The organism is Corynebacterium sp. NML180780, from assembly GCF_007786415.1.
Taxonomy (GTDB): Bacteria; Actinomycetota; Actinomycetes; order Mycobacteriales; family Mycobacteriaceae; genus Corynebacterium; species Corynebacterium gottingense.
In genome coordinates this window covers 1-57671 of sequence record NZ_VNKN01000003.1, presented here as the reverse complement: position 1 = coordinate 57671, position 57671 = coordinate 1, and the positions used below count along the sequence as shown (strand labels likewise).

Genomic DNA, 57671 nt, shown 5'->3' with positions numbered 1-57671 from the left:
AGGCGATCCCGAGGAAACCGCCCACCACCCCCAAGGTGAGCACGCCAATCTGGGAATCCGTCACGGCGGCGAGGACGAGCATGATGCACGTGATGGCAAGGCTGGTCACCACCGCCGCGGCGCCGTATGCCACCCAGGCGGTTGCGACCGAGCCCGCGGGGAGCGGTGCTCCCATGGCAGCGGGCAAGGCGACACTTGCGCCGATTTCTATAAGCTTCAGCGCGACAACCAGCGGTGCGACAACGCGAAGCTTGCGGCGCAAGAGCGTGCCCTGCCGAATGCCGGCCACGGCGTTGAGCAGCCACCCGCCGTTGGCGTGCTCGTTGTCCACGGTGCGGCTGGCAATGATCGCGGCCTGCAAGGGCGTGAGGAATGCGAGCGCGATCGCGACGCCGATGAGGTGGCCGGCCCAGGAGTCGTGCGGGTCGGAGGTGAATTGCTCGATCTGATCGCCGGCAAAGACGTTCATGTTTGCTATCAAAACGATGCCGAGCGAGAGCGCCCCGCCCAGCAGAAGGACATGTGTGCGGCGCAGTTTTAACAATTCGATGCTCATGCGCTGAGCCCCTCTCGCCCCGTCATACCAATGAAGATCTCTTCGAGGCTGCGGCGCTTGCGCACCACCTGGTGGATCGGCACGCCGTGGCTGACAAGCTGCGCGCACGCGGCGGCGACGTCGTCGTCGGCAAGCCCGGTCAGCTCCACTCCGCCGGGCACGGTGCGGGGGCGCGATGCCCGCAGGACCTCCGCGGCCGCGTCGGCTGCTGGGGTTTGGATGAAGAGGTCGGGGAGGTGTGCGTCGAAAAGCTGCTGCTGCGAGCCCTGAAAGACGAGCTTGCCCTGGTTGATGATGCTTAGGCTGGTGGACATCTTCTCAATCTCGGAGAGGAGGTGGCTTGAGACGAGGACGGTGCGGCCCTCGTCGCGTGCGAGGCTGATGATGAGCTCGCGGATCTCCTCGATGCCGGCTGGGTCAAGGCCGTTGGTGGGCTCGTCCAGAATGAGCAGCTGCGGGTCGCGCACAAGCGCGATGGCGATCCCGAGGCGCTGCTTCATCCCGAGCGAATAGTGCTTGACCTGCTTGTCCATGTGCTGTTCAAGGCGCACGAGTCGCACCGCGCGCTGCGCGTTGGCCGGATCGGCCTTAAACAGGCGGGTGACAATACGCATGTTCTCGGCGCCGGTGAGGTGAGGGTACGCGGCGGGCGACTCGATGAGCGAACCAATACCGGTGAGTACCTCGCCGCGGGTCGCGCGCGTCATCGGACGGCCCAGTACGGTGATCTCGCCAGAGGTCGGGGTGGTCAGTCCGAGCAGCATCTTCATCGTGGTCGACTTGCCCGAGCCGTTCGGCCCCAGCAGGCCATGTACCGCGCCCTTGGGCACTTCGAGATCAAGCTTGTCGACGACTGCGTGTTTCCCGTAGGTCTTAGTCAGACCCTTCGTTGAAATGATTGGTGTGTCCATGGCTTCCACTCTTGCCGCGCGGAGCTGCGAAAACATCGGAGCGGGGTACCATCTTTCGCATCATACCCGGGGATGAGCGCACCTTAGGGAGCGAGCAGATCGGCGCGACTGACCAGGCCGGTGCGGTAGGCAAACAGCGCCGCGTGCACGCGGTCGCGCGACTGCGTCTTGGACAGGATCCGGCCGACGTGGGTCTTCACCGTCGGCATGGAAATGAACATGCGCTCGGCGATCTCCGCATTCGACCAGCCGCGGCCGATCGCGACGAGGACCTCGCGCTCGCGGGCAGTGAGCTCCTCGAGCGCCACGCGATCCCCGTCCGATAGCGGTGGGGTGTCGTGGTGCTCGGCAGGAGATGGGCGCTGGGAGAATCGCGCGAGGATGCGTTTGGTGGCTCGCGGAGAAATGACGGCGTCGCCGGCGGCCACGGTGCGGATGGCGTCAAGGAGCACCTCGGGCTGTGCGTCCTTGAGCAGGAAGCCGCTCGCGCCGGCGGAAAGCGCGTTGACCACGTAGTCTTCGTCGTCGAACGTGGTCAAGATGACCACCTTCGTCGCCGGGAACCGGCGGGCGACCTCAGCGGTGGCGGCGATGCCGTCGAGGACCGGCATCTGCACGTCCATAAGTATCAGGTCGACCGGGCGCGCCTCGCGCTGCTCGAGGGCCTCGGCGCCGTTGGCGGCAAGCCACTGCACCGACATGTCCGGTTGGGAATCGATAACGCGGCGAATTCCGTGGAGGAAGAGCGCCTGGTCGTCGACGATGCCGACGTGAATTGTGCTCATGCCTGTTCCTTCGGGTGAGGGGCAGTGTAGGGTACGCGCAGCTCAGTCACCCACTGCTGCGCTCCGGTGTTGGAGTGCGCGGGGCCGGTGTGCACGGTGGCGTCGATAAGCGAAGCTCGCTCGCGCATCCCCCGCAAACCGTGACCGTCCGAGGGGCCGGACGGCGGGGCTGCGATGGTGTTGACCACCTCGATCACCACCAGCTCGTCCTGCCACGTCACGTCGAGCGATGCCCGGCCGTCGCCGTGCTTGAGCGCATTCGTAAGCGCCTCCTGGACCATGCGCCGGGTCGCGATCGCCGTGGCCAGCGGCAGTTGCTCAGGCGGGGTGCCCGCCTCCGTGTAGTCCACGTCCAGGCCGCCGAGTCGGCTCGTGCGCACCAACTCGTCCAGGTCAAGCGAGTGGGGTGACGGCGCGACCGGCCGCGTTTCTGGCGCGCGGAGTAGCTTGACCACTTCGCGCATCTGGGTGAGCGACTCCCGGCCGACCTCGCCGATCGTGCGTAGCGCCTCGTCCTTGGCCGCGAGCGCGGAATCGCCGTCCCCGCAATAGCGGCCGCCGTCGGCCTGCGCGACCATCACGGCCAGCGAGTGGGTGACCACGTCGTGGATCTCGCGAGCGAGGAAGGCGCGCTCCTCCGACATGGCGTGCTCGAGTGCTATCCGTTGCTGCTGCAGCGCCTGCTCCAGTTCGCGGGCCGCGGTCTCCTCCGCGCGTCTGCGGAGCTCGCCGAAAAGCCCAGCTGCGACGAGGAGCGTGGCGCTCCACGCCAGGTAGGGGAGGCGCTCGTCGAGAGGCATGCTCCGCAGCACGGGCGAGACCAGGGAGTGCGCGAGGAGATCGCCCACGACCAGCGCTGTGGCGGCGACGTCGCGAAGCACGGGGCGCAGGTTGCGACGAGAAATATACGCGGTGAAGACCGCCACGACGATCTCGGCGATGGTGAGCTCCGTGCCGCAGGCGCGGATACCCAACAGTACAAACGCGGTGAGCGCCGTCGCGGCCGGCCACCGCCACCGCGTGAATGGCGCAGCGACCGTCCACACGACGAGTATGGCGGTTGCCCAGACGGGTTGCGAGGCACTGAAGGCACCGAGCGCAGCACACGCAGCTAGCGCTACGGCAATGACAACGTCTCGCACACGAACCGGCGACGGGGGAGTTGTGCGTGGCATACCCTCAACCTAGCCAACGCGCGCAGCTGAATCGTCATGCCACGGTATGACCCTCCGGCCCGTTGAGGGCCCAGCGCCGACGGGTTTTCCCCTGCTCCTGTTGACGGGTACACTTCCGCCACATGCGAGTATTAGCAGCGATGAGCGGGGGCGTGGACAGCTCGGTGGCGGCTGCGCGCCTGGTTGAACAGGGCCACGACGTCATCGGCGTCCACCTCGCGCTGTCCAAGGACGCGCAGCAGACCCGCGAGTCGGCCCGCGGCTGTTGTTCGTTGGAGGATTCCGCGGATGCGCGCCGCGTGTGCGACAAACTGGGCATCCCGTTTTACGTGTGGGACTTCTCGGACCGCTTCAAAGAGGACGTGATTGACAACTTCGTCTGGTCCTACGAGCACGGCGAGACCCCGAACCCTTGCCTGCGCTGCAACGAGAAGATCAAGTTCGCGGCGCTGCTCGAGCGCGCGGTCACCCTCGGCTTCGATGCGGTGGCTACCGGCCACTACGCAATTATCGACGACGACGGCAACCTCCGCCGCTCCACCGACCCCAACAAGGACCAGTCCTACGTCCTCGGTGTGCTCACCCGCGATGAGCTCAACCGCTGTCTCTTCCCGGTCGGCGATACGGAGAAGCCACAGATTCGCGAGGAGGCCGCAATGCACGGCTTTTCGACGGCCACGAAACCGGATTCCTACGACATCTGCTTCATCCCGGACGGCAATACGCAGGCCTTCCTCGGCCGCTCCATCGGCATGCGCCCAGGGCTGATCAAGGATCAGAACGGCACTGAGCTCAAGGAACACGATGGTGCCTTCCAGTACACGATTGGGCAGCGCCGCGGACTGGACCTGCGAGTGCCGGCTGCCGACGGCAAACCGCGCTACGTCACCGACGTCGACACCGCAACCGGCACCGTGACCGTGGGCCCCCGCGAGGCGCTCAAGGTGCACCAGATCACCGCGGATCGGCTCAAGGTGCTTCACCCGGCCATGGAGGGCGAGTTTGAGGCGAATGTGCAGATTCGGGCGCACGGTGGCGTCGTCAAGTGCACCGCTCGCATCGGTGAGGACTCAATGACCCTTGACCTGCACACCCCGCTCGAGGGCGTGGCGCGCGGCCAGGCAGCGGTGCTTTACCTGCCGGACCCTGACGGGCTGGGCGATGTGGTGCTCGGCTCGGGCACGATCTGCGCGACGGCGTAGGGGAGCTGCGATGACCGCCTTTGGACTCGGGCCGATGCCCGGCACGGACTTGGCGCAGGCCGCCGACGTGGTGCTTTCGGAAACGGTCCTGCCGCACATCCCGCAGCTGCCGGAGCGCGGCGTGGGTGCGGACGCGATCGGGCGCACGGCCGCGCTGCTGGGGATCCCGATTGGTCGCGGTCCGCGCGGTTGGCGCGTCGCCGCCCGCAAGCGCGGTGACGCCGACCGCATGGCCCGCGACCTCGACGGGCTCGAGGAGGCCTGGCACGGCAAGGTTGACACCGTCAAGGCGCAGCTGGTCGGGCCGTTTACGCTTGCCGCCGAGGTCGAGATGCCCAACGGACATCGCATGATCTCGGACCCCGGGGCGCTGCGCGACCTCACGGATGCGCTGATTGAAGCGTGCGGCGAGCACCGCCGCGATGTCGCAGCCCGCTTCGGCGACGTCGTACTACAGCTCGACGAGCCACTCCTGCCCGAGGTCACCGCCGGTACGCTTCGCGGCACCACGGACTACGAGATGATCCGGGCCGTCCCTGAGCCGCAGGAAACCTTGCAGCGTTTCGGGGAGCACCTACTGCACACACCAAAGCTTGTCGACGCCACCCCGTGGATCACCGTCGACCCGCGCACCTGTGACAAGGACGCGCTGGCCAAGCTGCTGGACCAGGGGACTCGCATCGCGATTCCGACCATGGCACCGCGCGAGCTCTACCGTGTCTTCGATGAACTGCAGATCGACCCGGCGCAGACCCGCCTTGACGTCTACGCCGAGCCCACAGCGACGTTGGTGGGCACCGGCGCGAACTATCGCGCGGCCCGCGAGATGGCCGAAGAGCTGAGTATGGAGGTATGAGCGAGACGCTGCACTGGAGCAAGAAAAGCCACGACTACGCGACCGGCGTCACCTTTGGCGCGATGTTCTTTGTCGTCTTCGGTCTGGTGTTGGACGACCTTATTTTGGGTACCGCCCTCGGTGTGCTGTGGTTCGTTGCGTTTTCGGGATTCACGGAAAAACGCGAAGCTCACTTCGATGGGGAAACGCTTCGACTGGTAGAAGACGGTGTAACCACAGAGGTGCCGGCAGAAGGTATCAAGTCTGTGGACCTAGCCGACGGTGATTTTGTGGTACAGACGAAGGCCGGGGAGACACGCGTCTTGGAGTCTGATGACGATGGGCTACGTGAGTTCGTCGACAAGCTGCGCGCGGAGCTTTAGCCCACCATCGGCCAACCCATGCTCACGTTGGACGCGTCGCGCCCGCGTGATTCCAGCCACTTCTTCAGGTCGGTCTGGATGCGGTAGTTCTCCACCGCCTGGTACTCCATGAGGTCATCGGTGTCCATCTCTGCGAGTTCCGGCCAGACCTTGCGCACCTGCTTCCAAGCGATACGCGCCGCCGCCATCGCGTCCGAGGTCGCTTCGTGCGCGTTGTCCAGGCGCACCCCGTAGTGCTCGCACAGCGCGCCGAGGTTGCGCTTGCCCTTGCGATAGCGGTCACGTGCCCTGTCGATGAGCAGCGGGTCAAACACAGGGCCGGTCACGGTGAAGTCGCCGGTGAGCGCGCGCAGCACACTCAAGTCGTACGGTGCGTTGAACACGATGAGCGTGAGTCCGTCGTCCCAGGCCTGCTTGATAGCGTCGACGGTCTCGCGCAGGACTTCGTCGTGGGGGCGGCCCTCGGCGCGCGCCTTTTCCGTGCTGATCCCGTGGACTGCGGCAGCAGCCTCGGGGATTTCCACGCCAGGATCTGCCAGGGTCTCGTTGGCGGTGACCTCGCGGCCGTCGATACGCACGAGGGCTGAGGTGACAATGCGAGCCTCGAGCGGGTTTACGGAGGTGGTTTCGAGGTCGAAGGAGAGCATGCGGGACGCGTCAAAAGCGGCGGGTGCGGAAGCCATGCCCGTCATTGTATCCGCGCCCCCAACACAGGATGGGTTTCCGTTCGAACGCGCGGGAGTCGTTGCGGTGAATGGAAGTATTGAACCGAGCTGTCTAGTAGCGAATAGTTGACTCACATCACCCCGATCCATCCCGACGAAAGGTGGCCCACCGTGGCACGACTCACCGACTGGCAGCAGCAGATCCTCGGCGCGAAGCGCGTCGACCTCACCCACGAGGTTCACTCCGGCATCCCGCGCTTCGCAGCATTCGAGCCGATGCAGGAGCGCGACGTCCGCACCATCGAAAAGGACCGCTTCTGGGCCAAGGAGTACACCTTCGCCACACCCTACGGCACCCACGTCGACGCGCCCGGCCACTTCGCAGCGGGCAAGCGGCTCATCTCCGGCATCGGCGTCGATGAGCTGATTCTGCCGCTCAACGTGCTGCACCTGGAGGACAAGGTAGCGGCTGACCCGGACTACGCCGTGACCGCCGACGACATCGCCGCATTCGAGGCCGAGCACGGCACGATCGAGCCCGGCAGCTTCGTCGCCTTCTCCAGCGGCTGGTCCACGCGCTGGGAGGACCCCGACGCGTTTGTGAACCTGGACGAAGACGGGGTGCAGCACACCCCCGGCTGGTCGCTCGAGGCGCTGCATGTGCTTATTGACGATCGCCGAGTTGCAGCCATCGGCCACGAAACCCTGGACACCGACCCCGGCGTCGCGGTGGCGGAAAGCGGCTTCCTCTACGGCGAGCTGTACGTGCTGGAGCAGGACATCTACCAGATCGAGGTGCTGAACAACCTCGCGCAGGTGCCCGCCACCGGTGCCGTGATCGTGGTCGGCCCGGCGAACATCAAGGGCGCCCCAAGCATTACCTCGCGCGTGTATGCGCTCTTCCAGGAGTAGCCAGCACGCCACAGAGTCGGCGCACCCCGGTCGGCGCCGCGGGCAACTAGAATCCAACGGCATGACTACACCTGAGCCAGACGTACCGTCGCCCGAGCGCCTCGAGGACCTGCAGCGTACGTGGAGCGAGATGGCGGACGAGGTCCGTCACCACCGTGACCTGTACTACAACGGGCAGCCCGTCATCTCCGATGCGGAGTTCGACGCCCTGTTCCGCAGGCTGCAGGAGCTCGAGGAGGAGCACCCCGAGCTTGCCGTGCCGGACTCGCCGACCAAGGAAGTCGGCGCGCCCACGGCCGCGTCCTCCGCGTTCGCGGACGTGACGCACCTGGAGCGCATGTACAGCCTGGACAACGTGTTCTCGGCAGAAGAGCTCGCTGAGTGGCTGCGCAAGACCCCCGGCCCGTACCTCACCGAGCTGAAGATCGATGGGCTGTCCATCGACCTGGTCTACCGCGACGGCGTCCTCGAGCGTGCCGCCACCCGCGGCGACGGCACCACGGGTGAGGACATCACTGCCAACGCCCGCGTCATCGAAGACATCCCGCACGAGCTTGCCGGCGACGCCCCCGCGCTGCTGGAGGTCCGCGGCGAGGTGTTCATCCGCCCCGAGGACTTCCCAGAGCTCAACGAGCAGCGCATCAAGGAGGGCGGCAAGCCCTTTGCCAACCCGCGCAACACCGCGGCCGGCGGCCTGCGCCAGAAACACCCGGACGATGTGAAGAAGCGCAAGCTGCACATGATCTGCCACGGCATCGGCGCCCGCGACGGCTTCGCACCGGAGACGCAGCACGATGCCTACCTCAAGCTCGCGGAGTGGGGCCTGCCGGTTTCCGAGTACACCAAGCGGGCCGAGACGGCCAAGGACGTCCAGGACGCGGTCAAGTACTGGGCGGACCACCGCCACGACGCCATCCACGAGATGGACGGTCTGGTGATCAAGGTCGATAGCGTCGCTCAGCAGCGCCAGCTCGGCTCCACCTCCCGCGCGCCGCGCTGGGCCATCGCGTACAAGTACCCGCCCGAAGAAGTCACCACCACGCTCAAGGACATCCAGGTCTCGGTCGGCCGTACCGGGCGCGCGACCCCGTACGCGGTCCTCGAGCCGGTCTTCGTCTCCGGGTCCACGGTGTCTATGGCCACCCTGCACAACCAGCACGAGGTCAAGCGCAAGGGAGTGCTCATCGGCGACACGGTCGTAGTGCGTAAGGCCGGCGAGATCATCCCCGAGGTGCTCGGGCCGGTCGCGGATCTTCGCGACGGCTCAGAGCGCGAGTTTGTCTACCCCCAGGACTGCCCGGTATGCGGCACGAAACTCGCCCCGGCGAAGGAGGGCGACGCGGATTGGCGCTGCCCGAATACCCGCTCGTGCCCGGCGCAGCTGTCGGCACGCCTGGAGTACCTCGCCTCGCGCGGCGCATTCGACATCGAGGCGCTCGGCGAGAAGGGCGCCCAGGACCTCATCGCCTCGGGCGTGCTCATCGACGAAGCCGCGCTCTTCGACCTCACCGAAGAAGACCTGAAGAAGTCCAACGCCTACACGCGCAAGGACGGCCAGGTCAACGCCGCCGGCAAGAAACTGCTGGCCAACCTCGAAACCGCCAAGCAGGTCGACTTCTGGCGCGTGCTCGTCGCCCTGTCCATCCGCCACGTCGGCCCCACCGCCGCCCGCGCGCTCGCCGCCCGCTACAAGAGCATGCAAGCGCTTCTCGACGCCCCTTTGTCCGACCTTGCCGAAACCGATGGCGTCGGGCAGATCATCGCCGAATCCTTCAAGGACTGGTTCACCGTGGACTGGCACCAGGCCATCGTGGACTCCTGGACGAAAGCCGGGGTACGCATGGAAGACGACCACGACGCCGACGCCACCCCGCACACCCTCGAGGGCCTCACCGTCGTCGTCACCGGCACCCTCGAAGGCTTTAGCCGAGACTCCGCCAAGGAAGCGATCCTCACCCGTGGCGGCAAGGCGTCGGGCTCGGTGTCCAAGAAGACCGACTTTGTCGTAGTCGGGGAGAACGCCGGGTCCAAGGAACAAAAAGCCCGCGACCTGGGCCGCCCGATCCTCAACGAGGAGCAGTTCGTCACCCTGCTGGAGGAAGGGCCGGACGCCCTGTCACGCTAGTGTGCCTCCGCGGCAATGATGATTGCCATCAGCGGCACGACGCGCGCCGGGCGAATGGCAAACGCGCCGGCCTCCTTGGCAACCCACCCCGCGGACTGCAGTGCGTTGAGGTGGTGGTAGGCCGTCCCTGTTGAGGTGACCACCTCGGCGGCGACCAGGTCGGCCGGGGTCGCGGGGCCGGAAAGCAGGTGCCGCAGAATCTCGGCGCGCACGGGGTGGGCGAGCGCGGCCAGGCGCTCGATCTGTTCCTGCCAGGCGTGCTCGGTCACCGCCTCCGTCGGCCGGGTCCACTGGTAGTCGTAGGTGCCGCTGCGGGTGGTGACCGAGCCGCCGAACGCGACCGCGCCGTCGTCGCAGCCTTCCAATGCGCGCAACGCGGCGGGGAGGTCGGGAAGGTCGGTGCCGTGCGGGACCGCGGTGGGCGCTGCCGACGCACCGGAGCGCGCGGCTTCGAGCGCCGCGACGCGCGCCTCGAGGGCGTCCAGGCGCGCGTCGGTGGAGAAATCAGCAGATGTCATGCGTTCTAGCGTTCCAAAACCGTGGAACGCTGTAAAGCGAGTCGCGCGGCGCTCAAGCCGACGAGCACCGCCGCCCACACCGCGAGGGCCCACCACAGCCAGATGGGGAGCGTAGCGTTCCAATCAAGTGGGGTGGCGATCCACCACACTACGAGGGCGGTGAGGGCGGCGTTGACAAGCGCGAAGCCCCTACGCTGCGGGCGACGTATGGCGCGGAACGTCTCCCACGCCAGGAGGGCGATAACGAATGCGATGAGCAGGATCATGCGAGCTCCTTGGTGGTGTCGAGGAGGTTGATGCCTAGGTCGTCGACCCAGGCTTCGGTGTCGCCGGCCACGAACACGGCGCGGTGCGGGTTTTCCGGGTCCCACACGAGCATCGTGCGAAACCCACCGGTCCCACCGTTGTGGAAGGTGTATGCATCGGCGGTGGCCCAGCCGTAGTCGGGCCGGCCGTGCTCGTCGACCCACTCGATGAACCGCGCCATGTCGGACGCGGTCGAGCGGATCGCGCCCGCCGGCGCCCAGCCGTCCATGTCCCAGGGCTCCGCCTCGCGCCCGTTACTGCGCAGGCCGCGCCCGAGCAGGTGCGTATCCACCCCGCCGGGGCCCGCCACGAACGATTCGTCCATGCCCGCAGGCAAGAAGATCCGCGTTCGCACAAGTTCTTCGTACGGCGTGCCAGTTTTCACCGCGAGCAGTTGCCCGAGCAGCGCGTGCCCGTAGTTGGAGTATGCGTATTCGCCGCGGCCGTGGAGCTCCATGGTCCGGGCGGCGGCAAGGATGTCGTCGGGGGAGTCGGTGCGGTACGCGTTGCCGCCCTGGGTGACGTTGGCTTTCAGGATGTCCGGCAGCCCGAGGCGGCCCATTGGCGGGAGCCCAGCGGTGTGGTTGAGCAGCTCTTCCACGGTGACTGAATCGATCGGTGCGCCGGTGGGGCCGAGGATGTCGCCGACGGTGGTGTGAAGGGTGAGCTCGTTGGCGTGGATCAGCTGTCGCACCAGCTCCGCGTTGAACGTTTTGGTCACCGAGCCGATCTCAAACTCGGTGTGCTCGTCGGCGCCGAGGCCGCCGAACGTGACTCGACCCTGGTCGTACACCAGCGCCGAGAGCGCGCGGTGCCCCGGCTCGGCGGCGGCGCTGCGCTCGAGCGCGGACGCGAGCTGCGCGTCGCCGGTGTGCGTGGTAGCCAGGCTGATGCGCTGTGGGCCGAAGGTGAGCAGGAGGGCAGCCGTCGCGGCGGCGGTGACGGCGCCAATGGCACCGGCAATAGGTCGGGAGCATGCGTGTTTCATACTTTCTAGAATTCCAAAAATCTAGAAAGTTGTAAAGGGGGCGCGGTGGCGTCGATAAGCGAACTAGCTCAGGATCGCCCCGATGATGCTGCCTAGGTCGCCGATTTGCGAGACCTCGGAGGCCAAGAAGTCCGGCCCGCCGACGCGGCCGACCACCAGGACCAACTCGGTGCCGGGCAGGCGGGTGATGGACAGGGCGGTGTCGAGCAGCCACCATGACTCGGGGACCCAGGTGTCCGCGTCGGGCAGGAGGATGCGCGCGGCGTCCACGTCCTGCATTGTGGGGTGAGAGCCGTCGTCCTCCGGCGCCGCCTGCGACGCGGCGACGCGGTCCAGTCCGTGGTCGGTCGCTCGCAGCACCACCGCCCAGGACGAGGTCATCGACCGCGGAATCGCGCCCACCAGTTCCTCCATCGCGCGCTGCTCGTCGCCGGACGCCGCGACGATGCGCTGCAGCATCTGGATCTGGCCGCGGCGATCCACGCGCCCCGTGAACGGGCGGATCGAATCCACCTCCGCGCCCTCCACCGAGGCCGCGGCAGTAATCAGCGTGTCCACCATCGTGCCGGTGGGGAGCTCGACGACAATGTCGTCGGTCACGTGGCCGCTCGCCGAATCCCCCGTTTTGCCTGCGGCAACGCTGTCCACGATGTCCACGGATTGGATATTTGCGTCGACCATGCCGAACGCCGCGGCCAGCTCGCCAAGGCTGCCCGGGACATCAGGGAGAGAGACGCGAATAAGGTAAGACATGCACCTAGTTATATCAGTCAGCCCGTACAACTGACCGTGAAAACGGTGATAGGCTGGTGAATCTTTACGCAGAAAGGACCATGCACCGTGCACGCACGCGAGCTTCCAGACGCCCCCACCGCCAACACCGAACCACGCTCGTACGGCGACGCGCACCTCAGCCGCGGGGAGCGCATCGTGCGCAGCGGTAACGAGGTCGTCGTGCTCGGCAACACCCAGGCCCGCGCCGTGGCGGAGGACCCCGCCCGCTTCTCGTCCGCGGTCTCGCGCTTCATGCAGCTGCCCAACGGCCTCGATGGGGAGGAGCACGAGCGCTTCCGAGCGCTTATCGACGCCTACCTCACCCCCGACGCACTCACCCCCTACGCCCCGGCGTTTCGGGAGGCCGCGCGCAGCGTCGTCGCCGACGTGCAGGGGGCGCAGTTGGACGCTGACGGGGGAGAGGTGGACGCGGTGGCCACGATCGGCGCTCGCTACGCCGTGCGCGCTATGCTCGCGTGGCTGGGCTGGCCCGCAGACATGGAGGACCGCCTGGTCGACTGGGTCGCGGAGAACAACGCCGCCACCCGCTCGGGCCAGCTCGAGCGCACCGCCGCGGTGGCGGAGGCGTTCGACGCCATGATCCACGAGGCCGTCGACGCCGCGAAGGAGTCGCAGACTGCGAAGGCTGCAGACGCCGCCGGCCAGCCGAGCGTGACCCTGCAGCTGCTCAACGACACGAGCATCGGCCGCCACTTCGAATTCGACGAGCTGGTCTCCGTCCTGCGCAACTGGACCGCGGGCGACCTGAGCTCGATGGCCTACTGCGTCGGCGTCCTGCTCTACGCGCTGGGCAACGACGCGGCGCTGCAGGACCGCCTGCGCAGCGGAGTGTCCGAGCGCGAGTTCACCGCGATCGCCGACGAGGTCCTGCGCCAGGACTCGCCCTTTGTGAGCAACCGGCGCGTGACCACCTGCCCTGTGGACCTCGACGGCGTCGAGCTCGACGAGGGGCAGCGCGTGCGGATCCACTGGACCGCCGCGAACCGGGACCCGGAACACCCGAGCAACCTGGTGTGGGGAGCCGGCCCCCACGCCTGCCCGGGCAAGTACCTGTCCATGCTAGAGCTGCGGTGCCTCACCGAGGAGTTGCTGCGGGCATTTAGCGTGGGCGAGGTCGCCGCGGACGCGGGACGCCGCGAGCAGTTCCCGGTCGGCGGGTGGGCGAGCCTGCCCGTCACGCTGAACCCGCGGCGCTAGCGTGGCGCGGGCGGTGCTCGTTAGCAAGCGAGGGCCGTGACGTAAGATGAGGGTCGGTTTACTGACCTTGTTGGATAACGTTAGATAACTCAAGCACGAAAAGATTGGAACCGTTTTGGCTGAGATTTCACGCGAGGAGGTCGCCCGCATCGCCCGGCTCGCCCGCGTTGCGCTGCAGGACGACGAGCTCGATCAGATTTCGCAACAGCTCGACCAGATCGTTGACGCTGTCTCGAAGGTGCAGAGCGTGGACACCGAGGGCGTTGAGCCGATGAGTCACCCGCACTCCATCGAGGCAGGCATGCGACCGGACGTTGAGAAGAAGACACTGACGCAGGCGCAGGCGCTGGACCAGGCGCCGGAGGTGGAAGACGACCGCTTCGTCGTGCCGCAGATCCTCGGGGAGGGAGACGAGTAAATGAGCGAGAACACCAGCTTCACCATGCCCAGCGACGGCCTCATCGCCACGCCCGCCCACGAGCTGGCGCGCATGATCCAGGCCGGCGAGGTCACCTCCCGCGAGGTCACCCAGGCGTTTTTGGACCGGATCGCCGAAACCGACGAGACCCTCGGCGCGTTCCTGCACGTGGGCGCGGACGAGGCGCTCACCGCGGCAGACGCCGTGGACGCGCAGGTCAAGGCGGGGGAGGAGCCCGCGTCTCCGCTCGCCGGCGTGCCGCTGGCGCTGAAGGACCTGCTCGTGACCACCGACGCGCCGACGACCGCCGCGTCGAAGATGCTTGAGGGCTACATGAGCCCGTATGACGCGACCGTCGTGAAGCACTTGCGCGAGGCCGGCATCCCGATCCTGGGCAAGACGAACCTGGACGAGTTCGCCATGGGCTCCTCGACCGAGAACTCCGCCTACAAGGTCACCCGCAACCCGCACGACACCGAGCGCGTGCCGGGCGGCTCCGGCGGCGGCACCGCGGCGGCGCTCGCGGCGGGCCAGGCGCCGCTGGGTATCGGCACGGACACGGGCGGCTCGATCCGCCAGCCGGCGTCGCTGACCGGCACCGTCGGCGTGAAGCCGACCTACGGCGGCGTCTCCCGCTACGGCGTCGTAGCCTGCGCGTCCTCGCTAGACCAGGTCGGCCCCTGTGCCAACAACGTGCTGGACACCGCGCTGCTGCACGAGATCATCGGCGGCCACGACGAGTTCGACGCGACCAGCGTGGACCGCCCGGTGGCACCGCTTGCGGACGCCGCACGCGAAGGCGCCAGCGGCGACCTCACCGGGGTCAAGGTGGGCAAGGTCAAGCAGTTCCAGCGCCCCGGCACCCAGGACGGGGTCAACGCGCGCATCGACGCCGCCTTTGCCCAGCTCGAGGCCCAGGGCGCGGAGATCGTGGAGGTGGACTGCCCGCACTTCGACGACGTGATGGGCGCCTATTACATCATCCAGATGTCCGAAATGTCCTCCAACCTCGCGCGCTTCGACGGCATGCGCTACGGCCTGCGCGAGGGCGACGACGGCGAGCACTCCGCCGAGCAGGTCATGGCCGCCTCCCGCGGCGCCGGCTTCGGCTCCGAGGTCAAGCGCCGCATCATCCTCGGCACCTACGCCCTGTCGGTGGGCTACTACGACGCCTACTACCTGCAGGCGCAGCGCGTGCGCACCCTGATTGCGCAGGACTTCGCCCGAGCATTCGAGCTTTGCGACGTCATCGCGGCCCCCGCCGTGCCGTCCACCGCCTTCAAGCTCGGCGAAAAGGTCGACGACCCGCTGGCCATGTACAACTTCGACCTGTTCACCCTGCCGCTGAACCTCGCCGGCCTGCCGGGCATGTCCGTGCCCGCCGGCAAGGCGGACGACACGGGTCTGCCGGTCGGCCTGCAGCTCATCGCCCCGGCGTTCGAGGACGCGCGCCTCTACCGCGTCGGCGCCGCCTACGAGACCGGCCGCGACGGCCGCGACGCAGACAAGTAGCGCGTCGCCCATCCCAACCCCCGAGACCCTGAGAGGACCCCTTTCGTGACAACTTCTGTGACGTCGGCGGGGCGCTCGGTGGCACCCCACTCTGGCCCCAACCCCTGGGTGACGCTCGCGGCGCTCGCCGCGGGCTACTTCCTCATCCTTGTGGACCAAGGCCTTATGCCGGTGATCACCCCGCGGCTGCCCTACGAGGTCGGCGACGCGGTCTGGCTCACCAGCGTTTACCTGCTGTGCACCGTCGTGCCCATGCCGGTGACCGGGCGGCTTGGTGACAAGTACGGGCAACGCCCCGTCTTCCTTACCGGCCTGAGCATCTACGTCGCGGCGCTCGCGATCGCCGCGGGCTCCTCGCACCTGTGGGGGCTCGTCCTCGCGCGCGCCATCCAGGGTGTCGGCTCCGCGATTTTCCTCCCGCAGGCTTTCGGGATGATCAACCGCGTCTTCCCGCAGCACAAGCGCGGCCGCGCGTTCGCCGCGTGGGGCGTCATCGGTTCCATCGCCTCGCTCACCGGCCCGGTGGTCGGTGGCGCGATCATCGACGCCGGCGGGTGGCGCGCCGGATTCATCGCCCAAGCTGTCCTGGGCGTCGTCGCGCTGTGCGCGGCGTTCGCGTGGGTGCCGCGGCTGCCGTCGTCGCCCGCGCAGATAGACCTGGCGTCGGTCGCGCTCTCCTTCGCCGGCCTGGGTTTGCTCATCTACGGCATTCAGTACGGCAACGTGGTCGCCATCGTGCTCGGCCTGTGCGGCGTCGCGCTCATCATCTGGCGCGGCGTGAGCGGGCGCGACCACGGGTTCCTGCCCGTCGGGCTGTTCCGCGACAGCAGCTTCGCCCTGGGCACCCTCGGGGTCGCCGCCCTGGGCTTCACGGCAGCGTCGATGTTCATCCCGATGATGTACTGGCTGCAAACCGTCATGGAGGTGTCGTCGGCACGCGCGGGCCTGCTCACCGCCCCGATGTCTATCGTCGCGCTCGTGCTCACGCCGGTGGCCGGCGTGCTGTCGGACAAGATGCGCCCCAAGGTGCTGTGCGTGTTCGGCTTCGGCACGATGAGCATCGCTCTGCTCGCCACGTACGCCGTCGTGCGCACCGGTGCGAACCCGCTCTGGGTCGCGCTGCTCGCCGCGGTCTTCGGCGTGGGCAGCGCGTTCACGTGGGCGCCGAATGCCACGACCACGATGCGCTCGGTGCCCGAGGAGGACTCGGGCGCGGCCTCCGGGCTGTACAACACGTTGCGCCAGGTGGGCAGCGTGCTCGGCGTAGCGCTCGTCGGCGCCGTGCTCGTCTCCGGCGACATCGCAGTGTCGGTGCGCTGGGCTGTGCTCATCCCGCTCGCGGCGATGCTCATCGGTGCGGTCAGCTCGTTTTTCCTCAAGAGCGACCGCTAATTCGCTTTTCGACGCCCACGCCACCAGCTCGGTCGGCCAGCTTCCTGGCAAACGCGCTAAGGTGGCAGTTATGCGACTTGCGACACTAACTTCCGGCGGCGACTGCCCAGGGCTCAACGCCGTCATCCGTGGAATTGTCCGCACTGCCAGCGCCGAGTACGGCTCGACCGTCGTCGGCTACCAGGACGGTTGGGTCGGCCTCATGGAGGATCGCCGCGTCGACCTGTACGACGACGCGTTCATCGACTCGATCCTGCTGCGCGGCGGCACGATCCTGGGCACCGGCCGCCTGCACCCGGACAAGTTCAAAGCCGGGATTGACACCATCAAGGAAAACCTGGCCGACGCGGAGATCGACGCGCTGATTGCCATCGGCGGCGAGGGCACCCTGAAGGGCGCGAAGTGGCTGGCGGACAACGGCATCCCCGTTGTGGGCGTGCCGAAGACCATTGATAACGACGTCGCGGCAACCGACTACACCTTCGGCTTCGACACCGCCGTCTCCGTCGCCACCGACGCGATCGACCGCCTGCACACCACCGCAGAATCGCACAACCGCATCCTTATCGTCGAGGTGATGGGCCGCCACGTCGGCTGGATCGCGCTGCACGCCGGCATGGCCGGCGGCGCGCACTACACTGTGATCCCCGAGGAGCCGTTTGACATCGCCGAGATCTGCAAGGCGATGGAGCGCCGCTTCCAGATGGGCGAGAAGTACGGCATTGTCGTCGTCGCAGAGGGCGCCACCCCGAAGGAAGGCACCATGGACGGCAGCCTGGGCGAGGAGGACGAGTTCGGCCACGTCACGTTCAACGGCATGGGCCAGATCGTCGCTGACGAGATCAAGAAGCGCCTGGGCTACGACGTGCGCACCACGGTGCTGGGCCACATCCAGCGCGGCGGTACGCCCACCGCGTACGACCGCGTCCTGGCTACCCGCTACGGCGTCCACGCGGCGCGCGCGGCGCACGAGGGCAACTTTGACACCTGCGTGGCGCTGCACGGCGAGGACATCGACCTCGTCCCGCTGGAGAACGCGGTTGCGCACCTGAAGAGCGTGCCGGAGCACCGCTACACTACGGCGAAGGCGATGTTTGGCTAGATGCGGGATCGGATCCCGGACCCCTGCCGCCTGCTGGTGGTGGGGATTAACCCCGGTCGGCTGACGGAAGAGGTCGACGCCCCGTTCGCCCACCCCGGAAACCGGTTCTGGCCCGCGCTCGAGCGCGCCGGCATCACGCCGTACCGGGTGCACGCCGAGCGAGGGCTCGCAGATGAAGACGCCGCCATGCTCGCCGGAATGGGCATCGGTTTTACCAACTTTGTTGACCGCATGACGCCGCGAGCCTCAGCACTGACGCGCGAGGAGCTCGTTGCGGGTGGCGACAAAGTACGCGCGTGCGTCGCGCGGCATCGGCCTGACGTGGTCATGGTCGTGGGCATCGGGACTTTTCGCGACGCCTACCGTGCTCCGAAAGCCAAGCGCGGACTGCAGCCCGAACGCCTTGCCGGGGTGCCCGTCTGGGTGGTGGGCAACCCGAGCGGGCTCAACGCCCACGAAACAGTGGACAGTCTGGCCGAGAGCTACCGCGAAGTGTGGGACTCAGTCGCCGCGTCGGCGCCGACTGCCCGTGAGCGTCGGTAGCACCAAACCAGCAAGCACCAGCTGGCCGCAACGGTGACCAGCATCGCGATGAGTCCCGCGGCCCCGGGGAGCTCTGACGACGCGTTGAATGCGCCGTGGACGCACACCGCGAGGAGGAACCAGCCAGCGACGCGCTGCAGCCTCCACGACAGCGAGCGGTCGGTCCGGCACAGCAACGCGCCAAGGCCCCACGCGGCGAGCCCCGTGTACAGTGCGTGGGCGAACGGCGACATGATGAGCCGTACCGCATAGGTCAACGTGCCGTCGGCGAAATCAGACTCCAGGTCGGTCGCGGCGGCGATTGCGGCAAACGACATGGTTTCTGCGATAAAGAAGCCGGCTCCGACGGCCATGCCGACGACCGCCACCTCGATCCGGCGGGACACCGGCGCGAACGCAGACACGGCGGCAAGCACCAGCAGCAGCTTCGCCGTTTCTTCCGGGAACGGCGAAATGGCGTAGAAGACCACGCTCGGCAGGCTCGCCGCAGCCTCCTGGAATGCGGAGTTGACCGGGCCCATGGGGCCGGTGAGCGCCATGCCCGCGACTACGGCTGCGGGGAGGCACCAGCGCGAATCCGGGCGGCCGGGGTGGCGGCGCAGCAACACCCATGCGATGAGCAGCAGCGCGAGGACAATTGCCACCGAAATCCCGGCGAACACGGGGCGCCACGGGATCTGCGCGTAGCTGTAGCCGGCGTAGGCCAGCAGGGTGGTAAAGATCAGTCCGACGAGTACCTGGGGGAGGCGGAAGCCACTCACTGGCGCATCGCCTCCTCCGCGGCGAGCCGGGAAATGAGGTCGACGCCATCGCCACCGCTCGCGCTGAAGTAGGTGGTGGTGTCGCCGCGTTGGACGGAAGCGGCAGCGATGTCACCGCGCTGGCCCACCGCGACGTGGGGAGCGGGGTGGGCGATGTCGTCCGGGCGGAGGTCCTCGCCGCTGGTCATCTGCCAGAAGTAGCGTGTGAGGGCCGCGGGCGCCTCGCCGTCGGCGGGGGAGAGCTCGACGCGGGCGCTCGCCTTCACGTCGTTGGCGCAGTCCCACGTCCACATGCCGCCGACGCCGGTGTCGTCCTGCGCCGGGCGGTTCTCGGTGCGCGGGCAGACGAGTGGGGTGCCGTGGGCGTCGACAAGCGTGACACTGCCTGCGGAAACCGGTTCTGCCTGCGGGGCGGGGGTGCTCACCACGGCGCGGGCGGCGAATGGTGCCGCGAGTACGAGGAGGCCAACGAGCACTACGATCACCACGCCCGTTCTGGTTGGGGAATCTGAGAAATCGGGGTAACGCACGGCGACGATGATAAGGAAGCGTATGTTCGCTCGCAATGGTGCACTGGCGGGGAGAACGTGCGCGGGGATTAGTAGAATGGGGCGCATGACTGCCTACGACTTGATGGATTACGACGAAGTACTGGAAAAGTACGACCCCGTGATGGGGCTCGAGGTGCACGTGGAGCTGGCCACGGAGACGAAAATGTTCTCCACCGCCTCCGCGCACTTCGGCGCTGAACCCAACACCAATATTGACCCGGTTTCGCTCGGCCTGCCGGGCGCGCTGCCCGTGGTCAACGCGAAGGGCGTCGAGTGGGCGATCAAGATCGGCCTGGCGCTCAACTGCGAGATCGCGGAGAGCTCCCGCTTCGCGCGCAAGAACTACTTCTACCCGGACCAGCCGAAGAACTACCAGATCTCGCAGTACGACGAGCCGATCGCGCACGACGGCTACCTCGACGTGCAGTTGGAGGACGGCACCGAGTGGCGCGTGGAGATCGAGCGCGCCCACATGGAGGAGGACACCGGCAAGCTCACACACCTCGGCTCCTCGTCCGGCCGCATCACGGGCGCGACCGCCTCGCTGGTGGACTGCAACCGCGCCGGCATCCCGCTCATTGAGATCGTGACCAAACCGATCATTGGTGCCGGCGAGCGCGCCCCCGAGGTGGCCAAGGCGTACGTTGGGGCGCTCCGCGAGCTGGTCAAGGCCCTCGGCGTGTCCGACGCGCGCATGGACCAGGGCTCGATGCGCTGCGACGCCAACCTGTCCCTGCGCCCCATCGGCCAGGAGAAGTTCGGCACGCGCACCGAGACGAAGAACATCAACTCGCTGAAGTCCGTCGAACAGGCGGTGCGCTTCGAGATGCAGCGCCAGGCCCAGGTGCTTGACGACGGCGGCGAGATCGTCCAAGAAACCCGCCACTACCAAGAGAAGGACGGCTCCACCTCCAAGGGGCGCCCGAAGGAGGAAGCGAGCGAGTACCGCTACTTCAACGACCCGGACCTGCCGCCGGTGATTGCGAAGCCGGAGTGGGTCGAGGAGATCCGCCAGACGCTGCCGGAGCTGCCGTGGGTGCGCCGCGCGCGCATCCAGGAGGAATGGCAGCTGCCGGAGAAGGAGTTCCGCGACCTGGTCAACGCCGGTGCGCTCGACCTGGTGGTGGACACCGTCGAGGCCGGCACGACGCCGGACGAGGCCCGCGCCTGGTGGGTCTCCTACATCCAGGCGAAGGCGAACGAGGCGGGCAAGGACCTCGACGCGATCGGCGTCGCCCCCGCCGACGTCGCGCGTGTGGTTGAGCTGGTCAAGGAAGGCAAGCTGACCACCAAGCTCGGCCGCCAGGCGATCGACGGCGTCATCGCCGGCGAGGGCACCGTGGACGAGGTGGTCGCTGCCCGCGGCCTCGAGGTCGTGCGCGACGACGGCGCCATCGAGAAGGCGATCGACGACGCGCTGGCTGCGAACCCGGACATCGTGGAGAAGTACCGCGCGGGCAACAAGAAGGTCACCGGCGCGATCGTGGGCGCTGTCATGAAGGCCACCCAGGGCAAGGCTGACCCGGGCGAGGTCAACAAGATGATCGCCGCGAAGCTCGCCTAGGCGCAGTTCGCGCTTCACGACGAAAGGCGCTCCCGGTCTTGGACCAGGAGCGCCTTTTTGCGTGCGCGGGGGCGTCGAGAAGCTGCTACTTCACCGCGGTGCTGCCGCCCGGGGTGTCGTCGTTGCCCTTAACGCCGTTGGGCGAGTTCGGGTCGACGGCGGGGAAGCTCCCAGTCTCGTAGACCTCCTTGTAGGCGTCCCAGTCGATGCCGTCGCCGTCGGACTCCGGCGCGCCCTCGTAGTCGTCGTGATCCGGGTCGAGGGAGGGGGCGTCCTCGAGGTTGAACTTGTTCTCCTCGTCAGCGTCGAGGTTGGCCGCGACCTCCTCCTGGACAGAGTGCCACAGGTCGGAGTCCTCGACGTGGGACTCGGAGGCGAGCCGCTCCACTTCCTTGCGCTCCTTGGCGGTCAGCTCGTCCTCGGACGGGTCGAGCGCGGTCTCGGCGAGCTCAGCGAGACGCTCGCGGCGGCTGGTCTCCTCCTTGATGTTGTCGCGGTCGTTGAACCAGCCGACGATGATGGCGATGGTCAGGATGATGCCCAGGTAGCCGATCGCCGGGTACACCCAGCTGATCAGGTCAGCGAAGCCGACGAAGGACAGCAGGAAGCCGATGCCGACCACGATGAAGTACACCATGCGGAAGCGCTCCGGGTGCTTGTTGGTCAAGCGGCGGGCCATGGCGTAGAACATGCCGACGGCGGTGTTGTAGATCATCATGTAGATGATGATGGAGACGATGACGCCGACAACCGGGTGCATCGAGTCAAACACGGCGAGCAGCGGCATGTCCTTGCCCGCGACTTTGTCCATGTTGAAGAACAGGATGAAGTTCAGGATGACCAGCATGATGGCGAAGATGAGGCCGCCGAGCAGGCCGCCGACGCCGGCGGTGCGCGGGTTCATCTGCGAGCCGGCGATGACCAGCATCATGGACACCGCCATGATGTTGACGAGGGTGCCGTAGTTGACGGCGGAGAGCAGCCAGTTGTTAAACACGCCGTCGGCGGGGGACTGCTGCAGGGCGATGTCGTTCATCGCGTGCAGGCTGTCGGGCATGTGCATGATGGTGATGCCAAACGCCACGAAAACGGCGATGATGAGGAACGGCGTGATGACGGAGATGACCTGCGTGATGCGGTCCACGTCGAGGAAGCCGGAGAGGACGAGCAGGACCGTCATGATGGTCGCGCCGATCCACGGGGCGAAGCCGAACTGCTGGTTCAGGTTGGAGCCGGCGCCGGCGACCATGACAAAGCCGAACGCGAAGAGGCTGAACATGGTGGCGTAGTCCATGTACTTGGACACGATCGGGCTGGACACGCGGTTGAACACCACGGAGTGGTCGTCGGCAAGGTAGTACGAGCCGAGCTGGAAGATGGTGGTGCCGACGACGAAGATGATGATGCCGGAGATCACGGCACCGACGATGCCGATGTAGCCGAAGGCGAGGAAGTACTGGATGACTTCCTGGCCGGAGGCGAAGCCGGCGCCGACGAGCAGGCCGACGAGCGCCATGGCCACCTGAATTGTCTGTTTCATGGAATGATCCTAGAAAAATAGTCGTACGATAAAAATGAACCGGGGCGATATTAACAAAGCACGCTCGCCCCCGCGAATGGCCATTTTGCGTGTGTACGGGCATTTTTCGCTTCTCGACGCCACCACCCACCCCAAGAAACGCCAGCGTATCGCCCCGCACGCGCGCTCAGCGTGCGCACAGCGCTGCCTCGGCCGTGGGATCGTTTCGCACAGTAAAACGTGACCTTCTCGTGACATTATGGGCGCAGCCGGGTCGTTGGTGTCTCCCAATTCTGGAATCCGCCCGCTCTCGCCTAAGCTAACGACCCATGACGACAATCCGCCAGGCCACCGACGCCGATGCTGCCGCCATCTACGCCATGATCAACGAGCTCGCGCTCTACGAGAAGGAGCCCGACGCGGTGACGTCGACCGAGCAGGACGTCCGCGACCACCTCTTCGGCGAGAACCCGAGTGTGTTCGCGCTGGTGGCGGACAACGACGGCGAACTCGAGGGGATGGCCCTGTGGTTCTTGAGCTATTCCACCTGGGAGGGCCGCCACGGCATCTGGCTGGAGGATCTCTACGTCCGCGAGGAGTGCCGCGGCAGGGGGATCGGCACGGCGCTGCTGCAGGAGCTTGCGCGCATCGCGGTCAAGAACGACTACCGCCGCGTCGAGTGGTCCGTGCTGAAGTGGAACACGCCGTCCATCGGCTTCTACAACGCGATGGGCGCCGACGATATGGGCGACTGGTCGACGATGCGCCTCGACGGGGCGGCGCTGCGCGTCCTCGGCGGCACGCGCGACTAGCGCTGGAACGGCGCGGGGTGCTTAACCTCCTCGCCGGCGCGGACGGGGCGCGGCGGGGTGACCCCGTCGGCGAAGGGGGAGCCGGGGAGGAGGTGGCGCTCGTGGGCGTCGATAAGCCAGCGCATGTCGGGGCCCGCGGGGACGACGCCGGTGGGGTTGATCTCCGCGTGGGTGATGTAATAGTGCTCCTTGATTTCTTGGAAGTCGGTGGTGTCGCCGAAGCCCGGGAGCTGGAAGAGCTCCTGGAGGTAACCGCGCAGGTTGGGCATCTCCGCGATGCGGTTGCGTGACGCCTTGAAGTGGCCGACGTAGACGGGGTCGAAGCGGACGAGGGTGGGGTAGAGGTAGACGTCGGCAAGCGTGATGTGCTCGCCCACGAGGAAGCGGTGCCGCGAGAGGTGGTCCTCCAGCCAGTCCATGTGCTCCCAGAGGTCGGCGTAGGCCTCCTCGTACGCGTCCTGCGAGCCGGAGAATCCTGCACGGTACACGCCGTTGTTGATGTGGCGGTAGACGCGGTCCGCGCCCTCGTCGATCTCGGCGCGCAGCTCGCGCGGGTAGAGGTCGGGGGCGCCGTCGCGGTGGTGGGCCGCCCAGGCGTCCTGGAAATCGACGGGGATGCGGCGGAAGTCGTTCGTGACCGCGGCGCGCGTTTGCTTCTCGACGATCACCGGCACCGTAATCCCACGCGGATAGCCCGGGAAACGCGCCTCATACGCGCCTTTGAGGAAGTGCAGGCCCGTCTCGGGGTCCTTGCCGTCCGGGTCGAGGTCGAAGGTCCACGAGCGGGCGTCATGGGTCGGGCCCGCCAGGCCGAGTGAGATGGCGTCTTCGAGGCCGAGGAGGCGGCGGACGATGATCGCGCGGTGCGCCCATGGGCAGGCGCGCGCCGCCATGAGCCGGTAGCGGCCCGGCTCGATGGGCCAGGCGCAGGTGCCGTCGTCGGCGGGCTGCGGGGCGCTGCCCGGGGCGAGGTCGGCGCTGAAGGAGTCGGCGATGTAGGTGGTGTCGCGGACAAACTCGCCGTCCGGGGACGCGTTGCGTGCTGGGTTGGAGCTCATAGACTCGAGTATCCACGCGAGACAGTGACGTGTCAACCAAGTTTTGCGGGGGCGCGCCGAGGAGATTGCCAGCGGCCGTGGGGCGCGTGGCATAGATTTACAGGCATGGACAAGAAGAACGCACGCGACGTCACTCCTGATGATTTCGATCCGCTCGACGGCCTGCCGTACGCGCCGCTCGGCAATGAGGACACTGCCGGGAGTACGGCGGTGGGGGCGTCGACAAGCGAACAGCCCGCGACACTGACCGGCAAGGCTGCACCGACCGAGGTGTTCCCCGAATCACCGACCGAGACCGTACACCTCGACCCGACCCCAGCCGTGGCCGAACCGGAGCCGGTGCGCGTCGAGGAGCCGCGGGCGAAGCGCGGCACCATTGACTTTGGGCTGCTGCTGCTGCGCCTCCTGCTCGGCGGCTGGCTCATCGTCGCGTCCGTGACCACGCTCTTCCGCCTCGGCGGCTCCGACGGCATCTCCGAGCTGCGTGACGCGTTTGGCGACTACGCGTACGGCGACGGCCTGGCCATCGTGGTGCCGATCCTGCAGCTCGCCGCCGGCGTCTTCCTCGTGCTCGGGCTGCTCTCGCCGATCGCGTCGATGGTGGCGGTCGCCGTGACCGGGTTCATGGCGGTGCACGGCATCGTCGACGCCACCGACTCTTGGAACGTCTTCGCCTGGGGTGCCGAGGCGTGGCTGCCGATCATCCTGTTCGGCCTGGCACTGGGCCTGCAATTCACCGGTCCGGGCTTCTACGGGGTGGACGCCACCCGTTCGTGGGCGCGCCGCCCCATCGCGTGGAGCTGGATCTGCGCGCTGCTCGGCGTGGTCGCCGCCGGGCTGATCTGGTGGTTCGGCACCGACGTGAACCCGCTCGCGAACTAATCCACCTGGCGGACCGCGCCCTTGTCGGCGCTGGTCGCCATCTTTGCGTAGGCGCGCAGCGCCTTCGACACCTCTCGGACGCGGTTCGGCGTCCAGGGGCGCTCTGAGGCCTCCATCGCTTCTCGACGCTTCCGCAACTCCTCCTCCGGCACGTCCAGCTTCAGCTCGCGGTTCGCCACCGAAATGGCGATGGTGTCGCCGTTCTCGATCAGGCCGATCAGCCCGCCGTGCGCAGCCTCGGGGGAGATGTGGCCGATGGACAGGCCGGAAGTGCCGCCGGAGAAGCGGCCGTCGGTGATCAGCGCGCACTTTTTCCCCAGGCCAGCGCCCTTGAGGAAGGACGTCGGGTGCAGCATCTCCTGCATACCCGGGCCGCCCGACGGGCCCTCGTAGCGGATCACGACGACCTCGCCCTCGAGCACCTCGCGGTTCAGAATCATTGATACCGCCTGCTCCTGCGAGTCGACCACGCGAGCCGGGCCGGTGAACTCCCAGAGCCCTTCCTCGACGCCCGCGGTCTTGAGGATCGCGCCGTCCGGGGCCAGGTTGCCGCGCAGGACGACCAGGCCGCCGTCGGAGGTGATGGGGTGCTCCAGGTCGTGGATCACGCCGTTGGCGGAGTCGGTGTCAAGGCAGTCCCAGCGGGCCGACTGCGAGAACGCCTCGGTGGTGCGGTTGCCGCCCGGGGCTGCGTGGTAGAGCTCGACGGCCTCGTCGAGCGGGTGGTCGCCGCGAATGTCCCAGTCGCCGAGCCATTCGGTGAGGGAGTTGTAGGCGACCGAGTGGACGTCGTCAAGCAACAGGCCCCCGCGGTGCAGCTCGCCGAGGATGGCGGGGATGCCGCCGGCGCGGTGCACATCCTCGACGTGCGCCTCGCCGTTCGGCGCGACCTTGGACAGGCAGGGGATGACGTGCGAGAGCTCGTCGATGTCGGTGAGGTCGAAGTCAACCTCGCCCTCCTGCGCGGCGGCGAGGATGTGCAGGATCGTGTTGGTCGAGCCGCCCATCGCCATATCCAGGGCCATCGCGTTGCGGAACGCGTGCTTCGTAGCGATGTTGCGGGGCAGGACGCGCTCGTCGCCGTTGCCGTAGTAGCGCTTGCACATCTCGACGATCATCTCGCCGGCCTTGGTGAACAGGTCGCGGCGGGCGGTGTGGGTGGCCAGCGTCGTGCCGTTGCCCGGCAGCGAGAGGCCGAGGGCCTCGGTGAGGCAGTTCATGGAGTTCGCGGTAAACATGCCGGAGCAGGAACCGCAGGTGGGGCAGGCACCGTTGGCGATGTCGTCGAGCTGCTCGTCGGAGACCGCGTCGTTGGCGGAGAGCGCGATGGCGTCGATGAGATCCGACTTCGGCTTGGTCACACCGTCGACCGCGAACGCCTTGCCGGCCTCCATCGGGCCGCCGGAGACGAAAACCGCGGGGATGTTCAGGCGCATCGCGGCGTTGAGCATGCCCGGGGTGATCTTGTCGCAGTTGGAAATGCATACCATCGCGTCGGCGGTGTGCGCGTTGACCATGTACTCCACCGAGTCCGAGATGATCTCACGGCTTGGCAGGGAGTACAGCATGCCCGAGTGGCCCATCGCGATGCCGTCGTCGACGGCGATCGTGTTGAACTCCTTCGGCACGCCGCCCGCCTTGCGCACCGCGTCAGCGACGATGTCGCCGACGTGCTTGAGGTGCACGTGGCCCGGCACGAACTGCGTGTACGAGTTGACGATCGCGACGATCGGCTTACCAAACTCGCTTTCCTCCGTGCCAGTTGCGCGCCAGAGGGCGCGGGCACCGGCGGCTTGGCGGCCAACAGTGGTCACGCGCGAGCGAAGGGGAATCACGAAAAGCTCCTTACGACGAGGGCTGGGGTGGGGGCACGGGGGCGTCGATAAGCGAGAGGGCGCTAGCTCGGACGCGGGCCCGGCGTATCAGGGTGAGACTTAAGGTACTCCTCATACTCTTCGCGCGACAGCAGAACGTGGTGGTTGTCCTTGTCGATGATCTCGTACTTGCCGTCCGCAGCCTCCTGCGCGCCCGTGATCACGTCCGTTATTCGTCCGCGCGACGCCTCCGCGAGCTCCGGCAGTGAATTAAAAGTCACGCCGGGCATGGGGTACTCCTTGCCGGACGTGGTTGTCGCCATCGCGCGCGCCCCCTTGAAACCAATGCCTTCGAGCTCGTCCCACGCAATGCGCGTGTTCGGGCGCACGACATAACGCAGCGCGATGCCACGCTCATCGACAGTGGTTGAAGACGAAAGCACCCAGATAATCCACGCGATCGGGAACAGCAACAGCCACCCCAACGCCAACGGGGCCCACGAAATGCCGATCAACGCGATACCAATCATGAGGACAATACCAATGATGTGCTCGCGAGACGGACGAAAAACCTTCGGCTGATGATCAGACTGCTCAGTCATGCACAACATGCTAGTCGGCGCGAGGCTGGACGCGGCGATTGGTGCGCGGGTGCGTAGACGTGCGCGCGACACTGAGTGAACACAAAGACACTGTATGCGGGCATGCTGATTGGCGCCAGGGTCACTGGCGCTGTGGAGTGGTGTGGGGCCGGCGCTAGCTGCCAGGCGGGTCCGCAGCGATACGAAACGGTGGGTCGTAGATCGAGGGATAGCTCACCGCGTTGTCGAGTTTGAAGTCCTGGGCGAACGGCGGCACTCTCACCGCCACCTCCCCCGGAACCGGTCGCGGACCGGTGTTTGCTCTCCGCCTCCCGATGTCCCCTCCCGACAGTGAGGAGGCTGCGCGGTGACCACACCCTGCCCCGCGTGAGAGCCGTGCCCTCCACTCCTTGAAAATATACCCCCGGGGGGTATACGCTAGAGCGCGGCTTCGCCGCACCCCACCGAACCGAAGGAGCTTTCCCATGATCACCTCCCCGCCCCGCCTCTTGCCGATGGCCTCCCACGGCTGCAGCTGTTGCGGACCTGCCTCACGTGCCGACACCGCCTCCAGCCCTGCCATCAGCGACTCGTCAGCAGGAGGGTCTACCCCTAGCTACCAGGTCACCGGCCTGACCTGCGGGCACTGCGCGAAAAGGGTGACCCAGGCCCTTCAGGCCCTCCCCCAGGTCGACGACGTCCAGATTGATCTCGCTGCTGGTGGAGTTTCCACCGTCACGGTCACCGGTGTCGTACCTCCGGAGATGGTTCGCCGGGCCATCGAGGACGCCGGCTACACCGTCTTATCCTGATCAGTTTTACCCGTCATCTCGACCCCGACCGGGTTGAGTGGAAAGGAACGTCATGAGCACTCCCCACCATTCCGGCGATCACCATGGTGATCACCCCGCTCCGGAAACAGACCACACCTACCACCCGGATCACGCCAGCCACGAACACCACGCAGATGCAGACACCCACGGCCAGGCGATGCCCCACGATCACCTGCATTCCGCCATGGACGAAGACCACCACGTTCATGGTCACGGCGAACACGCCGGACACAGCACCGCAATGTTTCGGGACCGCTTCTGGTGGTCGCTGATTCTGTCCATTCCCGTCGTTATTTTCAGCCCCATGGTCGCCAACCTGCTCGGCTACCACCTCCCGGCATTCCCCGGATCCACCTGGATCCCCCCGGTGCTGGGCACGATCATCTTCGTCTACGGCGGAACGCCTTTCCTCAAGGGCGGATGGAAAGAACTGAAATCCCGCCAACCCGGGATGATGCTCCTGATCGCCATGGCCATCACCGTGGCGTTTGTCGCCTCCTGGGTCACCACTCTGGGGCTGGGCGGTTTTGAGCTGGACTTCTGGTGGGAGCTGGCCCTGCTGGTGACCATCATGCTGCTGGGCCACTGGCTGGAGATGTCCGCTCTCGGGGCCGCGTCCTCCGCGCTTGACGCGCTGGCTGCCCTGCTGCCGGATGAGGCCGAGAAAGTCATCGACGGGACCACCCGCACCGTGGCCATCTCCGAGCTGGTCGTCGATGACGTCGTGCTGGTGAGGGCCGGTGCCCGGGTGCCGGCCGACGGAACCATCATCGACGGAGCCGCCGAATTCGATGAGGCGATGATCACCGGCGAATCCCGTCCCGTCTTCCGCGACACCGGTGACAAGGTGGTCGCCGGTACCGTGGCCACCGACAACACCGTCCGCATCCGGGTGGAGGCTACCGGCGGGGACACCGCCCTGGCCGGGATCCAACGCATGGTTGCCGACGCCCAGGAGTCCTCCTCCCGGGCCCAGGCCCTGGCGGATCGGGCGGCGGCGTTGTTGTTCTGGTTCGCGCTGATCTCCGCTCTGATCACCGCGGTGGTGTGGACCATTATCGGCAGCCCGGACGATGCCGTGGTGCGCACGGTCACGGTGCTGGTCATCGCCTGCCCGCATGCCCTGGGCCTGGCGATTCCGCTGGTCATTGCGATCTCCAGCGAGCGAGCCGCGAAATCCGGGGTGCTCATCAAAGACCGGATGACGCTCGAGCGGATGCACACCATCGACGTGGTGCTCTTCGACAAAACCGGCACCCTGACCGAGGGTGCGCACGCGGTCACCGGTGTCGCGGCAACTGTCGGCGTCACCGAGGGCGAGCTGCTGGCCCTGGCCGCCGCCGCGGAGGCCGACAGCGAGCACCCCGTGGCCCGCGCCATCGTGGCGGCCGCGGCCGCCCATCCCGAGGCCTCCCGTCGGCAAATGCGTGCAACCGGTTTCAGCGCCGCCTCCGGCCGGGGGGTCCGGGCCACTGTCGATGGCGCTGAGATCCTCGTGGGCGGGCCGAACATGCTGCGCGAGTTCAACCTCACCACCCCGGCCGAGCTCACCGACACCACCAGCGCCTGGACCGGGCGTGGGGCCGGCGTGCTCCATATTGTCCGCGACGGCCAGATCATCGGTGCGGTGGCCGTCGAGGACAAGATCCGCCCCGAATCCCGCGCCGCCGTGAAAGCCCTGCAGGACCGCGGGGTGAAGGTCGCGATGATCACCGGTGACGCCCAGCAGGTGGCCCAGGCGGTTGGCCAGGACCTGGGGATCGATGAGGTCTTCGCCGAGGTCCTGCCCCAGGACAAAGACACCAAGGTCATGCAGCTGCAGGACCGGGGTTTGAGCGTGGCCATGGTCGGTGACGGTGTCAATGACGCCCCCGCTCTGACCCGCGCGGAGGTCGGTATCGCCATCGGTGCCGGCACGGATGTGGCCATGGAATCTGCCGGGGTGGTGCTAGCCAGTGATGACCCGCGAGCAGTGCTGTCGATGATTGAGCTGTCCCAGGCCAGCTACCGCAAGATGATCCAGAACCTGATCTGGGCCTCTGGCTACAACATCCTCGCCGTGCCGCTGGCCGCCGGAGTGCTCGCCTCGATCGGGTTCGTGCTGTCCCCGGCCGTGGGCGCGATCTTGATGTCTGCCTCGACCATCGTGGTGGCCCTGAACGCCCAGCTGTTGCGCCGGATTGATCTGGACCCGGCCCACCTGGCTCCCACCGAGTCGAAGGAGGAACACACCACGCCTACTCCGAAATCCACCGCCGTCCACTGATCCACCACTTTTCTCCACTGACCCCATATGACCCTGAAAGGGCTCCACCATGAAGCGCACCCTTGTTCTTTCCGCTCTCGCCGTGGCCTCCACCCTGGCGCTGGCCGCCTGCGGTGAGGCCACCGAGTCTGGCAACACCGACGCCACCACCTCGGCCACCAGCACTGCAACGACTACCGCTGAGTCGACCAAGACCACCACGGCGACGACTGATGCGGACGGGGAGATCTCCGCCGATCACAACGACGCGGACATCATGTTTGCCCAGATGATGATCCCCCATCACCAGCAGGCCGTGGAGATGAGTGAGATGCTCCTGGCCAAGGAGGGTATCCCCGCCCAGGTCGTGGAGTTTGTCCAGGGGGTTATTGACGCCCAGGGACCGGAGATTGACCGGATGAACGCCATGCTCGAGGCCTGGGGCCAGCAGCCGGTCACCGACTCTGGGGGCATGGGGGCCAGTGACGAGATGGGTGGAATGGATCACGGCGAGATGGGTGGCATGAGCGGGATGATGAGCCAGGAGGACATGACAGCCCTTGAGGAAGCCCAGGGCACCGAGGCTGCCCGCCTCTACCTGGAGCAGATGACCGTCCACCACGAAGGTGCGGTCGACATGGCCCGTGACGAGGTTGCTGACGGCCAGAATCCCCATGCGATCACCCTGGCCGAACAAATTATCAACGACCAGGAGGCCGAGATCGCCCAGATGCAGCAGATGCTCACTGACCTATGACAGGTCCCGGTCTTTTTCTGATCCCGAGGACAGGAATCTGAAAAAGAGGGGTAACCGTGACGATTGCCACCTGCTGCGGGCGATGGGTCGTTGTCACCGCAGCGGGTGCACCGGGGCGGATGTTTCTTCTCCCTCTGGTCGCACCACTGAGGAAAGGGGAAAGCCCCTGGGTCCAGACCCTTGGAGAACTACGCATTATTGTCCGATACTCACACGGCCGTAAAACACCCCGGCCGCATCCACCAAGTGCTCGGCACGGTCCTGGTCTCACCCGCGAGAGGTGAGCGCATCAACGCTTACACCGGCGGCATCGGCAATCATGGAGATGCCGTTCCTGTCGGCGGTAACAAGTGCGTCAATGTGGTTCATGCCTCACACAATAACCGCAACACGCACCGCATGACCAGGGAAAACGGCAAAGTGTGAGAAGTATTCCAATATCGGTCCGAAATGGAACCGACACCCCTTTTACAACGTCTAATACAGTTTGGGCTTTTTCAGCGGAGGGTGGTCGTTTTAAGGCTCGGTGGAGAGCGTTGCGGACTCAGTGACCTGCGGGAGTGCAGACTCAGAGGCGTTCGGGCTCAGAAGTGCGTCGCTGCTTTGGGCGGTTTCGCCTGGGGTTGAGGTTTCCAAAGGGGTGTGGTCGGTGGACTGTTGGGTCTCAGTGGTGGGCTGGGCTGGGGAAGTAAACTCCGGTTCGGTTTGCTCGTAGGTTGGGGCGACGTCCTCAGCGTCCGGCACGGCCTCGGTCGTCTGCGCGGTGGTGCGGGCGGGAGGTGCGAGGAAGCCGCTGTTTGCCTCGCTTTCTTCGCCCGGTTGCACCATGAAGCCATGGGATGAGCAAGAGGATGCCGAAGATCGCCAGCAATACGAGGGTAGACATTCGCATGATGCCGTTGAGTACCCGTTGTGGCGAAGAGAAGAACCAGGTGCGGTGGTCGCTGCCTGTATCGGTGGTGGGTACGGTGCTGGCGGCGTCGTCGGTGCGCGCGTCGTCGCCGTGGGTAGCGAAGGAAGCGGAGCCAGACCGGGTGGGTGCTGCGGCCGGATCGTCTACTGGGTGCGGAGGGGTCGGGCTGTTCGTCGCTTCGGCGGAGGGCGACAAAGCTGGTGTTTCCGTCGCATCTGTCGCATCCAGCGCATCGGGTGGACGTACAGTCGAGGGTGCCTTGGGCGTGATGCCGCGGGAGTGATGCGTGGTTGGAGGGGTGACGGGGGCGTCGACAAGCGTGCCATCGAGCGTGGTAGCTGAGCCGTACTCGTTCCAGAACTCGTCGAGGATGGCGACGCGGATTGCGCGCTCGACCATCCACTGGGCCAGCGGGTCGACGCGCACGAGGAAGCGCATGTCCACGGTCCAGGGCGAGCCGACGGTGGCGGGCGGTGTGATGCCGACGGCGGGGTGGACCTGCAGCTCGTCGCGGACGGTGCCGGCAATTTCCGGCTGGGCGAGGGCGCGACGCGCGGCGCGTTCGGAGCGCGCGATGGCCTCGTCGGCAGAGCGGGAGCCGAGCAGCGGGACGGGGATGACCACCATCGCGTTGGACCAGTAGTTGGATTGGTTGATGCACACGCGGGCGGTGGAGTTGGGGATGGAGACTGTGGACTGTTCGATGGTGCGGATTTGGGTGGCGCGCATGGTGATCTGGATGACTTCGCCCTCGATGTCGACCCCGCTGCCTTGGAACGAGACGTAGTCGCCCACGCCGTACTGCTTTTCGGTGAGGATGAAGAAGCCGGCGAGGAAGTCCGCGATGATGCTCTGCGCGCCGAAGCCGACGGCGGCGGAGACGACGGTGGCGGGGATCGCGGCGCCGGCGAGCGAGAAGCCGATCTGTTGCAGCGCGAAGATGAGCAGGAGGAAGTAGGCGACGATTTCGCCGATGTAGACCGCCACGCCGACGAGGGCGAGTCGGCTCTTGCCCTCGTCCGCATCGGTCGTGCGCGTGACCTGGCGCTCGAAGTAGCGGTTAATAAACCGGCCGGCGCGCGGCACCAGCAGCGCGAGGACGAAGAGGAGGGCGAGGTTGATGCCGGTGTCGGCGATCCAGTGCCACCACTCGAGCAGAATATATGTGAACGGCATAGTCCGTTTGAGTTTAGTCTGGGTCAGGGGTCCTGAACGGTGCCGTCGGTCACACTCGCGCTGCTTCCCAAAAAGTGAGACGTGAATTTTAATCAGTGAAATCGGCACGCCGGTGCGCCGGGCTGTGTAATGTAGCGCACATGATCACACAGCGACTAGTAGTACGAATTCCCTCGCGGCGCTTGCCGTAGCGGGTTCGTTTTCGTACGCCGCTGACACAAGCGCCCTCGACAGCACTCAGGAGAAGTGCTCGCCGGGGGCTTTTGTTTTGATCACCCTCACAATCGACACATTGACCCAAGGAGTTTGGAAACGTGGCAGCTTCATCGAATGCCCCGGACAGCAACTCGCAACCGGCGCCGAGCGTCGAGCCGGAGCGAATCACAGGCGCGGACGCGGTCGTGCGAAGTCTTGAGGAGTTGGGCACCCGGTTCGTCTTCGGGTTGCCGGGGGGAGCGGTCCTTCCGCTTTACGACGCCCTGTTTCAGGCCGAGAAGCTGCGCCACGTGCTCGTGCGTCACGAGCAGGGTGCCGGCCACGCGGCGGAGGGGTACGCGGTCGCCTCTGGCCAGGTGGGCGTGTGCCTGGCCACCTCGGGTCCGGGCGCGACGAACCTGGTCACCGCGATCGCGGACGCGTACCTGGACTCCGTCCCCTTGATCGCGATTACGGGCCAGGTCGGCTCGCCGCTCATCGGCACCGACGCATTCCAGGAGGCGGACATCCGCGGCATCACGATGCCGATTACCAAGCACAACCTGATGGTCACCCGCGCCGAGGACATCCCGGCGGCGATCGCCGCCGCGCACCACATTGCGTCGACGGGCCGCCCGGGCCCGGTCCTGGTGGACATTCCGAAGGACCTGCAGGCCGCGGAGATCGAGTTCGCGTGGCCGCCGGTAGTGGACCTGCCCGGCTACAAGCCGAACACGAAGCCGCACAACCGGCAGATCGCGCAGGCGGCGAAGCTGATCGCCGCCTCGGAGCGCCCGGTGCTCTACATCGGCGGCGGCGTGGTGAAGTCGGGCGCGCACGAGGAGCTGCTCGCGTTTGCGGAGCGCACCGGCATCCCGGTGGTGACCACGCTCATGGCGCTGGGCGCGTTCCCGCAGTCGCACCCGCTGTACATGGGCATGCCGGGCATGCATGGATCCGTCCCCGCGGTCGGCGCCCTGCAGGAGGCGGACTTGCTCATTGCCATCGGCACGCGTTTCGACGACCGCGTCACCGGCGACACCAGCACCTTCGCCCCCTACGCCAAGGTCATCCACGCCGACATCGACCCGGCCGAGGTGGGCAAGATCTGCGAGGCGAACGTGCCGATCGTCGGCGACGCGAAGAAGGTCCTGTCCCAGCTGTTCGATGCGTTTAGGGACGAGAAGAGGAACGCTGCGCCGTCGATAAGCAATTGGCTCGCGCGCCTCAACGACTTGAAGGGGCGCTTCCCGCGGGGCTACGACCCGCAGTCCGGCGGAAAGCTCTCGCCGCAGTTTGTGATTGAAACGCTGTCGAAGACGGTCGGCCCGGACGCGATCTACGTCTCGGGCGTGGGGCAGCACCAAATGTGGTCGGCACAGTTTGTTGATTTTGAACAGCCGCGGCACTGGATCAACTCCGGCGGCCTCGGCACGATGGGCTTCGCGGTGCCCGCGGCGCTCGGCGCGAAGGTCGCCTGCCCGGATAAAGAGGTGTGGGCGATCGACGGCGATGGCTGCTTCCAAATGACTAACCAGGAGCTGACCACCGCCGCGATGGAGGGCTTCCCGTTCAAGGTGGCGCTGATTAATAACGGCAATCTTGGCATGGTCCGCCAGTGGCAGACGCTGTTTTACGACGGCCACTACTCCCACACCAAGCTCGGAGGGGAGGAAGTCTACGTCCCTGACTTTGTGCAGCTGTCGCAGGCGCTCGGCGCGGAGGCGATCCGTGTGACCAAGGAAGAAGATGTCGTGCCGGCGATTCAGAAGGCGCGCGAGATCAACGACCGGCCCGTCGTCGTCGAGTTCATCGTGGGGGAGGACGCGCAGGTGTGGCCGATGATCGCGGCCGGCGCGTCGAATTCCGATATGCAGTACGCCCTGGGCATGCGCCCGTTCTTCGACATGGAGGAGTCCGCAGGGGAGACCCCGGAGGCGATCAACGAGGCCATCGAGGCTGTAGAAGCAACAGAGGCTGCCGCTACCACCACCCAGGAGGGAAAGTAGATGTCTGACCAAACCATTTCTCGCAACACGCTGTCGGTGCTGGTGCTGGACGTCGACGGCATCATCACCCGCGTCACCGCGCTGTTTACCCGTCGCGGCTACAACCTGGTCTCGCTCGTGTCGGCGAAGACGGAGACCGAGGGCATTAACCGCCTGACCATCGTTGTCGACGCGTCCGAGTACGCCATCGAGCAGATCACGAAGCAGCTGCACAAGCTGGTTCAAGTGCTCAAGGTCGCGCGCCTGGAAGACGACTCGATGATCGCGCGCCAGCTCATGCTGGTCAAGGTGGCCACGACGAACCAGAACCGCCCGCAGGTGGTGGACGCGGCGAACATCTTCCGCGCCCACATCGTCGACGTGTCGCCGGAGTCCGTGGTCATCGAGGCCACCGGCTCCTCCCAGAAACTCAAGGCGTTCCTCGAGCTGATGGAGACCTTCGGCATCAAGGAGCTCGTCCGCTCGGGCAACGTCGCGCTGAGCCGCGGCCCGAAGACGATGGCGCCGACGAAGGGGTAGGCGGTGGCGTCGAGAAGCAATCGCTTGCCGACGCCACATAATCCCCACACAACCCAAATCTGTGCCATAATATGAAATGGCCGTCCCATATAATAGGAAAGGTGAGTGTTTCACTCATGGCAATTGACGTTCTGTACGACAACGACGCGGACCTGTCCATCATCCAGGGTAAGAAGGTCGCCATCATCGGCTACGGCTCCCAGGGCCACGCCCACGCGCAGAACCTGCGCGAGTCCGGCGTTGAGGTGGTCGTCGGCCTGCGCGAGGGCTCCAAGTCCGCCGCGAAGGCCCAGGAGGCCGGCTTTGAGGTCAAGTCCAACGCAGATGCCGCGGCGTGGGCCGACGTGATCATGCTGCTGGCCCCGGATACCTCGCAGGCAGAAATCTTTAGCAAGGACATCGAGCCGAACCTGAAGGACGGCGACGCGCTGTTCTTCGGCCACGGTCTGAACATCCACTTCAAGCTGATCGATCCGGCCGACACCATCACTGTTGCGATGGTCGCGCCGAAGGGTCCGGGCCACCTGGTCCGCCGCACCTACGTCGATGGCAAGGGCGTGCCCTGCCTGATCGCGGTCGAGCAGGACCCGACCGGCAACGGCAAGGAGCTGGCGCTGTCCTACGCCGCCGCGATCGGCGGCGCACGGGCGGGCGTCATCCCGACCACGTTCGAGGCGGAGACCGTCACCGACCTGTTCGGTGAGCAGGCAGTCCTGTGCGGCGGCCTGGAAGACCTGATCATGAAGGGCTTCGAGGTGCTGACCGAGGCCGGCTACGAACCGGAGATGGCCTACTTCGAGTGCCTGCACGAGATGAAGCTGATCGTGGACCTCATCTACGAGGGCGGTATCGCCAACATGAACTACTCCGTCTCTGACACCGCAGAGTTCGGCGGCTACCTGTCCGGCCCGCGCGTGATCGACGAGGGCGCGAAGGATCGCATGCGCGACATCCTGAAGGACATCCAGTCCGGCGAATTTACCAAGCGTCTGGTGGCCAACGTCGAGGGCGGCAACAAGGAGCTCGAGGGCCTGCGCGCGAAGGTTGCAGAGCACCCGATTGAGAAGACCGGTGCGCAGCTGCGCGACATGATGACCTGGGTGAAGAACCCGCTGAACGAGACCGCGTAGACGCACGCGCGACAACATCCGCACGAAAACACCGCCCCAGCATCCTGGTCAGTCCAGGAGCTGGGGCGGTGTTGTGTTGCGCTGTGGCGAAACTAGTTGGTGGCGCCGGAGACAGCGTCGCCAGCCTTGTCGGCCGCGTTGCCTGCAGCGTCCTTCGCGTCGCCCGCGAGGTCGCCAGCCTTGTCGGTTGCGTCGCCTGCAAGGTCGCCAGCCTTGTCGGCCGCGTTGCCAGCGCCGTCCTTCGCGTCACCCGCGAGGTCGCCGGCGGTGTCGGTTGCGTCGCCTGCGGCATTGCCAGCCTTGTCGGTGGCGTCAGCCGCTGCGTCGCCGGCACCCGCGGTAGCGTCCTCGCTCGGGTCAGCGGTGACGGTCTCGCTGGTGGTCTCCGTAGCAACGGTGGAGGTCTCGGTGACGGCAGCGCCGTCCGAGTCGTCGCTGCCGCCGCTGAAGAGGCTGATCAGCAGCCAGACCAGCAGGGCTGCGACGATCAGGCCGAGCAGCCACTTCCACCAGCCGCCACCGCCGTTGCCGGCGTCGGCTGCAGTGGTGCCGGAGGTTGCCTTCGTGGTGCCCTCAGCCTTGGACACGGTGGTGGAGCCGGTGCCGCGAACGCCGTCGACAGCGTCGCCAGCCTTGCCTTTTGCGGAGGTGAAGGTCTCGCCGACCTTGTCCTTTGCGTCGTGTGCGTGGTCGCCGATGTGCTTCGCGGCCTTCTCCACGCGGTTCGGATCCTTCGGGTTCGGGTTTGCGGAAGTGATAGTCGTATCCTTTCGTATGTGGCCCCATGCGAGCGGATGAACATTGCGTAAATTGGCTCACTGCTCGAGACCTTTGTGCTATTGCGCCTATCAACGGTAGCAAAAGTTGTTGAGGCATCGCCCAAATAGTCAGCAATTTGTACGGTTGTGTGGGGTGGAGAGGGCGTAGCGTCGATAATGAGCCCTGCTCACCGGGTGGTTTTTGAAACCGGGAGCCGTTTTCATTTAATTGTCATTAACTGTGTGGCAGCTTAGGGTTGAGCTATGGCACACGACCACAACCACGATCACGCCCCGTCGAGCGATACTCCGCTGCGCGCGCTCCTCGTTGCGCTCGCCGTCACCGCCACGGTCTTCGTTGCGGAGCTGGTTGGGGGATGGCTCGCCGGGTCCATGGCGCTCATGGCGGACGCGATGCACATGCTTTCCGACGCCGCCGGGCTCATCATCGCCGTTCTCGCGGTGCTCGTGGGGCGGAAGCGGGCCTCGCGCCACGCAACGTACGGCTACCGGCGCGTGGAGGTGCTCGCGGCGCTGGTCAACGCGGTGCTCGTGCTCGCGATCTCTGTGTGGATTGTCGTTGAGGCGATCCGTCGCCTCCGCGAACCCGCCGACGTGCACGGCGGGACCATGCTTCTCATCGCCGTCATCGGTTTTGCGGCCAACGGCATCTCGGCGTGGGTGCTGCACGGTCATCGCGGCGACTCGATCAACGTCCGCGGCGCGTTCCTTCACGTGCTGGTGGACTTGCTGGGATCGGCCGCGGTTATTGTCGCGGGCATCGTGGTCATGGCAACCGGTGTGGCCGTGGCGGACGCCGTGGCCTCGCTCATCATCGCCGCGCTCGTGCTGCCGCGGGCGTGGCAGCTGATGCGCCAATCTGCTGGCGTGCTCCTCGAACAGGTCCCGGAGGGTTTCCGCACCGCCGAGGTGGAGGAGGCGCTGCGAGCGACCGCGGGGGTTGCAGACATCCATGACCTTCACCTTTGGAGCCTCGACGGCGTGAACGTGTTGGCTACGGTGCACGTGGTCGGCGCGGCGGGTACGGATAGTGGGCCGCTCCTAGATGCAGTACAGCACGCCCTGCGCGAGCTGGGCATCGAGCACTCCACGATCCAGATCGAGCGCCCGGAGCACGAATCGCACGAGCAGGTTTGCTGATTCCGTTCTAAGGTTGGGGCATGGGTTTTACAACGCCAAGCTATTCCTTGAAGGACTTGTTCGCCCGTGCTGAACGTGGCGAATTGCAGTTGCCCGACTTCCAGCGTGAATACATCTGGGATGTTGACAGGATTCGCACCCTGGTCACCTCAGTGCTTCGCGGTTACCCCATCGGTTCTTTCCTTGCCCTGGACACCCGAAACGCGCCCATGCGTTTCCGCCCGCGCCCGCTCGACGGTCTGACGACGGGGGATCGGGAGCCGGGGCTTTTGCTTCTCGACGGCCAACAGCGCCTCACCTCGCTCTTCTACGCCCTCAAGGGCGCCGGCGAGATCCCGACGGTGGACTACCTGGGCCGGCGCATCCGTCGCCGCTTCTTCGTCGACGTGCGCGCCGCGGTGGCCGCCGACCCGATGCCGGTCGAAGCGGTCTTTGCCGTCGACCCGGACGGTCAGGTGCGCTCCCACTTCGGCCCGCAGATCGACGGGGGCATCCACTCCCGCGAGGACATGTTGGCGCACGGCGTCGTGCCCGTTTCAATGCTGCTGTGGAAGGAAGGCAACGACCTCCTCATTGATATGGCCGCCGACACGGACGACCCGGAGATGCGCGCCGCGGTGAAGACCTTCCAGAACGAGGTCCTGCGCTGGCTGCCGGCGTACGACGTGCCTGTGATCCGGATTGACCGTGAAACCTCGCAGATCGGCGTCGGCCAGATCTTCGCGCACGCCAACTCTGCCGGCGTGCAGATGGATGTCTTCGAGCTGCTCACCGCCGTATTCGCCACCGAAGACCCCAACTTCCGCCTGGCCGACCACTTCGCGCACATCGAACGCACGCTGCGCCTGTACCCGGCGCTGGACGGAATCGGGCGCATCGAGTTCCTGCGTGGGCTGTCGCTCCTGATCACCAGCAGGAAGGGCAACGCGGTGGGGCACCGCGGCGACATCCTCAATATCTCGCTGCACGACTACCTGACGCACTGCGACGAGCTGGCCGATGCCTTCGTTGCCGCTGCCGAGTTCCTCGCGGAGCGGTGCATCCTGGCCATCGACCAGGTCCCGTACTCCTCGCAGATCATTCCGCTGGCCGTGATCCTCGCGCGGCTGGCCGAGCAGCCCGGACTGCTGGACGAGAAGGAGCCGCGCGACCGACTCAACCGTTGGTACTGGTCCGGCGTGTTCGGCGAGCTCTACGGCGCGCACGCGCCGACGATTCGCGCCGGCCTCGACGTCACCGAGGTCACCCCCTGGGTCCGCGGGGACACCGACGAGGTGCCGCGCACCGTGGGCGACGCGCAGTTCCACGAGTCCCGCCTGCAGTCCGCGACGGCGGAGAGCGGCGTGTACCGCGGGCTGTACTCCCTGCTGATGGCCCGCGGAGCGCTCGACTGGCGCACCGGGAAGCCGCTCAACCGCGACACCATCGCCGAGCTGCAGCCGCGCTTCCACACCGTCTTCCCGCGCGAGTTCTGCCTGCAGGCCGGCGCGACCGAGGAGCTGGCTGACTCCGTGCTCAACCGCACCCCGATGGGGCGGCGCACCGACGTGGTGATGGAGAACAACGAGCCGAAGCGTTACCTGCCGCGCCTGCAGTCGAAGTCCCTGATGGACGACGCAGAGTTCGACGCAATGCTGGAGGGCCACGAGATCCGCCCGGCCGACCTGTTGAACTCGGACTGGAACAGCTTTATCCAGGACCGCCGCGATCGCTTCGTGGGCATCATCGAGTACGCGCTGGACAAGCCGGTCGTCCGCGACCTGGACGGAGCCCTCGGGGCCCTCGGCACGCGCACCGATAACGCAGATGGGGAGAATGGCAGCGAAGCAGAAAGCTAGCCGGGGCCTCGCCGTGGCGATGTGCTGCGTGGCGCTCGCCGTCGGCGGGTGCGCGGGCGAGGACACAAGTACCCCGTTGGACCAGGCCCGGGCCGCGAATCAGTCGCGGCACGTCTCCACTGCGTTTGATGATCACCCGGTAGTGCTCGATGACACGAACGGGCTTGTCAGCTCCGAGTACTTCTTCAACACGTCCGAGACGTTGGTGGTGTCGGATTCCAGCGTGGAGGCGCAGTTGCGGGCGGCGTCGATTGCCGCGTACGCGCACGCGCCGATGCTGGTCTACGACGAGGACCACCACGGGCAGATCACGCAGGAAGTGAAGCGTCTAAAAACGTTTACGCTGCTCACGGTGGGCGATGTGGCGATCGCGCCGGCGTCCGGGAGCGTGCGCGTCTACCGCGATCCGGGCGGAATCGACGCGCTGGGCAAGATGACCTCGGTACGGTTCCACGAACGGCCCGTGCACGACCCGGCGGACGCGCAGGAGGTGGTCGCCGACCTGGATACGTCGGTGCCGACGTGGCTGCACGCCAATTGGGCGGAGCCGCAGGTGATGCCGAACGCGGTGGCGAAGCCGTTCCCGGTCCATTCGCGCCGCGATGCGGATATGGCGCCGCAGGTGGTGGCCACGCGGGCGTCGTCAATTGCTTCGATTGCAAACGCCCGGGCGTTCGGCGCGCGGGTCACGATGGTGGACAACCCGGACCCCCGCGAATCCGAGGACACGCTGCTGGCGATGGCGGGCCTGGCGGACGCACCGCTCATTGCGCTCGGGACGCAATTCGAGCCGGCGAGCGACATTCCGGAGCGAATTATGCAGGCGGAAGAAAAATATTAGCGCGGATGGCAGACAAGCGTGCCTGCGGACATTAAAGTTACCCCCGTACCTATTCCTTTATTGAAATACCGCAGGAGACGATCCCCAGTGTCCAAACCGGTCGTGCTGATCGCAGACAAGCTGTCCCAATCAACCGTCGAAGCGCTTGGAGACTCCGTGGAGGTGCGCTGGGTCGACGGCCCGAACCGCGACGAGCTGCTCGCAGCGGTTCCCGACGCGAACGCACTGCTCGTGCGCTCCGCCACCACCGTGGACCGCGAGGTGATCCAGGCAGCGCCGAACCTGAAGATCATCGGCCGCGCCGGCGTTGGGCTGGACAACGTGGACATTGACGCCGCGACCGAGCGCGGTGTCATGGTGGCCAACGCGCCGACCTCCAACATCCACTCCGCGTGCGAGCACGCGATCGCGCTGCTGCTGTCCACCGCGCGCCAAATCCCGGCGGCGGACAAGACGCTGCGCGACGGCGAGTGGAAGCGCTCGTCGTTCAAGGGCGTTGAGGTCTTTGGCAAGACCGTCGGCATCGTCGGCTTCGGCCACATCGGCCAGCTTTTTGCGCAGCGCCTCAGCGCGTTCGAGACCACCGTCATCGCCTACGACCCGTACGCGAATCCGGCGCGCGCCGCGCAGCTCGGCGTTGAGCTCGTGGAGCTGGAGGAGCTCATGGGGCGCGCCGACTTCGTCACCATCCACCTGCCGAAGACGAAGGAGACCGCGGGCATGTTCAATGCGGACCTGCTCTCCAAGGCGAAGGAGGGGCAGATCCTCATTAACGCGGCCCGCGGCGGCCTGGTGGATGAGCAGGCGCTTGCCGACGCCATCGTGAACGGCCCCATCCGCGGTGCCGGATTCGACGTGTACGCCACCGAGCCGTGCACCGACTCGCCGCTGTTTGCCCTGGACGAGGTCGTCGTGACTCCGCACCTGGGCGCGTCAACGGTGGAAGCGCAGGACCGCGCGGGCACGGACGTTGCGGACTCGGTACTCAAGGCCTTGGCCGGCGAGTTCGTCGCCGACGCGGTGAACATCACCGGCGGCCGCGTGGGCGAGGAGGTCGCTCGCTGGCTCGAGCTGTCGCGCAAGCTCGGCCTCATCGCCGGCGAGCTGCTGGACGGCGCGCCGACGTCGCTGAAGGTGACCGCGCGCGGCGAGCTGTCCACGGAACAGATTGATTCGCTGGGGCTGTCCGCTGTGCGCGGCCTGTTCTCCGGCATCATTGATGAGCCGGTGACGTTTGTGAACGCGCCGCAGATCGCGCAGTCGCGCGGGCTGGAGTACTCGGTGGAGACGCAGACGGAGGCGCGGGCGCACCGCAGCGCGCTGGAGGTCCAGGTGGTCTCTGCGGCGGGCAACGCCGTTTCGGTCACGGGCGCGCTCACCGGCCTCGAGGGCGTGGAGAAGATCGTGCGCATCAACGGCCGCGGCGTGGACATGCGCGCGCAGGGGCGCAACCTGTTCTTCCAGTACACGGACGCGCCCGGTGCGCTGGGCACGGTGGGCAGCAAACTGGGGAACAAGGGCATCAATATCGAGGCCGCCGCGCTCACGCAGGCGTCCAAGGGCGATGGCGCAATCCTGATTCTGCGCGTCGAGGCCGAGGTGCCGGAGGCCCTGGTCAACGAGATTGCACAGGAGCTCGGCGCCTCCGCGCTGCAGATCGACCTGGACTAGGTCGTTCCGGGCTGGACTCGGTCCTGAATCCTTTTCCGCGCAGCGCCGATTTTTCGCCGGCGGAGCTGTTACGCTATCCCGTAGTCCAATATGTGGGAAAGGAATCTCAGAAAATGAAACTAGCTGTGATTGCTGGCGACGGCATCGGGACCGAAGTCATGGCGGAGGGCCTCAAGGTGCTCCGCGCTGTCCGCAACGACGTGGAGACCACCGAGTACGACCTTGGCGCGCGCCGCTACCTCCGCAACGGCGAGCTGCTCACGGACGCGGACCTGGACAGCCTGAAGTCGCACGACGCGATCCTTCTCGGGGCGGTTGGCGACCCAGCCAACGTCCCCGCGGGCGTGCTGGAGCGCGGTCTGTTGCTGCCGCTGCGGTTCAAGCTTGACCACTACGTCAATCTGCGCCCGTCGCGGTTGTTCCCGACGTCGACGAGCCCGCTGGCCAACCCCGGCGACGTGGACTTCGTCGTCGTGCGCGAGGGCACCGAGGGGCTCTACGCCGGCAACGGTGGCACGCTGCGCCAGGGCACCGACCACGAGGTGGCCTCCGAGGTGAGCCAGAACACCTACTTCGGCGTGGAGCGCGTGGTGCGCTACGCCTTCGAGCTGGCCATGACGCGGCGTAAGAAGCTCACCCTGGTGCACAAGACGAATGTGCTGGTGAACGCGGGCGGGTTGTGGCAGCGTGTCGTCGATACGCTTGCTTCGGAGTTTCCCGAGGTCGACGTGGACTACAACCACATCGACGCCGCCACGATCTACATGGTGGATGATCCGTCGCGCTACGACGTGATCGTGACGGACAACCTGTTCGGCGACATCCTGACGGACCTTGCGGGCGCCATCACGGGCGGCGTGGGGCAGGCGTGTTCCGGCAACATCAACGCCGCGGGCGAGTTCCCCTCCATGTTCGAGCCGGTGCACGGGTCGGCGCCGGACATCGCGGGGCAGGGGATAGCGGACCCGACCGCGATGATTCTTTCCGTGGCGATGATGCTGCGCTTCCTCGGCGATGAGGAGAACGCCGCGCGGATTGAGCGCGCGGTTGAGGATGAGGTGGCTGCTCGCGACGGCGGCGCGGTGCGCACCGAGGAGGTCGGAACCCGGATCGCGGCAGCACTGCAGTAATCTGTCAGCCAGCTTTAGACAGATGAAAGGTGCACTCCCGTATGAGCGTTCCCGCGATGTCCGCCAGCACGAACCGAGCCCGTAGGAAGGTCATTGGGGCGGTGGGGCTGGCCGTAGTGCTGGCCTCCAGCCTCGCCCTGACCGCGTGCGGTGAGGGCGGCATCGGCGCGGCATCCTCGCCGCAGCCCGACAAGCTGGAGACGCATGGTGCCGAGGCGATTGACGACGCCGACGGCTCCGGCGTCGAAGTGTCGCGCCGGCTTTTTGACGCCGCCGACACCGCCGTGGTGTCCGGCCCGAAGCGTGAGGACCAGCTGAAGGCGGCGGCGCTCGCCGTGGACAAGGGGGCGCCGATGCTCGTGCGCTACCCGGCGACGGGCGACGCGGTGAGCGCGGAGCTGGAGCGGCTCGGCGCCGACGAGGTCATCGAGGTCGGTGCGGGCGCGCAGGACACCGCCGACGACGCCACCGAGCCCGTGCAGAGCGACGCGCCGGAACAGGACGTCGCCGCGATCGCCGCGCTCGATGCGCCGAACAAGGGCGAGCGCGAGCTCCCGCCGATGCTCGCCACCGCCGAGACCTCGCGCGCGGCGGCCGCGACGGCACGCGCCGCAGGCGCTGACGTGCAGGTGGTGGCGTACCCGGATCCGCGTGTGACGTCGGAAAGCATGCGCACCGTCTCCGACCAGGACACGCTCGCGCTTGGCCTGCAGTGGGGCGGCACCGATGCGTTTGCGCGCCGCGTGGAGCTGGCGGGCAACGGCGAGCTGCCGGGCGGCGGCGGCCTGGTGTTCCCGGGGCGCAGGATGATCGCGCTCTATGGACACTCGTTCGCGCCCGAGCTGGGAGTGATGGGCGAGCAGCCGCCGCAAGAGGCTGCCGCGATGGCCAAAGACTACGCCAGCAAGTACCAGCCGTTGGCCGGGGAACCGGTAATTCCGGCGTTTGAGATCATCGTGACCGTTGCGTCCAACTCGCCGGGCGAGGACGGCGACTACTCCAACGAGGCGCCCGTAGAATCGGTCGTGCCGTACATCGATGCGATCACGGAGGCGGGCGGCTACGCCGTGCTGGACCTGCAACCGGGCCAGGGCGACTTCCTCCACCAGGTGCAGATGTACGAGGAGCTGCTGAAGCGACCGAACGTCGGCCTTGCACTCGACGCGGAGTGGAAGCTCACCCCGGGCGAGGCGCCGCTGTCCCGCGTGGGCTCCGCCACCGCCGAGGAGATCAACGTCGTTGCCGATTGGCTCGCGGACCTCACGCGCGACAACAACTTGCCACAGAAGGCGTTTGTGCTGCACCAATTCCAGGTGCAGATGTTCCCCGACCGGCAGAACATCCGCACCGACCGCGACGAGCTCGCGTACGTGCTGCACGCCGACGGGCACGGCGACCCGGGGCAGAAGTTTGATACCTGGAACGTGCTACGGGAGGGCCTGAACCCGCGCTTCTTCATGGCGTGGAAGAACTTCCTGGACGAGGACACCCCGACCTTCAGCCCGGAGCAGACGTTCAACGACGTCCAGCCCCGCCCGTGGTTTGTGAGCTACCAGTAAAGCCGCTGATATTGCGCGCTGCCCCACGCTAGTGTTGGGGCATGAGCGTCGAACTTGAAGAAGTCGCGGGCTTCCTCGGCCAGCACGAGCCGTTCTCGCACCTGCCGGAGGAAGTGCTCGCCGGCCTGCCTGCGCAAATGACAGTGACGTACGTCCGTAGGGGCGAGACGATCGTGGCGCCCGGGCAGATTAACGACGCACTCCACATCATCCGCTCCGGCGCGGTGGACATCGTCTCCGGGGACGGCGTGCTGCTGGACCGCCGCGATGCCGGCAAGAATTTTGGCTACTCCACGCTGCTCGGCGCGCGGGAATCGCAGTACGGCATGGTCGCGGTGGAAGACAGTTTGCTCCTGCTGCTGCCGCGCGCGTCGTTTAGCGAGCTCCTTGCCAGCTACCCGGACCTGGGGCGATTCTTTCAGTCCGCCTCGCGCCGTGTGCGCGCTGCTGCGGAAGAGGTCCGGAGGTCGAGCTCCGCGGAGGTGCTGCGCACCGAGCTGGGCCAGCTGCTCCGCGACCGCAAGCTTGCCACCGTCCACCCCGGCACCTCGATTGCGGAGGCCGCTGCCGAGATGGATCGGCAGGGCGTGACGTGTCTGATCGTCGCCGATGCAACGGGGCCGAAGCGGCCCGGCATCCTGACGGACCGCGACTTGCGCTCCCGCGTCGTGGCGCGCTGCGCGGACCCCCGCCGGCCGGTGCGCGAGGTGATGACTGCGCCGGTGCGTACCATCGGCGCGGACGCCCTCGTGTTCGAGGCGATGTTGCTCATGGGCGAACTCGGCGTGCACCACCTGCCGGTCACCGGCACGGGCGGGATCGTCGGCGTGGTGACCTCCAGCGACATTATGCGCCTGCTCCAGGCGGACCCGATCTACCTCGCCGCCGACGTGGAGCGCAGTAGCCGCTCCGGCCTTGACGGCGCTTTTCGCCGCGCCGCCGAGGTGTCGGCGCGATTCTTCGAGCGCGGGGCCACCGCCGCCGAGTCGCAGCGTCTGCTCACCTCGATCACTGACGCCATCGCGCGGCGTCTGTGCGTCCTGGCCATCGAGGAGCTCGGCCCGCCGCCGGTCCCGTTCGCGTTCGTCGCCGTGGGCTCGCAGGCGCGCGGCGAGATGGGGCCGGCCTCGGACCAGGACAACGCGTTGGTGTTGGGCAACGCGTACGACCCGGAGGCGCACGGCGAGTACTTCGCCGCCCTCGGGAGGTTTGTTTGCCAGGGGCTCAGCGAGGCGGGGCAGGCGCTGTGCCCGGGCGAGATGATGGTGTCCAACGCGGCGTGGCGGATGACGCAGGCACAGTGGGAGCGCACCTTCCACCGCTGGGTGACCGCGCCCGACCCCGACGCCTTGCTGCACGCGCAGGTCTTCTTCGACTTCCGCACCGTGTTCGCCTCGGACGACGCGGCGCGGAGGGTGGCCCGGGAGGTGCGCGAGTCCGCACTTGCGTCCGCGCACGGCTCGCGGCGGCTCCACACCCATTTGGCGGCGTTGGCCACGTTCCGCGAGCCGCCGATCGGGTTCTTCCGGGGGCTCGTCGTCGAGCGCGGTGGCGAGTACGCCTCCACCCTGGACGTGAAGCGCGGCGGGACCGCGGCGGTCGTCCAGATGGCGCGCCTGTACGCCATCGTCGCGGGGGTTGGGGAGGTGGCGACGAGGGAGCGCGTGCGGGCGTCGATAGGCACTGCCCTCTCCGAGAAGGGGGCGCGCGAGCTTCTCGACGCCTCCGACTACCTCTCCGACCTGGTCCTTCGCCACCAGGCGCGGCAGCTGCGCGCGGGCGAGCGCCCCGACTACCACATCGACCCGCGCGAGCTCACCGAGCGTGACCGCGCCGCGCTGCGCGACAGTTTCCGCGTGATCAAGTCGCTGCAAAATGTGCTGGCCAGCAAGTACCCGGTCCAGGCGGTGTGACATGCTTGGGTTCACGCGAGCATCACGCAGGACGCTTGTCGACGCCGCGCTCCTGGCCGTCGACGTCGAGACCACCGGCCTGCGCCCCGGGCGCGACCAACTGGTGGCCGTCGGCTGGGTGCCGCTGGACGGGCGGGTGATCGACCTCTCGCGAGCCGAATACCACGTGCTCGCTGGCGCGCAGGTGGGCGATTCCGCCACGGTGCACGGCGTCACCGACGACGACGTCGCACGCCTGGGCGAGGACCCGGCCGAGGTGTGGGCGGCGTTCGCGCGCGCGATCGATGGACGAAAGCTGCTGGCGCACTTCTCCCAGATGGAGACCGGGTTTCTGGGGCGCCTGGGCGAGCAGGTCACCGGCACAAAGTGGGTCCTGCACGACAGCGAAGTGGTGGATACGATGGCGCTGGAGCGGCGTCACATGGAGCGGATGGGCACGTACCCGCGCGGGGAGGATTTGCGGCTGGCGCGGGTGCGGCAGCGGTACAATCTGCCGCGGTACTCAAGCCACAGCGCGCTGACGGACGCGCTGGCGTGTGCGGAACTTTACCTTGCCCTGTCTGGTGAGTGATGTATCACTGCACTATGTAATTCGGTATGCTCGTCGGCATGCGTTTTGGACGAATTGCAACACCCGAAGGGATGACCTTCGCGGTCATCGATGACGAGGGGAAGGTGGCCAAGGCAATCGCCGGCACCCCCTACACGGACCCCGAGTACACGGGCAAGGAATACAAGCTGGAAGACGTGCGCCTGCTCGCGCCGACGCTGCCGAGCAAGATCGTGGCGGTCGGCCGCAACTACGCGGACCACGTTGCCGAGGTGTTTAAGGAATCTGCCGAGCACCTGCCGCCCACCATCTTTATCAAGCCGCCGACAGCCGTGGTGGGCCCCGGTGCGCCGATCCGCATCCCGGACTTTGCCACCGGCGTGGAGTTTGAGGGTGAGCTGGCCGTCGTCATCGGTGTGCCGTGCAAGAACGTCAAGGCGAAGGACTGGAAGTCAGTGGTACGCGGCGTGACCATCATCAATGACGTCTCCTCGCGCGACCTCCAGTTCGCGGACGGACAGTGGGCCCGCGCCAAGGGCATCGACACCTTCGCGCCGCTTGGCCCCTGGATTGAGACGGACCTGGATAAGTTCGACTTCACGAACCTGCCCATCAAGGCCCACCTCACGCACGACGGCACCACGGAGACGAAGCAGGATTCCAACTCGAAGCAGATGATCATGAGCATCGGTGAGATGATCGAGTGGGTCACCCAGTCGTTCACGCTGCTGCCGGGCGACGTCATGGCCACCGGCTCCCCGGCGGGCACCGCGGAGATGGTGCCGGGGGACTTCATCGAGGTTGAGATCCCCGGGATCGGCTCGCTGGGCAACCCGGTCGCGAAGGCGTAGCGGCAGGCGGGCCTAGAGCCCGAGCGCGCGCATGATGGTGCGCAGCTTTGCGCTCGTCTCGTCCAGCTCCGCCTGCGGGTCGGAGTCGATGACGAGCCCGCCGCCGGCCCAGGTGCGGGCGGTGGCGCCAGCGGCGTCGACCTCGGCGCAGCGGATGGCCACCATGTACTCACCGTCGCCGTTCGCGTCGGTGTAGCCGACGGCACCGCCGTAGAAACCGCGGTCGGTCTCCGCGGTGGTGATCAGCGCCTCCGCCGCGTCGGAGGGGGTCCCACACACGGCCGGAGTGGGGTAGAGGCGCAGCGCCAAGTCCAGCGCGCTTGGCGCTGGGTCCTTGAGTTCGCCGCGGATCGGGGTGGCAAGGTGCCACATCTCGCTGGTCTTCTCCAACTCCGGGCGGTCGGGGATGTCCAGGCGCGAGCACAGCGGTGCGAGTACGCGGCGGATGTGTTCAACCACGTAGGCGTGCTCACCCAGGTCCTTCGCCGAGTTGTACAGGGCTGCGGCCGCCGCCTCGTCGGCGTCGCGGTCGTGCGGGATGCGCGCGGCAGAGCCGGCCAGCGGGCGCGAGGACACCTCCGAACCGCGCCGCTTCACCAGCACCTCGGGGGAGGAACCGACAAAGAAGTGGCCGGTGCGGCCGGAGGGGGTGAGGTCCGCAATGAAGCCGTCGCGGGTGTACGACAGGTCAATCAGGCGCGCGGCGACGAGCCGGGGATCAACCGGCGGGTCGAAGGCAATATCGACGGCGCGCGCCAAGACCACCTTGTTCAGTTTGGAGGATTCGATCGTGCCGATCGCGGCCTCGATGCGGCGCAGGTGCTCCTGCGGCGAGGGGTCGAAGCTGGTCACCGACGCGCTGAGCTGGGCGCCCGGGCCCACTCGGTAGTAGGGGTGGGGCTCGAGCGTGCCGGACTCGCGCACAATCTTTTCCGGGGCGGTGAGCGCGGCGGGGCAGTCCTGGTCGAACGGCAGGGCGCCGACGAGCATGTCCACGTCGCCCGCTTCGAGCGCGTCGATTGCGTCCCACGCGTCGGAGAACCGGCGCGCGGCTCCTTGGGTGCGTACAGAGCCGCCCGGGCGTGAGAGCAGGAAGTCGGGTGCGCTCGCGGGGCGGAGGGAATCGGACGCGGGGGTATGCGGCATAAGGGAAGACTTTAGCAACCGCAATGTGTGCGGCAACTCTTGGGGATTTGGCGCTCGTGGTCGGGGGCGTGGGGAGGGGCGTCGAGAAGCAATTGCCTGCTAATTGACGCTGTTTGCGTCCGCGCTACTATTTACCCCATGACTGATTCTGCAATGCGCGTACGTTTCTGCCCATCGCCAACCGGCACCCCGCACGTCGGTATGGTGCGCACCGCCTTGTTCAACTGGGCGCAGGCGCGGCACAGCGGCGGTACGTTTGTCTTCCGCATCGAGGACACCGACGCCGCCCGCGACTCCGAGGAGTCCTACCAGGCCATTATCGAGTCGCTCGAGTGGCTCGGCCTGAACTGGGACGAGGGCATCAACGTCGGCGGCCCGCACGAGCCATACCGCCAGTCGCAGCGCATGGACATTTACAAAGATGTGCTGGACAAGCTCATCGAGGCCGGAGAGGTCTACCCCGCGTACTCCACCAACGAGGAGGTGCAGGAGCGGCACAAGGCCGCCGGCCGCGACCCGCAGCTGGGGTACGACAACTTTGACCGCGACCTGACCCAGGAGCAGATCGACACGTTCGAGGCCGAGGGCCGCAAGCCCGTGTGGCGCCTGCGCATGCCGGATCAGGACTGGACCTGGAACGACCTGGTCCGCGGCGAAGTCACGTTCAAGTCGAACACACAGCCCGACTTTGTGGTCGCCCGCTCCAACGGCGCCCCGCTGTACACGCTGGTCAACCCGGTCGACGACGCGCTGATGGGCATCACCCATGTGCTGCGCGGCGAGGACCTGCTGTCCTCCACCCCGCGACAGATCGCGCTTTACGCGGCACTGCAGCGCATCGGCGTCGCGGAGTTCACGCCCGAGTTCGGCCACCTGCCGTTCGTGATGGGGCAGGGCAACAAGAAGCTGTCCAAGCGCGACCCGGAGTCCAACCTGTTCAACCACCGCGACGCCGGCATCATCCCCGAGGGCATGATCAACTACCTCGCGCTGCTCGGCTGGTCGCTGTCCGCGGACCAGGACATCTTCTCCGTCGACGAGATGGTCAAGGCCTTCGACGTGCACGACGTGCTGGGCAACCCCGCGCGCTTTGACCAGAAGAAGCTCGAGGCCATCAACGCCGACCACATCCGCCAGCTGGACCCGGAGGACTTCCGCGATCGCCTGCGCGCCTACCTCACGGAGTACACCGATTTCCCGGCCGACTACCCGGCCGACAAGTTCGCGCTGGCCGCGGAGCTCGTGCAGACGCGCATCAAGATGCTTGGCGACGCCTACGGGCTCCTCAAGTTCCTTGTCACCCCGGACGCCGAGCTGCAACTGAACGAGAAGGCCGCGAAGAAGAACCTCAAGGAGGACGCGGTCCAGGCGCTCGACGAGGGCATCGCCGCCCTCGAGGCGATCGACGAGTCCGCGTGGGCCACCGACGCCATCGACGAGGCGCTCAACGAGGCCCTGATCCAGAAGCTGGAGCTCAAGCCCCGCAAGGCCTTCGGCGCCCTGCGCGTGGGCATCTCCGGCGAGCAGGTCTCCCCGCCGCTGTTCGAGTCCATGGAGCTGCTGGGCAAGGAGTCCACGCTGACCCGCCTGCGCGCCGCGCGCGAGGTCACACCGTTCACCGCCGCATAGGCGCCCATCGCTTCACGACGCCCGCGTGCCAGGCCCACCGCCTGTCACGCGGGTTTCGTTGTTGTGCAGAGTTGAGCGCAGGACGGGAGAGGGCCCGCAAAAGCACACTTACAACGGCGTGATTTAAGACGACGAAAATGCGCATTGACCAGGCGATTTGGTATGTATAGCGCGTTCTGGTTATAGTAATCATCGTTGTTCAGAGCGAACACGGAAAACAACTTCACAGAGAGTTTACTCCGGTAAGCACTGAAAAACGATGGCCTATGGTGTAATTGGCAACACAGCGGTTTCTGGTACCGCCATTCTTGGTTCGAGTCCAGGTAGGCCAGCAACAGAACTTCACATTGTTGTTCTGTGTCCTTAAGCCCCGTTCGTCTAGTGGCCTAGGACGTCGCCCTCTCACGGCGGTAACACGGGTTCAAATCCCGTACGGGGTACAAGATACTGAGGCGGTCAGCGAGTTTGCTGGCCGCCTCAGTTTTTTGCGTTTGGGGCGGGGGAGTGGCGTCGAGAAGCATTAGTGGGTTAAGGGTCAAAAAGTGTGTCCGGAATCGCGGATTTTCACGGATTGACCTGTAGGTTTCCGGAAAGTATATGCTCCGGAAGCATATATCTAGCTGTGATGTCCAGGGACGTTGTTGAGTCGGTCGAAGGGTACGCCGCCAATCGCAGAGTGGTGTCGGTGGTGGTTGTAGAAGTGGAGCCAGCCGGGCAGCGCCAGGCGTCGTTCGGCCTCTGAACCGTAAAACCTGGCATAGGCCCAGCCGTCCCCGAGCGTGCGGTGGAATCGCTCGATCTTCCCGTTCGTCTGCGGCCGGTAGGGGCGTGTCCGCTTGTGTCGGATGCCGAGCCGAGCGCAGAAGTCCCTCCATGCGTGGGATCTGTATGCCGACCCGTTGTCGGATAGGACTCGCTCGACGGTCACGCCTCGTTCGGCGAACCAGGCCACGGCGCGTTCGAGAACTCCCACCGCTGTGCTCGCCTGCTCATCCGACCAGATTTCTGCGTATGCGACGCGGGAGTGGTCATCGATGACTGTGTGAACGAACGCCGTCCCGGTGCGCGGCTTGTGATCTTTTCCTCGTGGTAATCCCGGAGTCGCGAGCTTGTTCCGTGCGCCTTGCTGCCGACCTACGTAACGATGTCCACCGCCGTCGGGGATGTTGCCGAACTTCGTGACATCGACATGAATCAACGATCCCGGATGAGGATGCTCATATCGCCGCAATGGCTCGCCAGTGACACGATCGATATGCGAGAGGCGGTTCACGCGGCAACGGACGAGGACCGCGTGAACAGTCGACGTCGAGAGACCAAGTCGCGCAGCGATCTGGGCTGGCCCCAGTCGAAGCCGCCAGCGCAGGTTGATGATCTTCTTCTTGACATGCTCGGGCGTCCTGCCTGGGATCCGGTGCGGCTTGCTGGAGCGATCCTGCATCCCAAACTCACCCTCTTCCCGGTAGCGGCCTGCCCATTTCCGGGCAGTGATCGGGGAGACCATGAACATCTTGGGGTCGTTTGCGGGAGGGGGCGGAATCCTACGCTAAGGCTTTGGCCAGCGATATTCTCCGGTGAGATTGATGTGTTCCCATCCGAGCGGCGAAACATGGGCCAAGAGATCGGGCGATAGCAGCTTTCCATCGCGTTTCTGGTTTGCAACGACCTCGCCGAGCTTCATGGTGTTCCAGAAGATGATGATGGCGGCGAGCAGATTCATGCCGGCGATGCGGTAATGCTGGCCTTCGGCGGAACGGTCGCGGATTTCACCGCGGCGGTGGAAGCTGATTGCCCGCTTCAGCGCATGATGAGCTTCGCCTTTGTTGAGCCCGATCTGGGCACGCCGTTGGAGTTCGGCATCCAGAATCCAGTCGATCATGAACAGGGTGCGCTCGACGCGACCGACTTCCCGCAGGGCTGTCGCGAGCTCGTTCTGCCGCGGATAGGAGGCGAGTTTCCGCAGAATCTGGCTTGGCGCGACGGTCCCGGCAGCAATGGTGGCGGCGATGCGCAGGATGTCGGGCCAATTGCGCTCGATCATGGCTTGGTTGACCTTTCCGCCGATCAACGCTCGCAGGTGCGCCGGGGCGGCCGACGGATTGAACGCGTAGAGCCGTTTGGATGGCAGGTCGCGGATGCGCGGAGCGAACCGGTAGCCGAGAATGGCACATGCGGCAAAGACGTGATCGGTGAAGCCGCCCGTGTCGGTGAACTGCTCGCGGATATGGCGTCCAGCATCGTTCATCAGCAGGCCATCGAGGATGTAAGGCGCTTCGCTTGCCGTTGCAGGAATCACCTGGGTTGCGAACGGCGCATATTGGTCGGAGACGTGGCTATAGGCTTTCAGGCCCGGGGTATTGCCATATTTCGCGTTGACCAGGTTCATGGCCTCACCTTGCTCTGTAGCGACGAAGAACTGTCCGTCGCTCGAAGCCGACGTGCCCATGCCCCAGAACCGGGCCATGGGTAACGCTGCCTGTGCCTCGACCACCATGGCCAGCGCCCGGTCATAGGCTTCGCCCTCGACATGCCACCGTCCAATGCGGATCAATTCCCAGAAGGTGTGGGTGTTTGTCGCATCCGCCATTTTGCGCAAGCCGAGGTTGATCCCTTCCGCCAAGATAACGTTCATTAGCCCGATCCGGTCAGCGCAGGGTGCTCCTGTGCGCAGATGGGTGAACGCTTCGGTGAAGCCGGTCGCCGCATCCACCTCCAGCAGGAGATCGGTGATGCGCGTGGGCGGGATCTGCTTGTAGAGATCGAGCACCAGATCTTCGGCGCCTGTCGGCGCGGCGGCTTCGAGTTTCTCGATATGCAGAACGCCGTTTTCAATCGACCCGCCCGGGATCGTGCCTGCGCGAGCGGCACGGCCAAGCTCGCGCAACCGCATGTCGAGGCGAGCTTGCCGGTCTGCCAGCCATTCCTCCGGCCGCAATGGCACAGCGAGACGACCGCCTTCCGCGATGGCTTGTGCCGGAACGAGTGCGTGTTTCAGATCGCCATAGCGCCGGGACCTAGTAAGCCAGACATCTCCGGAGCGGAACGCATCGCGCAGATGGAACAGCACCGCGATCTCCCATAGGCGAGCGTCGCCAGCCCTCTGGGCCCGAAGGTGGCGATGCCATTTCGAGCTGGGCCGCAAGAAGCTGGTCATCGCGGCATCGTTCAAACCGGTACGAAGGGCCGTCACCGCTTCCAGAAGCGGCAGTGCAACGGGCGCAGCTCGCAGATCGAGCAGGCGCAACATGCGTGGAGCGTATCGGCGGAAGCGGTGATAACCGTCGAGCACATGATTGAGCGGATCGTCGGCCATGGTGGCGGTCAGCCTGGTTGCCATTGCAACAAGGGTTTTTAAGCCGTCCCACCCTGACCCACTCGCGATGACATCGCCCAGCGGCTGGCCATCATCCTGTGCATCGACCAGGGCGCCCCCGATCTCGGCGAAGGATTTCAGGGTGTCACGCACCACCCCCGCTTCGTCTGCGACCTTTGCATGGCAAATACGCTCCGAAGCACGGTAGAGACGGCCGACGATCCGGTCGTGGGTTTCGACCACTGCGTCGGCCAACATCGCCTGCCATTCCGAGACGCAAACAGCCAAGATCGCAAGCCGCCTGTCCTCCGGGAGATCGCGCATGCCGTCGGCATAATACCGTTCACCCTGCCTGCGCAGACGAGTCACCCGATGGGCAGGAACGCCGGCAAGCAGATCCTCGGGGAGATCGACGCGTTGCAGATATTCGAGCCGGTCGAGCAGCCGGTTGGCCGACGAAGAGTTCGAGCCAGGCTCGAACTGGCGCAGCCACACAAAACGGGTCACCCGATCATCAGCCGTCTCCTCGAGCAATGCCAGCAACTGTTCTCGGATCGACATAGGCAGCCGACTGGCGATCCTCGTCTCGATGCGTCGCTCGGCATCGACGAGAGCCGCGGCACAAAGCCGCTCGATCGTGGATGTCGCGGGAAGGACAGTGCGGGTGCGTCGGCACTCGGCTACGAAGCGACGGGCGATATCCTCGTTCGACACCGCCATCTCGGCTTCTCGGAACAACCATTCCTTCAGCTCGCTCGCACCACGTCCGGAGAAGGTGCGGAAGCCGTAGAGCCCCCGTAACTCGGCAAGATGCTCGTGCCGTGTTTCCTCGCGGGCAGCATAGTCTACGAGATCGTCGGCACCCAGGCCAAGCTGCGCTCCGATAAATTCGATGACCTCTGCAGGGATCAGTTCGCCTGGAGCCAGCACCCGGCCGGGATAGCGCAGGACACACAATTGCAGGGCGAAGCCGAACCTGTTGTGAGCGCGCCGACGCAGCCTGATATGCCCAAAGTCTTCATCACTCAGCGTATAGTGCTTGAGCAAATCCGTCTGTGAAGTCGGCAAGCGCAACAGCGCGTCTTTCTGCCGATCGGTTAGAGTGACGCGACGCGGCATACATGTTCCTTTTTCAAAATCTGATAGCGTTCAAGACGCTTTGTTTATGAAGCTGGTTGAGATACATTTCCAGAGGTCAATGCAATCGTGGCCGAAGCGCCGCCTCAAACCAACGTTTGTGATACATGCTGATCGGATATGCCCGCGTCTCCAAAGCCGATGGCTCGCAGTCTCTCGACCTGCAGCACGACGCCTTGCGCGCCGCAGGTGTCGAACGGGACAATATCTATGATGATCTTGCTTCCGGCGGTCGTGATGATCGCCCTGGCTTGACTGCCTGCCTCAAGTCATTGCGTGACGGCGATGTGCTGGTGGTCTGGAAGCTCGATCGCCTCGGACGATCGCTTGCCCATCTGGTCAACACGGTGAAGGAGCTGTCAGACCGCAAGATCGGCCTGCGGGTTCTGACTGGAAAGGGCGCTCAGAGGCACTGTTGCAAAGTTAGCGATGAGGCAGCCTTTTGTCTTATTCAAAGGCCTTACATTTCAAAAACTCTGCTTACCAGGCGCATTTCGCCCAGGGGATCACCATAATAAAATGCTGAGGCCTGGCC

General features: G+C 66.2%; 50 protein-coding genes, 2 tRNA genes and 3 pseudogenes (1 of these 55 running past the window's edge). 34 read left to right on the top strand and 21 right to left on the bottom strand.

Translation table 11 applies throughout. The features are described from left to right. From FPP74_RS02495 to FPP74_RS02480, 4 genes are all read right to left on the bottom strand, one after another. On the bottom strand, positions 1-556 hold the 5' portion of the coding sequence (locus tag FPP74_RS02495; protein WP_144717060.1) for an ABC transporter permease. Its footprint begins 191 nt before the window's first position; only the first 556 of its 747 coding nucleotides appear in the window; it begins with the start codon at positions 554-556; the stop codon falls past the left edge of the window. Then, positions 553-1467: an ABC transporter ATP-binding protein gene (locus FPP74_RS02490; RefSeq protein ID WP_144717059.1), complete on the bottom strand. Its 915-nt coding sequence runs from the start codon at positions 1465-1467 to the stop codon at positions 553-555. Before FPP74_RS02490 ends, FPP74_RS02495 begins: the two co-directional genes overlap by 4 nt. A gap of 83 nt (positions 1468-1550) precedes the next feature. Further along, positions 1551-2252, bottom strand: coding sequence for a response regulator transcription factor (locus FPP74_RS02485; RefSeq protein ID WP_186439363.1), 702 nt, complete (start codon positions 2250-2252; stop codon positions 1551-1553). After that, entirely contained in the window at positions 2249-3298 is a 1050-nt protein-coding gene (locus tag FPP74_RS02480) for a sensor histidine kinase (protein WP_186439362.1), read from the bottom strand. The genes FPP74_RS02485 and FPP74_RS02480 overlap by 4 nt, the downstream gene beginning before the upstream one ends. A 251-nt stretch (positions 3299-3549) precedes the next feature. Between FPP74_RS02480 and mnmA the strand changes: the two genes are divergently transcribed. Genes mnmA through FPP74_RS02465 form a run of 3 tightly spaced genes read left to right on the top strand, consistent with a single transcriptional unit; the run spans position 3550 to position 5847 of the window. Beyond that, entirely contained in the window at positions 3550-4629 is a 1080-nt protein-coding gene (gene mnmA, locus FPP74_RS02475; RefSeq protein WP_144717057.1) for a tRNA 2-thiouridine(34) synthase MnmA, read from the top strand. 10 nt (positions 4630-4639) lie between these two features. Further along, positions 4640-5485 (top strand): methionine synthase, encoded by an 846-nt coding sequence (locus tag FPP74_RS02470; protein ID WP_144717056.1) that lies wholly within the window; start codon positions 4640-4642, stop codon positions 5483-5485. Next, positions 5482-5847 carry a hypothetical protein gene (locus FPP74_RS02465; RefSeq protein ID WP_144717055.1) on the top strand — a complete coding sequence of 122 codons (366 nt, stop codon included), beginning with the start codon at positions 5482-5484 and terminating at the stop codon, positions 5845-5847. The genes FPP74_RS02470 and FPP74_RS02465 overlap by 4 nt, the downstream gene beginning before the upstream one ends. Here the strand turns inward: FPP74_RS02465 and FPP74_RS02460 are convergent. After that, complete coding sequence (locus FPP74_RS02460) at positions 5844-6539, bottom strand: 3'-5' exonuclease (protein ID WP_186439361.1); 696 nt, start codon at positions 6537-6539, stop codon at positions 5844-5846. The two genes, FPP74_RS02465 and FPP74_RS02460, sit on opposite strands and share 4 nt — an antisense overlap. A 144-nt stretch (positions 6540-6683) precedes the next feature. Here FPP74_RS02460 and FPP74_RS02455 point away from each other — a divergent pair, with 144 nt between their 5' ends. Both FPP74_RS02455 and ligA read left to right on the top strand, forming a co-directional pair. Further along, positions 6684-7424 (top strand): cyclase family protein, encoded by a 741-nt coding sequence (locus tag FPP74_RS02455; protein ID WP_144717053.1) that lies wholly within the window; start codon positions 6684-6686, stop codon positions 7422-7424. A 61-nt stretch (positions 7425-7485) separates the two neighbouring features. Next, positions 7486-9549: an NAD-dependent DNA ligase LigA gene (gene ligA / locus FPP74_RS02450; RefSeq protein ID WP_144717052.1), complete on the top strand. Its 2064-nt coding sequence runs from the start codon at positions 7486-7488 to the stop codon at positions 9547-9549. Here the strand turns inward: ligA and FPP74_RS02445 are convergent. The 4 genes from FPP74_RS02445 to FPP74_RS02430 all read right to left on the bottom strand — a co-directional run bounded on the left by FPP74_RS02445 (position 9546) and on the right by FPP74_RS02430 (position 12114). After that, the gene (locus FPP74_RS02445; RefSeq protein ID WP_144717051.1) at positions 9546-10067 is read right to left on the bottom strand and encodes a winged helix-turn-helix domain-containing protein; all 522 of its coding nucleotides are present in this window, start codon (positions 10065-10067) and stop codon (positions 9546-9548) included. The two genes, ligA and FPP74_RS02445, sit on opposite strands and share 4 nt — an antisense overlap. A gap of 5 nt (positions 10068-10072) precedes the next feature. Then, positions 10073-10333 (bottom strand): hypothetical protein, encoded by a 261-nt coding sequence (locus FPP74_RS02440; RefSeq protein ID WP_144717050.1) that lies wholly within the window; start codon positions 10331-10333, stop codon positions 10073-10075. Then, positions 10330-11361, bottom strand: coding sequence for a serine hydrolase (locus FPP74_RS02435; protein ID WP_144717049.1), 1032 nt, complete (start codon positions 11359-11361; stop codon positions 10330-10332). Before FPP74_RS02435 ends, FPP74_RS02440 begins: the two co-directional genes overlap by 4 nt. Positions 11362-11424: 63 nt before the next feature. Further along, a complete protein-coding gene (locus FPP74_RS02430) occupies positions 11425-12114 on the bottom strand; it encodes an amino acid-binding ACT domain protein (protein ID WP_095548277.1) in 690 nt (229 codons plus the stop codon). A gap of 87 nt (positions 12115-12201) precedes the next feature. Between FPP74_RS02430 and FPP74_RS02425 the strand changes: the two genes are divergently transcribed. The 6 genes from FPP74_RS02425 (at position 12202) to FPP74_RS02400 (ending at position 18320) form a co-directional block, all read left to right on the top strand. Further along, a complete protein-coding gene (locus tag FPP74_RS02425) occupies positions 12202-13353 on the top strand; it encodes a cytochrome P450 (protein WP_144717048.1) in 1152 nt (383 codons plus the stop codon). Between the two features lie 115 nt (positions 13354-13468). Then, positions 13469-13771, top strand: coding sequence for an Asp-tRNA(Asn)/Glu-tRNA(Gln) amidotransferase subunit GatC (gene gatC / locus FPP74_RS02420; protein ID WP_095276076.1), 303 nt, complete (start codon positions 13469-13471; stop codon positions 13769-13771). Next, the gene (gene gatA, locus FPP74_RS02415) at positions 13772-15283 is read left to right on the top strand and encodes an Asp-tRNA(Asn)/Glu-tRNA(Gln) amidotransferase subunit GatA (RefSeq protein ID WP_144717047.1); all 1512 of its coding nucleotides are present in this window, start codon (positions 13772-13774) and stop codon (positions 15281-15283) included. Positions 15284-15328: 45 nt separating this feature from the next. Beyond that, the gene (locus FPP74_RS02410; protein WP_255456039.1) at positions 15329-16675 is read left to right on the top strand and encodes an MFS transporter; all 1347 of its coding nucleotides are present in this window, start codon (positions 15329-15331) and stop codon (positions 16673-16675) included. A gap of 70 nt (positions 16676-16745) precedes the next feature. Continuing rightward, positions 16746-17777: a 6-phosphofructokinase gene (locus FPP74_RS02405; RefSeq protein ID WP_144717046.1), complete on the top strand. Its 1032-nt coding sequence runs from the start codon at positions 16746-16748 to the stop codon at positions 17775-17777. Then, on the top strand, positions 17778-18320 hold the full coding sequence (locus FPP74_RS02400) for a mismatch-specific DNA-glycosylase (protein WP_144717045.1): 543 nt from the start codon (positions 17778-17780) through the stop codon (positions 18318-18320). On the opposite strand, the gene FPP74_RS02395 is transcribed toward FPP74_RS02400, so the two are convergent. Both FPP74_RS02395 and FPP74_RS02390 read right to left on the bottom strand, forming a co-directional pair. Further along, positions 18260-19081, bottom strand: coding sequence for a PrsW family intramembrane metalloprotease (locus tag FPP74_RS02395; RefSeq protein ID WP_095548280.1), 822 nt, complete (start codon positions 19079-19081; stop codon positions 18260-18262). The two genes, FPP74_RS02400 and FPP74_RS02395, sit on opposite strands and share 61 nt — an antisense overlap. Beyond that, a complete protein-coding gene (locus FPP74_RS02390) occupies positions 19078-19611 on the bottom strand; it encodes a hypothetical protein (protein WP_133064835.1) in 534 nt (177 codons plus the stop codon). Before FPP74_RS02390 ends, FPP74_RS02395 begins: the two co-directional genes overlap by 4 nt. Positions 19612-19696: 85 nt before the next feature. Between FPP74_RS02390 and gatB the strand changes: the two genes are divergently transcribed. Then, a complete protein-coding gene (gatB, locus tag FPP74_RS02385; RefSeq protein ID WP_095276239.1) occupies positions 19697-21196 on the top strand; it encodes an Asp-tRNA(Asn)/Glu-tRNA(Gln) amidotransferase subunit GatB in 1500 nt (499 codons plus the stop codon). 85 nt (positions 21197-21281) lie between these two features. Here gatB and FPP74_RS02380 read toward each other — a convergent pair whose 3' ends face one another. Further along, entirely contained in the window at positions 21282-22736 is a 1455-nt protein-coding gene (locus FPP74_RS02380; protein WP_095535026.1) for a hypothetical protein, read from the bottom strand. A gap of 308 nt (positions 22737-23044) precedes the next feature. On the opposite strand from FPP74_RS02380, the gene FPP74_RS02375 reads away from it, so the two are divergent. After that, on the top strand, positions 23045-23527 hold the full coding sequence (locus FPP74_RS02375; RefSeq protein WP_095276089.1) for a GNAT family N-acetyltransferase: 483 nt from the start codon (positions 23045-23047) through the stop codon (positions 23525-23527). Here FPP74_RS02375 and FPP74_RS02370 read toward each other — a convergent pair. Further along, the gene (locus tag FPP74_RS02370; RefSeq protein ID WP_095553065.1) at positions 23524-24585 is read right to left on the bottom strand and encodes a glutathione S-transferase C-terminal domain-containing protein; all 1062 of its coding nucleotides are present in this window, start codon (positions 24583-24585) and stop codon (positions 23524-23526) included. The genes FPP74_RS02375 and FPP74_RS02370 overlap by 4 nt on opposite strands. A gap of 105 nt (positions 24586-24690) precedes the next feature. On the opposite strand from FPP74_RS02370, the gene FPP74_RS02365 reads away from it, so the two are divergent. After that, a complete protein-coding gene (locus tag FPP74_RS02365) occupies positions 24691-25467 on the top strand; it encodes a DoxX family protein (RefSeq protein ID WP_144717044.1) in 777 nt (258 codons plus the stop codon). Here FPP74_RS02365 and ilvD read toward each other — a convergent pair. Both ilvD and FPP74_RS02355 read right to left on the bottom strand, forming a co-directional pair. After that, entirely contained in the window at positions 25464-27302 is a 1839-nt protein-coding gene (gene ilvD / locus FPP74_RS02360; RefSeq protein WP_144717043.1) for a dihydroxy-acid dehydratase, read from the bottom strand. The genes FPP74_RS02365 and ilvD overlap by 4 nt on opposite strands. Before the next feature lie 62 nt (positions 27303-27364). Next, complete coding sequence (locus FPP74_RS02355) at positions 27365-27883, bottom strand: PH domain-containing protein (RefSeq protein ID WP_095553062.1); 519 nt, start codon at positions 27881-27883, stop codon at positions 27365-27367. 464 nt (positions 27884-28347) lie between these two features. Between FPP74_RS02355 and FPP74_RS02340 the strand changes: the two genes are divergently transcribed. The 4 genes from FPP74_RS02340 (at position 28348) to FPP74_RS02325 (ending at position 32123) form a co-directional block, all read left to right on the top strand. Continuing rightward, positions 28348-28674 (top strand): heavy-metal-associated domain-containing protein, encoded by a 327-nt coding sequence (locus tag FPP74_RS02340; RefSeq protein WP_144717042.1) that lies wholly within the window; start codon positions 28348-28350, stop codon positions 28672-28674. Between the two features lie 52 nt (positions 28675-28726). Continuing rightward, positions 28727-30961, top strand: coding sequence for a copper-translocating P-type ATPase (locus tag FPP74_RS02335; RefSeq protein ID WP_144717041.1), 2235 nt, complete (start codon positions 28727-28729; stop codon positions 30959-30961). Positions 30962-31010: 49 nt separating this feature from the next. Next, positions 31011-31697 carry a DUF305 domain-containing protein gene (locus FPP74_RS02330; protein WP_144717040.1) on the top strand — a complete coding sequence of 229 codons (687 nt, stop codon included), beginning with the start codon at positions 31011-31013 and terminating at the stop codon, positions 31695-31697. Positions 31698-31877: 180 nt separating this feature from the next. After that, positions 31878-32123: a hypothetical protein gene (locus FPP74_RS02325; protein ID WP_144717039.1), complete on the top strand. Its 246-nt coding sequence runs from the start codon at positions 31878-31880 to the stop codon at positions 32121-32123. 304 nt (positions 32124-32427) lie between these two features. Here the strand turns inward: FPP74_RS02325 and FPP74_RS02320 are convergent, their stop codons facing one another. Beyond that, complete coding sequence (locus FPP74_RS02320) at positions 32428-33786, bottom strand: mechanosensitive ion channel family protein (RefSeq protein WP_144717038.1); 1359 nt, start codon at positions 33784-33786, stop codon at positions 32428-32430. A gap of 314 nt (positions 33787-34100) precedes the next feature. On the opposite strand from FPP74_RS02320, the gene FPP74_RS02315 reads away from it, so the two are divergent. From FPP74_RS02315 to ilvC, 3 genes are all read left to right on the top strand, one after another. Next, positions 34101-35990, top strand: coding sequence for an acetolactate synthase large subunit (locus FPP74_RS02315; RefSeq protein ID WP_144717037.1), 1890 nt, complete (start codon positions 34101-34103; stop codon positions 35988-35990). Further along, the gene (gene ilvN / locus FPP74_RS02310) at positions 35991-36509 is read left to right on the top strand and encodes an acetolactate synthase small subunit (RefSeq protein WP_095536910.1); all 519 of its coding nucleotides are present in this window, start codon (positions 35991-35993) and stop codon (positions 36507-36509) included. It abuts the gene before it with no gap. Between the two features lie 116 nt (positions 36510-36625). Then, positions 36626-37639, top strand: coding sequence for a ketol-acid reductoisomerase (ilvC, locus tag FPP74_RS02305; protein WP_144717036.1), 1014 nt, complete (start codon positions 36626-36628; stop codon positions 37637-37639). A gap of 92 nt (positions 37640-37731) precedes the next feature. Here the strand turns inward: ilvC and FPP74_RS02300 are convergent, their stop codons facing one another. After that, on the bottom strand, positions 37732-38358 hold the full coding sequence (locus FPP74_RS02300) for a hypothetical protein (protein ID WP_144717035.1): 627 nt from the start codon (positions 38356-38358) through the stop codon (positions 37732-37734). Between the two features lie 303 nt (positions 38359-38661). On the opposite strand from FPP74_RS02300, the gene FPP74_RS02295 reads away from it, so the two are divergent. From FPP74_RS02295 to FPP74_RS02255, 9 genes are all read left to right on the top strand, one after another. Continuing rightward, positions 38662-39558 carry a cation diffusion facilitator family transporter gene (locus tag FPP74_RS02295; RefSeq protein WP_095276120.1) on the top strand — a complete coding sequence of 299 codons (897 nt, stop codon included), beginning with the start codon at positions 38662-38664 and terminating at the stop codon, positions 39556-39558. A 20-nt stretch (positions 39559-39578) separates the two neighbouring features. Further along, positions 39579-41396, top strand: coding sequence for a DUF262 domain-containing protein (locus tag FPP74_RS02290; RefSeq protein WP_144717034.1), 1818 nt, complete (start codon positions 39579-39581; stop codon positions 41394-41396). Continuing rightward, complete coding sequence (locus FPP74_RS02285; protein WP_144717033.1) at positions 41374-42237, top strand: hypothetical protein; 864 nt, start codon at positions 41374-41376, stop codon at positions 42235-42237. The genes FPP74_RS02290 and FPP74_RS02285 overlap by 23 nt, the downstream gene beginning before the upstream one ends. 87 nt (positions 42238-42324) lie before the next feature. Continuing rightward, positions 42325-43908: a phosphoglycerate dehydrogenase gene (gene serA, locus FPP74_RS02280; protein WP_122085632.1), complete on the top strand. Its 1584-nt coding sequence runs from the start codon at positions 42325-42327 to the stop codon at positions 43906-43908. Between the two features lie 113 nt (positions 43909-44021). Beyond that, a complete protein-coding gene (locus FPP74_RS02275; protein ID WP_144717032.1) occupies positions 44022-45038 on the top strand; it encodes a 3-isopropylmalate dehydrogenase in 1017 nt (338 codons plus the stop codon). Between the two features lie 41 nt (positions 45039-45079). Further along, positions 45080-46597: a cell wall-binding repeat-containing protein gene (locus FPP74_RS02270; protein WP_239216840.1), complete on the top strand. Its 1518-nt coding sequence runs from the start codon at positions 45080-45082 to the stop codon at positions 46595-46597. 41 nt (positions 46598-46638) lie between these two features. Beyond that, a complete protein-coding gene (locus FPP74_RS02265) occupies positions 46639-48510 on the top strand; it encodes a DUF294 nucleotidyltransferase-like domain-containing protein (RefSeq protein WP_144717031.1) in 1872 nt (623 codons plus the stop codon). A 1-nt stretch (position 48511) separates the two neighbouring features. After that, on the top strand, positions 48512-49081 hold the full coding sequence (locus tag FPP74_RS02260) for an exonuclease domain-containing protein (protein ID WP_144717030.1): 570 nt from the start codon (positions 48512-48514) through the stop codon (positions 49079-49081). Positions 49082-49119: 38 nt separating this feature from the next. Further along, complete coding sequence (locus FPP74_RS02255; protein ID WP_144717029.1) at positions 49120-49911, top strand: fumarylacetoacetate hydrolase family protein; 792 nt, start codon at positions 49120-49122, stop codon at positions 49909-49911. A 12-nt stretch (positions 49912-49923) separates the two neighbouring features. Here FPP74_RS02255 and FPP74_RS02250 read toward each other — a convergent pair whose 3' ends face one another. Next, positions 49924-51057 carry an isochorismate synthase MenF gene (locus FPP74_RS02250; RefSeq protein WP_095536900.1) on the bottom strand — a complete coding sequence of 378 codons (1134 nt, stop codon included), beginning with the start codon at positions 51055-51057 and terminating at the stop codon, positions 49924-49926. Between the two features lie 138 nt (positions 51058-51195). Between FPP74_RS02250 and gltX the strand changes: the two genes are divergently transcribed. The 3 genes from gltX to FPP74_RS02235 all read left to right on the top strand — a co-directional run bounded on the left by gltX (position 51196) and on the right by FPP74_RS02235 (position 53126). After that, positions 51196-52686 (top strand): glutamate--tRNA ligase, encoded by a 1491-nt coding sequence (gene gltX / locus FPP74_RS02245; protein ID WP_144717028.1) that lies wholly within the window; start codon positions 51196-51198, stop codon positions 52684-52686. 260 nt (positions 52687-52946) lie between these two features. Further along, positions 52947-53018: transfer RNA gene (locus FPP74_RS02240), tRNA-Gln, on the top strand. A 35-nt stretch (positions 53019-53053) separates the two neighbouring features. Then, a tRNA-Glu gene (locus FPP74_RS02235) sits at positions 53054-53126 on the top strand. A gap of 176 nt (positions 53127-53302) precedes the next feature. Here FPP74_RS02235 and FPP74_RS02230 read toward each other — a convergent pair. After that, positions 53303-54193, bottom strand: a pseudogene (locus tag FPP74_RS02230) (IS481-like element IS5564 family transposase); the annotation flags it as partial. A 39-nt stretch (positions 54194-54232) separates the two neighbouring features. Continuing rightward, the gene (locus FPP74_RS02225; protein ID WP_011116984.1) at positions 54233-57118 is read right to left on the bottom strand and encodes a Tn3 family transposase; all 2886 of its coding nucleotides are present in this window, start codon (positions 57116-57118) and stop codon (positions 54233-54235) included. A gap of 125 nt (positions 57119-57243) precedes the next feature. Between FPP74_RS02225 and FPP74_RS02220 the strand changes: the two are divergent. Then, positions 57244-57579 (top strand): annotated as a pseudogene (locus tag FPP74_RS02220) (recombinase family protein); the annotation flags it as partial. Between the two features lie 17 nt (positions 57580-57596). On the opposite strand, the pseudogene FPP74_RS02215 reads toward FPP74_RS02220, so the two are convergent. Further along, positions 57597-57671, bottom strand: a pseudogene (locus FPP74_RS02215) (IS6 family transposase); the annotation flags it as partial.

Bases quoted from the DNA above. Each gene is read 5' to 3' on its own strand.
- FPP74_RS02430 (WP_095548277.1), bottom strand. From the start codon at position 12,114: ATGTCTTACCTTATTCGCGTCTCTCTCCCTGATGTCCCGGGCAGCCTT.
- FPP74_RS02250 (WP_095536900.1), bottom strand. From the start codon at position 51,057: ATGCCGCATACCCCCGCGTCCGATTCCCTCCGCCCCGCGAGCGCACCC.
- FPP74_RS02370 (WP_095553065.1), bottom strand. From the start codon at position 24,585: ATGAGCTCCAACCCAGCACGCAACGCGTCCCCGGACGGCGAGTTTGTC.
- gatA (WP_144717047.1), top strand. From the start codon at position 13,772: ATGAGCGAGAACACCAGCTTCACCATGCCCAGCGACGGCCTCATCGCC.
- FPP74_RS02405 (WP_144717046.1), top strand. From the start codon at position 16,746: ATGCGACTTGCGACACTAACTTCCGGCGGCGACTGCCCAGGGCTCAAC.
- FPP74_RS02400 (WP_144717045.1), top strand. From the start codon at position 17,778: ATGCGGGATCGGATCCCGGACCCCTGCCGCCTGCTGGTGGTGGGGATT.
- FPP74_RS02295 (WP_095276120.1), top strand. From the start codon at position 38,662: ATGGCACACGACCACAACCACGATCACGCCCCGTCGAGCGATACTCCG.
- FPP74_RS02440 (WP_144717050.1), bottom strand. From the start codon at position 10,333: ATGATCCTGCTCATCGCATTCGTTATCGCCCTCCTGGCGTGGGAGACG.
- FPP74_RS02270 (WP_239216840.1), top strand. From the start codon at position 45,080: ATGAGCGTTCCCGCGATGTCCGCCAGCACGAACCGAGCCCGTAGGAAG.
- FPP74_RS02365 (WP_144717044.1), top strand. From the start codon at position 24,691: ATGGACAAGAAGAACGCACGCGACGTCACTCCTGATGATTTCGATCCG.
- FPP74_RS02435 (WP_144717049.1), bottom strand. From the start codon at position 11,361: ATGAAACACGCATGCTCCCGACCTATTGCCGGTGCCATTGGCGCCGTC.
- ilvN (WP_095536910.1), top strand. From the start codon at position 35,991: ATGTCTGACCAAACCATTTCTCGCAACACGCTGTCGGTGCTGGTGCTG.
- FPP74_RS02490 (WP_144717059.1), bottom strand. From the start codon at position 1,467: ATGGACACACCAATCATTTCAACGAAGGGTCTGACTAAGACCTACGGG.
- FPP74_RS02460 (WP_186439361.1), bottom strand. From the start codon at position 6,539: ATGACGGGCATGGCTTCCGCACCCGCCGCTTTTGACGCGTCCCGCATG.
- ligA (WP_144717052.1), top strand. From the start codon at position 7,486: ATGACTACACCTGAGCCAGACGTACCGTCGCCCGAGCGCCTCGAGGAC.
- FPP74_RS02225 (WP_011116984.1), bottom strand. From the start codon at position 57,118: ATGCCGCGTCGCGTCACTCTAACCGATCGGCAGAAAGACGCGCTGTTG.
- FPP74_RS02355 (WP_095553062.1), bottom strand. From the start codon at position 27,883: ATGACTGAGCAGTCTGATCATCAGCCGAAGGTTTTTCGTCCGTCTCGC.
- FPP74_RS02320 (WP_144717038.1), bottom strand. From the start codon at position 33,786: ATGCCGTTCACATATATTCTGCTCGAGTGGTGGCACTGGATCGCCGAC.
- FPP74_RS02290 (WP_144717034.1), top strand. From the start codon at position 39,579: ATGGGTTTTACAACGCCAAGCTATTCCTTGAAGGACTTGTTCGCCCGT.
- mnmA (WP_144717057.1), top strand. From the start codon at position 3,550: ATGCGAGTATTAGCAGCGATGAGCGGGGGCGTGGACAGCTCGGTGGCG.
- FPP74_RS02465 (WP_144717055.1), top strand. From the start codon at position 5,482: ATGAGCGAGACGCTGCACTGGAGCAAGAAAAGCCACGACTACGCGACC.
- FPP74_RS02340 (WP_144717042.1), top strand. From the start codon at position 28,348: ATGATCACCTCCCCGCCCCGCCTCTTGCCGATGGCCTCCCACGGCTGC.
- gatB (WP_095276239.1), top strand. From the start codon at position 19,697: ATGACTGCCTACGACTTGATGGATTACGACGAAGTACTGGAAAAGTAC.
- FPP74_RS02375 (WP_095276089.1), top strand. From the start codon at position 23,045: ATGACGACAATCCGCCAGGCCACCGACGCCGATGCTGCCGCCATCTAC.
- FPP74_RS02470 (WP_144717056.1), top strand. From the start codon at position 4,640: ATGACCGCCTTTGGACTCGGGCCGATGCCCGGCACGGACTTGGCGCAG.
- FPP74_RS02275 (WP_144717032.1), top strand. From the start codon at position 44,022: ATGAAACTAGCTGTGATTGCTGGCGACGGCATCGGGACCGAAGTCATG.
- FPP74_RS02485 (WP_186439363.1), bottom strand. From the start codon at position 2,252: ATGAGCACAATTCACGTCGGCATCGTCGACGACCAGGCGCTCTTCCTC.
- ilvC (WP_144717036.1), top strand. From the start codon at position 36,626: ATGGCAATTGACGTTCTGTACGACAACGACGCGGACCTGTCCATCATC.
- FPP74_RS02255 (WP_144717029.1), top strand. From the start codon at position 49,120: ATGCGTTTTGGACGAATTGCAACACCCGAAGGGATGACCTTCGCGGTC.
- FPP74_RS02285 (WP_144717033.1), top strand. From the start codon at position 41,374: ATGGCAGCGAAGCAGAAAGCTAGCCGGGGCCTCGCCGTGGCGATGTGC.
- FPP74_RS02380 (WP_095535026.1), bottom strand. From the start codon at position 22,736: ATGAAACAGACAATTCAGGTGGCCATGGCGCTCGTCGGCCTGCTCGTC.
- FPP74_RS02330 (WP_144717040.1), top strand. From the start codon at position 31,011: ATGAAGCGCACCCTTGTTCTTTCCGCTCTCGCCGTGGCCTCCACCCTG.
- FPP74_RS02265 (WP_144717031.1), top strand. From the start codon at position 46,639: ATGAGCGTCGAACTTGAAGAAGTCGCGGGCTTCCTCGGCCAGCACGAG.
- FPP74_RS02445 (WP_144717051.1), bottom strand. From the start codon at position 10,067: ATGACATCTGCTGATTTCTCCACCGACGCGCGCCTGGACGCCCTCGAG.
- FPP74_RS02260 (WP_144717030.1), top strand. From the start codon at position 48,512: ATGCTTGGGTTCACGCGAGCATCACGCAGGACGCTTGTCGACGCCGCG.
- FPP74_RS02335 (WP_144717041.1), top strand. From the start codon at position 28,727: ATGAGCACTCCCCACCATTCCGGCGATCACCATGGTGATCACCCCGCT.
- gltX (WP_144717028.1), top strand. From the start codon at position 51,196: ATGACTGATTCTGCAATGCGCGTACGTTTCTGCCCATCGCCAACCGGC.